We start from the raw sequence: 57,671 nt of genomic DNA on the forward strand, positions 1-57,671 counted from the left end.
CAGGTGCGACACCACTGGTTCACAGCGATCGTGGGAGCCAGTATACTTCTAAAGCGTATCGATACTTTGCACGACAAGCTGGATTAACCTTATCCATGTCTCGGGTTGGTAAATGTATTGATAACGCTCCAATCGAAAGTTTCTTTGGGCATTTCAAGACAGAAGCTTATCACCTGAAGAAATATAAGACCTATGATGAGCTCGTCACAGACATCGAACACTATATTGAGTTTTACAATACACGACGCTATCAGACCAAATTAAATAACCTGACTCCTATAGAATTCAGGAATCAGGTTGCTTAATATCTTTTATTATTTGACTGTCTACTTGACAGGGAGCCGTTCATACCACTGAGGCTTTTCCATTGAAAAAATATGCACAGTTTGGTCTATCTTTCAATCTGGGAAGAGTTTTTCAAACATTAGCTTATACTTGAACATGGGCTACAGCTTTCTGATATAGTCATTTCGTTTATCTTTTATCACTTCGTTCACTCGCTTTGTCGTACTCTAGTACAGCCTGCAGCTTGTTGCCTAGTATGAAAAGAAAATTAAAAGACTATATCAAGTAGAAACTTGTATCTCAATCCATTTAGGTGTATAATGTTACATGTTTTGTTTTATAGTGTAAGATGAAAGGAGAAAACATGAAAAATAAAGCAATGATGCGATTTTCGCTCTTGGTGATTTCCATCTTTCTAATGTCTCATTTGGCGATTGCACCAGCCATTCCAAAGCTCTATGATTATTATCATACTAAGAACGCCAGCCTCGGACTTGCTTCTGTGGAGAGTTTGGTAACAGTCCCAGCCATGATGATTACAATTACTGTCTTGCTCAGTAATCTAGTTGTTTCCTGGATTGGAACCAAGCGGACAGTCTTACTCGGCTTAGGCTTGATTGGTGTGTTCGGTGTTTTACCAACCTTTTTAACGTCTTTCCCTCTTATCTTTATCTGCCGCTTGATGTTGGGAGTAGGGATTGGACTTTATAATTCGCTTTCGATTAGTCTGATTAGTGACTTTTACGAGGGAGAGATGCGAGCTCAGATGATTGGTTTGCGAACTGCTTTCTTAAATATCGGGAAAGCCTTGACGACTCTTATTGCTGGTTATGCTTTGCTGATAGGTGTCAATTATACCTTTTTAGTCTATTTGCTTGCCTTTCCAGCCTTTATTCTCTTTTATCTGAATATTCCTGAATCTAGCCAGGCTCAGGTACCGGTAAAAGATGCTATGACATGGAATTATCAAGTAGGATTGGTTACGGCTCTAACTTTCCTAGTTGGCATCAGTTATATTGGGGCGACCATTAAAATTCCGAGTTTACTCGTGACTCAATATGGTTTTTCGACCACCTTGTCTAGTCAGCTGCTCACTATTTTAGCCTTTAGTGGGATTATTACGGGCTGTTGTTTTGGACCGATTTTAAAGAAATTGGGAGATACGACTCTTTTTGCAGTTCTCATTGCAATGGGGATTGGTAATTTCCTCTTTACCCTACCGTTTCATCTTCCTCTCTTTATCATTGCAAGCATATTGGTTGGAATGAGTTTTGTTGGTATCATGTCCTTTAATTTTTACTATATTTCCAAGCAATTTTCGAAAGAACAAGTCCATTTTGTAACTAGTCTTGCTATTACAGGAGGCAATATTGGAGTTGTTTTAACGCCTATATTCCTCACTAAATTGTTGGAAAAATTCCAGATTGAAACCTTTATCACTCCTTTTTACATTAGTAGCTGTTTAATGGTGCTTGCCTGCCTGCTTGCTTACCTATTGTTGAGAGGAAGAAACGAGTCGCTATAGAAATTTCAAAATAATCTTGACTTAGAGTTCACTTCAAGTGCTATACTAGAAGCACCTTAATAAAGAAAGTGAGGAAAAGGGATGAAAACAGCAATTTTTGAAAAGGCTGGTTCGATGATTATCGGTGAGATAGACAAGCCTCAGATTCGAGAAAAAGATGATGTGATTATCAAGATTGTGCGAGCTTGTGTCTGTGGATCAGATCTATGGTCTTATTCACATGGAGATGATCGCGAACCACATTCGATTAATTCAGGACATGAGGCTTTGGGAATTGTCGAAGAAGTAGGTAGTGAGATTACTACAGTTAAGCCAGGTGATTTTGTCATTGTTCCCTTTACGCATGGCTGCGGCCATTGTGATGCCTGCCGTGCAGGGTTTGATGGCACCTGTGATAATCATCCAGCCCCGACGAACTGGGGCGGAGGGTTCCAGTCAGAGTACCTCCGTTTTCACTATGGAAATTGGGCCTTGGTGAAAGTACCAGGACAACCCTCTGACTATTCAGAAAGCATGCTCAAGTCCCTCTTGACCTTGGCTGATGTCATGCCAACGGGCTATCATGCAGCAAAAGTAGCGCATGTTCAGCCTGGGGACAAGGTAGTTGTGATTGGAGATGGAGCAGTTGGGCAATGTGCGGTTATTGCTGCTAAAATGATGGGTGCTTCACAGATTGTCTTGATGAGCCGTCATGGCGACCGTCAAGCTTTGGCATTAGAATCAGGTGCAACGGCTGTCGTAGCAGAACGTGGCGAAGAGGGAATCGTAAAAATACGTGAACTATTAGGTGGCGGGGCAGATGTTGCACTTGAATGTGTAGGAACTGAGGCTGCAATCGAACAAGCACTCGGTGTGCTTCACAATGGCGGACGTGTCGGATTTGTTGGTGTACCGCATTATGACAGTCGTCCACTTGGTTCAACTTTTGCCCAAAATATCTCAGTTGCAGGTGGTCCAGCTTCAGTCACTACTTATAACAAGCAAGTCTTACTAAAAGCTGTGCTTGACGGGGATATCAATCCAGGACGTGTCTTTACGCAGACCTATTCTTTGGAAGATATCAATCAAGCCTACCAAGACATGGCAGATCGTAAGGTCATTAAATCTATGGTAATTGTAGACCAATGAGTTCGGTCTTTGGCATAATATAGAATAGGAGCTGATTAAAAAGATTATCTCCACTTCTTAGAGTTCGCTTCAACATCTCAGCGCAGAGGTGGGATGTTGAAGCGAACTCTTTTTTCTATCTGCCGAGTTCTTTCTTGCTCCCTAACACTTTATCGTATGAATGTTTGAAGGCTTTTGTGTTTTGATATACTTGAACACTTCGTCAATTTTTACTTTTTTCTTTACGTCCTCGTATCTTGGTGTAATTGAACTCGGGCTAAGAGCTGTATACAAAAGAAAAAACAGTCTAAAAAAGACTGTAATCACAAAAAATAAATGTATTTCTTAGCGGTAGCTATCTGGCAATTCCCTACACTTTCGTTTGGGACTAGCCTAGCTATCCTCGTCGGGGTCTCACTACGAAGCGTTCCGCTTCTGTTCGGCCGCTTGACGGTAGCTATCTGGCTCCTCCCTGCATTTCATTTGTGATGAGCCTAGCTATCCTCGTCGGGGTCTCACTACGAAGCGTTCCGTTTCTGTTCGGCCGCCTATTTTTCATTCGCTTTTTAACCGCCCTTGTATCTTGATGTAAGGATCGGGTGAATAAGGATTGGCATCAAATTCATGGGGTTGTTTAAGGATAGATTGTGCCAATTGCCAGCCGATAAAAGGCCCGCAGGTGAGGCCGGAGGAGCCTAGACCACTGGCTACTAAAATAGCGGGATGTTCAGACAGGCGTCCGTAGAAAGGCAGAAAATCAGAGGTATAGGCTCTGGTACCAACGCGCGTATGGCTGATTTCGTATTGTTGTAAGTCAGGAATAACAGCAGACGCCACCTCTTTCATCTGCTGGATTTTTTCCCTATCCAATGACAAATTATACCCCTGATCATTTTCATGGGTCGCTCCGATGACTAACTTTCCTTGTTCAAATGCCAGGATGTCGATTTCCCCATGGAGCATACAGCCAGGCCAGTTGTCGGTTGTAAAGTGTGTATCAATGGACAGTAATTGTCCCTTTTGTGGCCTTATATCGACCTTGTAGCCTAAGGGAGTGAGGAGGTCTGGCAACCAAGCACCTGCTGCCAAGATAAGCTCGTCATAGTCATATATAATCTCGTCTATCTGTACCTGATTATCAGGTAAGAGCTGGGCCTTTCCTTGGATGAAGTGTCCTCCTTGCTGTTGAAATAGCCCCAGCAGTTGATCCAGCAGTTGTCCACCGTCAACCCGTCCGCCGCCATGCGTGAGAACAGCACCTTGGTCTGTTACAAGAGGGGGAATTTGTGTGCTTAATTCTTGTCCTTTTAATATGTCAATCTGAGCAATCATTGGAGAGTGCTTCTGTCTTTCTTGAGCAAGAGTTGCTAATTGGTTTAGTAGGGAATCTTTCTTTTTAAATACCAAGGTTCCAGTTTGTTTGTAAGGGAGGTGTGTAATACCTGCTTTCTGTAAATCTTGCATCAGGTCTAGATAAAAAGCTGCTCCTTTATCAACCAAGTGATACCAGGTCTGGTTGCGACGCTGGGAGAGCCAAGGACAGATGATACCAGCAGCAGCTCTTGTCGCATTTCCTGTCCCGTCATCGATGAGCGTGATTTGCATGTTTGGGGTCTGAGAGAGGTAAAAAGCAGCAGTAGAGCCGACAATTCCTCCGCCAATAATTATAATCTTCTTTTGCTTCATATCTCTAGTATAGCATAAAGACAAGAGGGTTTCTTTATTTTTTTGAAAATGTTAGAATAGAAAAAAGGAGAAGCTATGTCAGATGTAATGTACCCAGAAGTCATGATAATTGGGAGTGGAGCTGTGAGAGTTGCGACTGTTGGTGATAGTTTGACCTATGGTTATGGCTTAGAAAATCGAGAACGGGATGCTTATCCTAGCATTTTGGCTACAAAGTTAGGTCATCATTATCAAGTATTTAATTTTGGTCTGAGTGGTCGTTCTTTGCAATCTACCTCAGATTATCCCTATTTACAGGAAAGAAATGCTCAGTTGTCGCTCGAGAGTGAGGCAGATATTGTCATCATCATGATTGGAACGAATGATAGTCGCGCTCCGTACTGGAATAAAGAACGGTTTATCAAGGAATATGGTGAACTAGTTGATCGTTATCTGCAAATGTCTAGTCAACCAGATGTCTATCTCTTAGTACCTCCTTATGTGCCGACCAGTCGTTTTGGGCTCAACAATGACATTGTTCGTACAGAACTTCAGGAAATCATCCCTAGAATTGCTGAGGATAGGGGATTAGAATGGATTAACCTTTATTCGCTAACAGAGGGACGTTTAGAGTGTTATAGTGACGGTCTACATTTGACTCCGTTTGGAAATCAGCTTGTAGCAGAGATGGTTTACGCAAAAATCATGGGAGAAAGTCTTCGGTAAATCTTGAGAAAATATGCTATACTAGTAGTAAAGGAATGGGGAGGATTATGGCAAAAAGAGAATTGATTCATCGAGTGATTGTAGTTAGTTTGTTGGCATTAGGAATGATTGCATTGCGCATTTGGGTCTTTGAACCAGTCACCATAACGAAGCAAATGGCAAATCACTACCTCAAAGAAAATGATATTATCATTGCAGTGAAAGGCAGAGAACTCGAATATGGTGATTTTGTCTTGTATCAAGTAGACGGGACAGAACATGTCGGTCGCCTCATTGCTAAGGAGGGAGATAGTGTGACCTATATGGATGATGTCTTGTATCGCAATAATGAAATTGTTGAGGAGACCTACCTCAGTAAGTCAGCAAGTCATCAAGACTATTATACAGAAGATATCATTGTCCCTCGTCTTGAGAAAAAAAATTACTGGATTCTAAATGACATACGGACCAACCGTGAAGATAGTCGTACACTTGGTTTAATTTCTTCTAAACAGGTTATCGGTCGTTTGACTTTCCGTGTCAGTCCCATAGGGGAATTTGGCTTTATTGATATCGGACTAACCCAGAAGTAGGGTTAGTTTTTTTGTACCAATTAGACTAGACCAATTTTAAGTTTGACAAACTAAAATCTTTTATATATACTATTTTTATTGGTTTTATTTAAAAAATAGATGACTATACCAATTTATAAAATCCTTTATTTAGAAATGGACGGAAAACAATATGTGTGGAATCGTTGGTGTTGTTGGAAATACAAACGCAACTGATATTTTAATTCAGGGACTTGAAAAATTAGAATACCGTGGGTATGATTCAGCGGGAATTTTTGTCACCGGTGGCGAAACAGGACATTTAGTCAAATCTGTTGGTCGTATTGCCGATTTATCGGCTAAGGTCGGAGATTCTGTGGAGGGGAACATAGGAATCGGGCATACCCGCTGGGCAACCCACGGGAAACCGACTGAAGATAATGCTCATCCTCATACGTCACAAACAGGACGTTTCGTCCTTGTTCATAACGGAGTGATTGAGAACTATCTTGAAATGAAAAATACCTATTTGGCAGGTCACGATTTTAAGGGGCAGACAGATACAGAGATTGCAGTTCATTTAATTGGTAAATTTGTCGAAGAAGATGGCTTGTCTGTACTTGAGGCTTTCAAGAAAGCTCTTCAGATTATCCAAGGCTCCTATGCCTTTGCTTTGATTGATGCTACAAAACCAGATATGATTTATGTAGCCAAGAATAAATCACCGCTTCTTATCGGTCTGGGAGCTGGTTACAATATGGTCTGCTCAGATGCCATGGCGATGATTCGTGAAACTAATGAATATATGGAAATTCACGATAAGGAATTGGTCATCGTGACAAAGGAAAGAGTGGAAATCATGGACTATGACGGTAGTCCAATCGAACGTGGCAGCTATATAGCAGAATTGGACTTGTCAGACATTGGTAAAGGGACTTATCCTTTTTATATGTTAAAAGAAATTGATGAGCAGCCAACCGTGATGCGTAAGTTGATCAATGCGTACTCTGATGTAGGTGGTCAGATGATGGTTGACCCTGCTATTGTCAAAGCTGTTCAGGAAGCAGATCGTCTTTACATTCTTGCAGCAGGGACCTCTTACAATGCAGGTTATGCATCTAAGAACATGCTTGAAGCATTGACAGATACGCCAGTTGAATTAGGTGTAGCTTCTGAGTGGGGTTACCATATGCCACTCTTGAGCAAGAAACCACTTTTCATCTTGTTGACCCAGTCTGGAGAAACAGCAGATAGCCGTCAAGTATTGGTGAAAGCGAATGAAATGGGGATTCCAAGTTTGACCATTACCAATGTGCCAGGTTCTACCCTCTCACGTGAAGCGACTTATACCATGCTACTTCATGCAGGTCCTGAAATTGCGGTTGCCTCTACCAAGGCCTATACAGCACAAATTGCGGCTCTTGCTTTCCTAGCAAAGGCAGTCGGAGAAGCAAATGGTAAGCAAGAAGCGCACGAGTTTGATTTGGTACATGAATTATCAATGGTTGCACAATCGATTGAAGCGACCCTGTCTGAGAAAGATATGATTGCAGAAAAAGTGGAGAAATTGCTTGCAACAACTCGTAATGCCTTTTATATTGGTCGTGGAAATGACTATTATGTAACGATTGAAGCTGCGCTTAAATTAAAAGAAATTTCTTATATCCAATGTGAGGGGTTTGCAGCTGGTGAGTTAAAGCATGGAACGATTTCTCTGATTGAAGATGGCACACCAGTGATTGCTTTGATTTCAGCGAGCGAGAAAGTTGCTGCGCATACACGCGGAAATATCGCAGAAGTAGTTTCTCGAGGTGCTTATAGCTTAACTATTGTTGAAGAAGGTCTGGAGCGTGAAGATGATGATATTGTGGTCAACAAGGTTCATCCTTTCCTCTCTAGCATTTCAATGGTCATTCCAACTCAGCTGATTGCCTACTATGCATCTCTTCAACGTGGGCTGGATGTTGATAAACCACGCAATTTGGCTAAGGCTGTTACAGTCGAGTAAGACTAGCTGTTGCTATTGACAGTCATTTCGTTTATCTTCTATGACTTCGTTCACTCGTCTTGCTGTACTCTAGTACAACCTGCAGCTTGTTACCCAATACTATAGTCATTTCGTTTATCTTTTATGACTTCGTTCACTCGTTTTTCTGTACTCCAGTACTAGCTGCGACTCGTTGCCTAGTACTAAAAATAAACGAAACGGCTATAAAAGCAAATGAAAAGACTATATCACCGTTCCTCGTAGTAAAACTACGAGGATTTTTTACGTAATGATGTAAGGCCGGAAAATAAAGTAGGCGAGAGACGATACAAACTAATTTCATTTTACCAGTTTTACCTTGGTCCCCTTTTGAAAAAATCTGGGCTATTTGGAACGATCATCTTTGAAAACGAAAGAGTGGATACGATGCTTCAATAGAAGTTCTTGTGACCCATTCTTATCTCGATTGGTTAGTTTTTAAGTTTTGCTGATACGAGAAAATAGAAAAGGATATACGGCTACTCTAAAATCTTACAGGAGCAAAATAAATAGTTGATGGAACAGCTAGATTGCAGTAAACGGTAGCTAGTGTAGAAATGTCCCCTTTCCCATTCTATGGAGGGATTTACGTTTAGCAGTGGAGTTTTGTCTACTTGAATGTAGAATAACATACCATTTCACCTTAGAAAAATGCAGGAAAAGGTCTTTTAATTTTCAGAAATTTCTGTTATACTAGAGTTTAATTACAAATTTGGAGGAGTTTATGGGATATATGTTTGAGATTTTACCGAGCTTATTTAATGGAGCTATGGTATCTTTGCAAGTCTTTGTGATGGTCTTGCTCTTATCTCTTCCATTAGGAGCACTTGTTGCCTTTTTGATGAAAATTCCATTTAAGCCCTTGCTTTGGTTTTTGAAATTTTACGTACTCATCATGCGGGGAACTCCCTTGTTGCTTCAGCTAATTTTTGTATATTATGTTTTGCCAAGTATCGGTGTTACTGTTGATCGGATGCCTGCGGTAATAATCACTTTCACCTTGAACTACGCGGCTTATTTTTCAGAAATCTTTCGTGGAGGAATCGAAGCAATTCCTGCTGGTCAGTATGAGGCAGCAAAAGTCTTGAAATTCACGCCGATACAGACCGTTCGCTATATCGTCTTGCCTCAGGTAGTCAAAATTGTTTTACCAAGTGTTTTCAATGAAGTGACCACCTTGGTCAAGGACACTTCTTTGATCTATGCTCTTGGGGTAAATGATTTGTTGCTTGCTAGTCGGACAGCTGCCAATCGTGATGTCAGCCTAACACCTATGTTCATTGCAGGTGCCTTATATTTGGTGATGATTGGTCTTGTGACCCTCTTTGCCAATAAGATTGAGAAAAAATTTGATTATTATAAATAGGAGGTCTTATGTTAGAAGTACGCAATCTTTCCAAATGTTTTGAGAATAAGCAGATCTTTTCCAACTATGACCTCGTGATTCCAGAAGGAAAAATTCTTGCCATTGTTGGCCAATCTGGCGGCGGGAAAACGACCTTGCTACGGATGTTGGCAGGACTTGAGACGATTGACTCTGGTCAGTTGATTTACAATGGAGAAGAACTGCCATTAGAGGAGTTAGGGAAACGACATTTATTGGGCTTTGTTTTCCAAGATTTTCAGCTGTTTCCACATTTATCAGTATTGGAAAATCTTATCTTGTCGCCCATTAAAACGCAGAATATTTCTCGTGTAGCGGCTGAAAGCAAAGCCCGTCAACTGCTTGAAACTCTTGGTCTTGTTAATCATGCAGATGCTTATCCCTATTCCTTATCAGGTGGGCAAAAGCAGCGTGTTGCTTTGGCGCGTGCGATGATGATTGATCCTGAGATGATTGGTTATGATGAACCAACTTCAGCTCTTGACCCTGAGTTACGAAAAGAGGTAGAGAATCTCATTCTTGAAAATCGTAGAACTGGTATTACACAAATCGTTGTCACCCATGACATGCAGTTTGCTGAAAATATCGCTGATGAGATTATCAAGATAACACCTAAAAACTAAAGTGAACATCAGTAAAAAAGGGGACTAGAATATGAAAATGAAAGCAATGATAAGCGGTGCAGTAGCTATAGTGGCAAGCCTTGCCCTTGCAGCATGTGGCTCTAGCAGCTCTCCAGTCAAAAAAGATAACTGGTCTAGTTATGAAGAGAGTAAAAAAATCACGATTGGCTTTGATAAAACATTTGTGCCAATGGGGTTTGAAGAAAAAAATGGTCAATATGCAGGTTTTGATATTGATTTAGCAACAACAGTCTTTGATAAATACGGTCTAGTCATTGAGTGGCAACCGATTGACTGGGATTTGAAAGAAACCGAATTAAACAATGGCAATATTGATTTGATTTGGAATGGTTATTCAGCGACAGACGCGCGCCGTGAAAAAGTCTTATTTACAGATGATTATATGGCCAATCTCCAGGTCTTGGTGACTAAAAAATCTTCTAATATTGTAGATAGTAATGGTATGAAAGATAAGGTGCTAGGCGCCCAAGCTGGTTCATCTGGCTATACCAATTTTGAAGCACAGCCGGCTATTTTAAAAGATATTGTCAAAAATAATGAAGCGACCCAATATGCAACCTTTAACGAAGCTTTGATTGATTTAAAAAATGATCGAATTGATGGTCTCTTGATTGATCGTGTCTATGCAAATTATTATTTGCAACAAGAGGGATTGATGAGCGATTATAACATCATCGATGCAGGATTTGAACAGGAGGCTTTTGCAGTTGGTGCCCGCAAGGCAGACACGACCTTGGTGGAGAAAATCAATACAGCTTTCAAAGAATTATATGCGGACGGTAGCTTCCAAAAGATTTCCAATAAATGGTTTGGAGAAGATGTCGCTACAGATGCAGTGAAGAATAAATAATGGATAAAAGGCGGGGATATTTCTCGTCTTTTTTCTATTCTCTCATTTTGTCAAAATTTTTGTGCCAAGATTTGAGTTTTTTTCTGCAAAAAGAGCTTGTATAATAAAATTAGAAAAATTTATACTCAATAAAACCCAAATGATTCTTCGTCAACTGTTGTGTTTTATTGAGTATTAGGAGGATAAATATGGAAAATTCTTCATTGAGAGTTCGGATTCAAAAGCTAGGCACGACTTTATCAAATATGGTCATGCCCAATATTGGATCGTTTATTGCATGGGGGGTCTTGACCTCGCTCTTTATTGAAAAGGGCTGGCTTCCGAACGATGAGTTTGCTACGATTGTAGTGCCAATGATTACTTATTTATTGCCACTGTTAATAGGCTATACAGGTGGTTATAATGTCTACGGTCAACGCGGTGGTGTAGTCGGGGCTATCTTGACCATGGGGGTTATTGCTGGTTCAGAAGTGCCAATGTTCATCGGTGCCATGCTTGTCGGCCCATTTGGAGCTTGGGTAATCAAAAAATTTGACCAGGCTTTTCAAGAAAAGATCCGTCCTGGTTTTGAAATGTTGGTCAATAACTTCTCAGCGGGATTGATTGGATTTGCTTTGATGCTTGTCAGCTTTAAAGTAGTCGGTCCATTCGTATCCAACATGACAAGTGCTATCGGAGGTGGAGTACAAGCGATTGTGGATATGAGGCTCTTGCCATTAGCCAATATTATCATCGAGCCAGCAAAAGTCTTGTTCTTGAACAATGCTCTTAACCATGGTATCTTTACACCGCTTGGGACAGAGCAGGTATTAAAAGTCGGAAAATCTGTCCTCTTTCTTTTGGAAGCAAACCCAGGGCCTGGCTTGGGGATCCTATTTGCCTATGCTTTATTTGGCAAAGGTTCTGCCAAATCTTCTTCATGGGGAGCAATGATTATTCACTTCTTCGGAGGAATTCATGAAATCTACTTCCCGTATGTAATGATGAAGCCCGCCCTCTTTCTAGCAGCTATCGCAGGTGGTGTATCTGGAACCTTTACTTTCCAATTATTGAATGCAGGTCTTGTAGGAGCATCTTCACCAGGATCAATCATTGCTATTACTGGTCTTGTACCAAAAGAAGGAAATTATTTCGCAAATCTTTTAGCGGTGTGGGGCGGTGTGTTTGCGGGAGCTCTGGCCTCTTTCCTTGTTGCTTCCCTTGTCTTGAAAGCTGACAAATCAGAAAGTGCTTCTCTTGAATCAGCACAAGCAGCCACTAAAGCTGCAAAAGCTGTTGCAAAGGGGCAAGCACAGGTTGCACTTTCAGAGGATATGACAGTAGATACTGTGCACCAAATCATTTTTGCCTGTGATGCAGGTATGGGAAGCTCTGCTATGGGCGCATCCCTCCTCCGCGATAAGGTAAAGAAAGCAGGATTGAATATCCCTGTGACAAACAAGGCCATTGCAAATCTTCAAGACACAGACCACACGCTTATCATCACGCAAGAAGAATTGGCCGTTCGTGCTGCACAACGTACACCTCGTGCCATTCACATAGCAGTGGATAATTTCTTGACTTCACCAAAATATGATGACATTATTGCCCAGTTGACCCAGCAAACAGCTACAGTAGCTCCAACTCAAGTAGAAGCTAGAGGTGGAGAGGGAACACCAGATTTGAATGGTGTTGATAGAGTGATTTTTGCCTATGGTGAGGCTCAAGGATCAGCGACAATGGGGCAAGCAACGCTGAGTGCCATCTTTAAAAACAAGGGAATTAAGATTCCAGTTATCAGTGTACCATATACAGACTTGTCAAGATACAATGCAGAAACCAGTTTGATTGTGACTACTCTTACCCAGCAAGCGACGGTGCAGGGGGTAGTTCCAAAAGCAACAATTATGGCTGTTGATAGTCTTGTAACAACGCCTGAATATGACAAATTGGTGGCGACAATTCACAAATAAGCAGGTCTTATTCGAACAGACAATTTAGAGCGACTGTAGTATAATAAAAGTATGTTACTAACCAAACGAGAAGAACAATTGATGAAAGCTTTCCTTCAGGTGGGAAAGCTTTCCTTAAAGGAAATGGTGGATATCTTACAGGTCTCTTCACGGACAGTCTACCGAACCTTGTCGGATTTGACAGAGAGTTTGTCCACAGAAAAGATTCATTTGATTAAGGACGGAAAGAAATACTACTTATCGGGAAATCTTTCTGCCTTGAGTGATTATCAGGCAGATACCACCTATACTCCGAGTCAACGTCAGACCTTGATGACCTATCAACTGTTGACCAGTCAGGAAGTGGTGACCAATGAGCAATTTCAAGAGCGCTTTTTGGTATCAAACGTTACTGTTATTCAAGATATTGCAGAAATTGAACGCTGTCTCAGAGTATTTGGCTTGGAATTGGTCCGTCAACGTGGGTATCGAGTGGAGAGTAAAACCAGTCAGAAGCGGCGCTTCTTAGCTATTTTACTGGCCAATACCATTTCAATTCAAGATTTTTGGACGGACAACTATGCTGATTTTCCAGCTTTGCAGGTGTACAGGACCAGACAGGCTCGTCAGGTATTTGAACGTTATCAAAGTTTACTAGGTGATATAGACCCGAAACTCAAGGAGTTTCTGATGATTTTACTGGGGCTAGCAGATAATCAGGGAGAGTTAGACCAGCAGGTTAATGTATCGAAAGCAGCCCTTGATTTTGCTCAAAAAGTTTTTACAGATCTGGCTAAGGAAACCAAGCGATTTTATAATATACAAGAGATCATCTATTTTGCGACAATCCTAGATGAGGTTATTATCAAGCGGCAGGAAGTACCCTTGTTTAGCGAGAGTTTTGACGGTGGCTTTTATTACAGTATTTCCCAATTGGTGGACAGTATCTCGCGTTTCACTAAGATTGAGTTCGTCAAGGATAAGGAGCTCTTTCCCTTATTGTTTCATCATCTTCGCTTGAGTTTAGCGGTACCCGTTCTTTTTCCAGACAGTGCAACGACCAAGATAGCCTATCTGGCGACCCAGAGAAATTCTTTCTTACACAGTCTTGTAAGCCTGGTTATGCAGGATCTTTTCCCAAGCTATATTCACAATGAATATGAATATGAATTGGTGACGCTCCACTTTGCTTCTAGTCTTAGAAGAAGTCCGGATATTTATCCTATTCGCATGCTTTTGGTGACAGATGAGCGCCCCTTGACAACCAGCGTCCTTGTATCCAAGATTAAAAGTGTGGCACCGTTTGTGGGATGGATGGACGTGCAAAGCACGACCCAGCTTGCAAGGTTAAACTTAGAGCAGTATGATTATTGCCTGACGACCAAGCCAATTCCGCAGATGGATATTGATGTTATTTCAACCTTTCCCAGTACCAAGGAAATTTTAGACTTACAAGAAAGATTGCAGTCTATTCAAGAGGAGCGGACGGTGGCGGTTCGTGAGGATATCGTAGTTAACAAGCACTATGATTTGCAGGCCTATTTGAAAGGTAGCAGTCAGTTACTGGAACATTTTTCACTCTATGATTTAGAGAATCCTGCGACATTTGAAGAGACAGTCATCCAGATTGTTAAGCATCTTCCTTACATCAAGGATTCTGGCTATCTAGCTAAAAAGTTGCTTTCACGCTTTGAGCTGAGTCCTCTTGCTATTCCCAATACGAATCTGGCATTGATTCATACCCAGTCTAGTCAAGTGGTTCAGAGCCAATTTCAAGTCGTTTCCCTACAGCAGCCAGTTACAGCCTTGTCGATGAACAATCACCCAGAAAATGTCCAGCGGGTCTTGGTCATGTTGACTAAGCTAGGTGAGCAGGAAGAAATTAGAGAACTGATGACAGCTATCAGCCAGTCCATTATCGAAAATAATCTTTATACAGAAATTTATCGTACAGGAAATCAGGAAATCATTTATCAACTTCTGAATTCAATCTTCAATGAAAAAATTAAACAATGGGAGAATTAATATGGAACTTCAACAAGAATTGATTCAATTAGGGCAAGTATTTGCAACAAAAGAAGAAGCGATCCGCTTTTGCGGACGCCAACTAGTGGAGGCAGGTCATGTCAATGAAGCCTATATTGAGGCGATGATTGAGCGGAACCAAGAACTCTCCGTCTACATGGGCAACTTTATTGCGATTCCACATGGGACAGACGCAGCAAAAAAAGAAGTTCTTTCATCAGGAATGACCATTGTCCAAGTCCCTGCTGGGGTAAATTTTGGGACGGAAGCCGATCCGAAAATTGCGACAGTCCTCTTTGGAATTGCAGGACTTGGTGATGAACATCTGGACATCATTCAAAAAATCTCTATCTTTTGTGCAGATGTAGATAATGTAGTCAAACTAGCAGATGCAGCTTCAAAAGATGAAGTAATGGCTCTTTTAAACAGTGTTGAGTAAAGAAGAAGGTGTGAACATGAAAAAAGCAGTCCACTTTGGTGCAGGAAATATCGGTCGCGGTTTTATCGGTGAAATTTTATTTGAAAATGGCTTTGAAATTGCCTTTGTTGATGTCAATGAGCAGATTATTGACGCTCTCAACGAACGCGGTAGCTATGAAATCGAGATTGCAGAAGAAGGGCAACGCCACATTGTTGTATCTGGTGTACGGGGGATTAATAATCGCATTCATCCTGAGGAAGTCGTAGTAGCTATTGCAGAGGCAAATCTAGTAACTACAGCGATTGGTCCAACTATTCTTCCCTTTATCGCAGGTCTTATAGCACAGGGCATTGAAGCACGCCGGGAGGCAGGAAATCTTCAGCCACTTGATATCCTTGCTTGTGAAAATATGATTGGTGGTTCTAGTTTTCTTTACGAAGAAGTGAAGAAACACTTGTCTGAAGCAGGTTTGACCTTTGCGGAGGAGCATATCGGTTTTCCAAATGCTGCGGTAGACCGGATTGTTCCTGCTCAAAATCATGAAGATCCACTTTTTGTCGTGGTGGAACCTTTCAATGAGTGGGTCGTTGAAACGCATGCCATGAAAAATCCTGACTTGAAACTGGGCAAAGTCCACTATGAAGCAGATTTGAAACCTTTTATTGAACGGAAACTATTCTCGGTAAACTCAGGACATGCAACATCAGCTTATATCGGGGCGCATTTCGGAGCTCAAACTATTTTAGAAGCACTTGAAAATCCAACTGTCAAGGCGAAAGTTGAAGCAGTACTTGCTGAAATCCGTAGCCTTTTGGTTGCCAAATGGGGCTTTGAAGCAAGAGCGCTTGAAGACTATCACAAGATTATCATCAGTCGCTTTGAAAATCCATTTATTATAGACGCTGTGACTCGGGTAGCTCGCACACCAATCCGCAAACTTGGCTATGATGAGCGCTTTATTCGTCCAATTCGAGAATTGAGGGAGCGTGGCTTGTCCTACGATGCCCTGCTTCAAACAGTTCGCTACATCTTTGAATATAAGGATGAAACAGATACTCAATCGCTAGAATTACAAGAGATGCTTGCCCAGGAATCTCTTACAAGTGTGATTGAGAAGGTGACAGGACTAACAGATTTAACCCTTGTTGCCGAAATTGCGACGGCAGTAGAAAGATAGAAAGTGGGATAAGGTCGAGCTTCCGCAGTCTTGATTGTTGTGATATGTTTATTCTAGCTCTGTCATTTCTGCATCGTTTTACCGACCACTTGATTTTGATTGTATATGACACAAAAACTGAACTAGTTTGCTAGTTCAGTTTTTGTGTTATTTGATGAAAGACGACCTGCCAGACTTCGTGGCGACGCCAGAGAGAGCTGTGGACCTTATCACCAATTTCAAAGGTGACCAGTTTTGATTTTTGGCTGATAGAAACCATTTGAAAATTGGTCAGATAGGTAGATTGGATGGGATGAGATTGTAACATCTGCTCCTTGTTGAGATAGTGTCCATTCTCATCAATCAAGAGATAGTCGTCCTTAATGAGATCTTGGTACCCTTTTTCATGTGCCTGAATTTCAGCTTCAAAGCGGTAGAGCTTATCAAAGAGATGTTCATACATCTCATCATGGGGAGTTTCAGACGGCTCAACATGGATATCAACATCAAAGACTCCATGTTTTAAAATCAAGAGTTGTTCGACTTGCTCCGTCACCTCATGACTTTCATAGACAGATAAATCAGGATTCATTTCAAGGACGATATCGAGGTAGATATTGGCTCCGTAGGTCCTACCACGTTGGGATTTGACTGCGCTAATCTTAGGTAGTTTGAGGATATCCGTTTTGTATTTATGGAGTAATTCTTCATCAAAACCGTCTGATAGAGTGAAGAAACTTTCCATGAAAATTTCGTAGGCTGTTCTTAAGATGAAGAAAGTGATGATAATGGCTGCAATTTTATCAATAATTGGAAATTGAAAGGCTGCTGCAAATACAGCAATAGAGGTTCCGATAGAGGTTAGGGCATCGGAGAGATTGTCCTTGGCTGTTGCTTCTAAGGCCTTTGAATGAACCTTTTTCGCTAAACGTTTATTATAGAGATATACGGCAAACATGACGAGGGCAGAGATGATTCCGATGATCGCACCCATGATATCAATCTCAACATTTTCCCTGCTGAGGAGTTTTTGGATAGTGCTATGGAGAACCTGAAAACCAACGACAAACATGATGAAAGAGGTAATGAGACTTGCCAGGTCTTCCATTTTCCAGTGACCAAATTTATGATCAGTATCCGCAGGTTTTCGTGCCATTCTTAGCCCAATCAGCACTGCGATATTGCCGATAATATCAGAAATATTATTAAAAGCATCCGCAGTCAGGGCATCCGAGTGGAAGAGGGATCCGGCAGCTAGCTTTGCACCAGATAAAATCACATAGGCGATAATCGACAAGACAGCACCGCGTTCAGCTAGTTTTAAATTGTATGCTTGTTGGTTCATAATCCCTCCTTTGTACTTGCTTCATTGTAGCAGAATGAAAGGGATTTTTCAAGGGGAGAGAAAAGGGGTCAGCCGAAGTTTCTATTCGTTACTCATCTACAGCCTCTCTTAGTAGACGGTTATGCCCTGTTGAAGCGATCAAGGGTCATCATCAAATGAAATGCAGGGAATAGCCAGCTAGCTACCGTCAGTGTTCTGGTTCGGGCTACAATCCACTGGAGTATCTCCCTCTCTCTTTAGTTTTTTGGTTCGGGCTACAATACTCGACTGGAGTATTCCCTCTCTCTTTAGTTTTCTGGTTCGGGCTACAATACTCGACTGGAGTATTCCCTCTCTCTTTAGTTTTCTGGTTCGGGCTACAATACTCGACTGGAGTATTCCCTCTCTCTTTAGTTTTTTGGTTCGGGCTACAATACTCCAGTGGAGTATTGTACTCCCCTAAGTTGATAGCGCTACATCAAAGTATTCGTCCGATAGGTGGTTATGAAACCGAGATTTTGTTTCAGCCTTGAAGTTATTTCATCATCAAAAAGACCAAATGTTCAAAATCAATCGTAGTAGTGAATATACCTGTTTGAAGTTCGATACTGTTTTCATGGACAGCTTTTACTTGGCTGAAAGGATAGTGATTTCCTCCAAAAAATCGATTGATATTAGTATAAGCCTTGCATTTTCCGAGGGAAATTTGATTATGGCTTGTATAATCTTCCTCCTTTTTTACGAGAATATCGACACAGCGGTGGAGGTTAAAGTAGCCGTAGCGTTGATGTTTTTCAAAGCAAACCATATTTTGGTAAAGACCAACGATTTTGATATTCCGTAGAACCTGATACCACATGGTGTTGAGAGAAACATCACAGACTTTACCAAGATAGTATTGGATAGAAAGGTTGGTAGTTAACTGAGGTTTTGTTTCTGATGCCAGGTAATCTGAATCTTGCTGGATAGGTAAATCGATTTCTTCTTGAACCAGTTGGTCCAAACTGATGTCTGCAAAATCAGCAATCTTTACCAGCATGTGCAGGTCAGGAATAGAGCTACCATTTTCCCATTTAGAGATAGATTGGCGGCTGACAGCAAATCTTTCAGCAAGTTGTTCCTGTGATAGTTGATGAAGAGTTCGAATGAGACGGATTTTTTCATTTAGTAACATAGTGTCACCTCCTTAATTCTATTCTATCAAATGGGGGGATTTCCGCCAAGAAAGCTTCGTTTACATCTTGCTACTCTTGGTTGCACGTGAAAAAAACGCCTTAGACCATTGAGAAAGAAGTAGTTTTTTTCTCTATTTTGGCATAAAAGGCGTTTATAGTGTTCTTATTTTATCGATGTCCAACAATACCCAAAATAACATCAACGGCTTTTTCCATAGTTTCAAAGCTAACAAATTCAAAGCGTCCGTGCATGTTTTCACCACCTGCAAAGATATTTGGAGTTGGAATCCCCATGAACGAAATCTTAGACCCGTCTGTTCCGCCACGGACTGGCTCGATAATCGGCTTGATATCCAGATTTTCCATGACCTCTTTTGCGATGGTAATTGATGTCATGTCTTTTTCGATAATTTTCTTCATATTATAATATTGATCATGAAGATTGACGATAATCCTTGGTGTATCAAACTCTTGGTTCATCTTTTCTGCAATATCTAACATCAACTGCTTGCGGGCTTGGAAATCAGCTTCTTCAAAATCACGAATAATATAAGATGTATGTGCTTGATCTACGCTTCCTGCCATATCCATTAGGTGGAAGAACCCTTGGTAACCGTCTGTCTTTTCAGGACGATCTGCTTCTGGAAGAGCAGTGTGGAAATCAATGGCTAATTGGAAAGCATTGATCATTTGATCTTTAGCAGAACCTGGATGAACATTCCGTCCGATAAAGTCAATCTTGGCAGCAGCAGCACTAAATGTTTCGTATTGAAGTTCGCCAAGCGGACCACCGTCCATGGTGTAGGCAAAATCGACATCAAAATCTTTTACATCAAACTTATCTGCCCCCACCCCAATTTCTTCATCAGGGCCAAATCCGACTCGAATTTCGCAGTGCTTGATTTCAGGATGTGTTACCAGATACTCAATGGCTGTCATGATTTCAGCGATTCCTGACTTATCGTCTGCTCCAAGCAAGGTGGTTCCGTCTGTCGTAATCAAGGTTTGACCATGGTAATTGTTTAATTGAGGGAAGTCTTTTGGATGAAGTTCGAAGCCAGATGTACCAAGAGTAATCGGTTTGCCATCGTAGTTTTCAATGATTTGTGGATTTACACCCTCGGCATTAAAGTCTGCTGTATCCATGTGGGCAATAAAGCCAATCTTGCGGGTCAAACTGGGATCATTGGCAGGTAATGTCCCGATTGCAAATCCGTTTGGTAGATAATGGATATTTTGAAGTCCGATACGTTCCATTTCAGGAAGCAGGATATTTTGGGCAAAGTCTACCTGATTCTGTGTGCTAGGTGTAGTGGTTGAATTCTCGTCTGAGCGTGTGTTTTTTTTCACGTAGACAAGGAAGCGGTCTAAAAGAGTAGGGTATTTCATGTTTTTCTCCTTTTATATTTTATGGAATGTTCATATTTCAGGAATGTTCGCCAATAATGTGTTTGTAAATAGCTTTAGCGACCCCATCTTGATCATTTGTATCAGTGATATCATCTGCTAGAGATTTGACGAGATCATTGGCATTGCCCATTGCAATGGAAAGACCTGCAAATGTAAGCATTTCGATGTCGTTATTGGCATCTCCGATAGCCATAATTTCCTCTGGTAAAATCTGCAAATGATCCGCTAGTTTTTTCAAGGCAGACGCCTTGTTGGTGCCTGCTGGTAAGATTTCGAGCAGGACAGCTTGAGAGCGAACAACATCAAAGTTTTCGCTAAGCGTTGATGCATGTTTGGTTTCAAAAGCATCCGTTGCTTCCTGTGTACCGACAAACATGGCTTGGAAAAGGTGACGGGTCTGGTTGGTGGCATTCTCCATGCTTAAAATAGTCGGTTCAACGTAGACCAGCTTGGCATCGGCGTGTGAGTATTGGTTGGGTTCGTCTTCAAGGACATAGTAGTGTTCCTCGTCGAATAAGGTTAATTGCATGGAGCTTTCTGGTAGGAAAGTTGCGAGGTATTCGATTTGTTCAGGTGATAGTTCAGCCCAGTCGATAAGTTTCCAGTCACTTGTTTGATGGGTTGAACAGCCATTATTGACAATGACGTATTCATTTTCTGCATCCAGTCCCAACTGGTTAAAATAGGGTTTAACACCCGTCAACATTCGCCCAGTACAAAGGACTAGCTTGACACCACTTTGAACAGCCTTGTGAATTGCTTTAATTTGTGGTTCAGTCAGCTGTTTCTGACTATTTAGCAGAGTACCGTCCATATCAAGGGCAAGTAATTTTATCATAGATTCCTCCTTTAGTATTCTATAGATTAGTATAGCATAAAAAAACAGTCCAGTGGACTGTTTTTTCACTCATGATGAACCAGTCACATGTAGTCAATCTAGTGAACTGTTTTTCACGCATCACGAACCAGCCACCTGTGTTCAATCTAGTGTACTGTTTTTTACGCATCATGAAGCAGCGACCTGCATTCAGTCCAATGGACTGTTTTTTCACTCATGATGAACCAGTCACATGTGGTAAATCTAGTGAACTATTTTTCATGCATCATGAAGCAGCGACCTGCGTTCAGTCCAGTGTACTGTTTTTTCACGTATGATGAACCAGTCACCTGTGGTCAATCTAGTGAACTATTTTTCACTCATGATGAAGCAGCGACCTGCGTTCAGTCCAATGGACAGTTTTTTCACGTATGATGAACCAGTCACCTGTGGTCAATCTAGTGAACTATTTTTTCACGCATGATGAACCAGTCACCTATGGTCAATCTAGTGAACTGTTTTTTCAGGCATCATGAAGCAGCGACCTGCGTTCAGTCCAGTGGACAGTTTTTTCACGTATGATGAAGCAGTTACCTGTGTTCAATCTAGTGAACTGTTTTTTACGCATCACGAACCAGTAACCTGCGTTCAATCTAGTGAACTGTTTTTTACGCATGATGAAGCAGTCACCTGTGTTCAATCTAGTGAACTGTTTTTTCACGAGCTTGTTAAAGTTCTAGCAAGTTGGTTCTAGGTGTTCACGAGCGAGAAAAGGAGAATGTGGAGGGGATTGTCTATTAGACTGTAACTAGGTGGTATATAGACGATACAGGATAGCCACGGTTTGAGCATGGTTTTTGTCTTAGTTTTCTCTATACGTTCTCTTCTATAGTAAAGAAGACAAACTTTTGGGGTTACTGTTTAAAAATCAGAAAAGAAGCTCAGTGGATTTTTGGTAAAGGCTATAGATGAGGTTATCTGTACAATTTTTAGTTACTATCAGATAGGAAAACACGCAAGAAGAGCATAAATATATGAGTCTTTGATATACTACGTATATCAAAGGTTTGACTACTAGTCAAACCTTATAACTAACAGTCTTTGTATAGAAAGCAAGAATAACCTATGATAGCTATGTATTTTTACAACAGTACATATATTAATATATGCATATTATAGCTTTAAAAATAAGGATATATATGCTTGTTAAGATGCTTCTGATATAGGTTATATAGTCATTTCGTTTATCTTTTATTACTTCGTTCACTCGCTTTGCCGTACTCCAGTACAGCCTGCAGCTCCTTGCCTAGTACTAAAAAATAAACTAAAAGGCTATACTCGACAAAAATCAACTCTTCCACGGATCTTTACATTGTGAAACTTCAAGTTCCACTTTCGGTTTAGGGGAGGGGAGCTTTGCTATCTTATCTCTACGTTTTTGCAATTATTCTACATTGTGAAAACTGGCCAGATGTTGATTTTTATAGAGCACTATAAGAGTGTCTCAACGAGAGAATTGTTGGTGAAACAAATTTAGAAAAGAGGGAGAAAAGATGAAAGATAAACGGACGGTATTCTTGTGTTTCAGTGACATTGAATAAGGGTTGGGATGGAGGGAATATGATGACAGATATTGATATTACAAGGGAGGAATAATGAGATGAAATGGAAAGATAGATGGTGGTTGCCATTCTTAATAGTAGGCTTGATTGTTACTGCAGGTATTTGGGCATCCTATCATCTAGTAAGATCACCAGATCTCAGTCAAACGAAAGAACAGATGATACCTCTTTCTAATTCAGCTTTAGAACTAGAAGGAAGCAGGATTCCAGAATTTAGGGTAATCGACAAAAATGGACTTCATAAGACAGAGGCAGACTTTTCTGATAAGCCAATGCTCATTGTAGAATGGGCTAGTTGGTGTCCAGATTGTCAAAAGCAGTTACCAGTGGTTCAAGAAGTTTATAAAAAATATGGTGATAAAGTGAACTTTGTCATGATCAACTTAAGCGATCCTAAAATGGAGACGAAAGAACAGGCTGACCACTATATCAAACAGGAGGGGTTTCATTTTCCTTATTACTATGATAATGGTCAACAGGCAGCTGATTCTTTAAAGGTCCAATCTATTCCAACGATGTATTTTGTGGATAAAGATCAACAAGTGAAAAAGGTAGTGATTCGTTTTCAAGATGAAGCATCGCTAGAAGCTCAGCTCAAAACAATCTTGTAATTTTAATAGGTGAAGAAAAAAGAAGGGAGAGGCAACAAAGAAGCTAGATTGCTAGCTTAGTATGTCACGTTAAACATGAAAAATATAGTAAAAAAGGTATTAATCTTACTACTAGGACTATCATTATTAATACCTATAGGAATTTTCCAATTGTTATCGGTTAGTGCGGAAAGTACATCTTCCTCTCTAAAAGTAGAAACGATTGGGAATGCAACGATTACATCTGATGGCTGTCAGCGTAAAATAGAGAAAACTGAAAAAGTCAAATGGACCTTGCCACGTCAGCCGATTGATTTGGTTATTCTACAGGATACGAGTGGTTCTTTCAAAGATACAATTGGAAAAGTACAGCAGGCTTTGAAAGAGTTAACAACACCAGTAGCACTGGATGCATATGATCCTAAGAATCCGCGTTTGATTTTTACAAATGATAAGGATACAACTGACCGAGTTATGATCAATACTTTCCAAGGACTTGATGGGGAGCACTTGTTTGATACTAGGGGACGAAGAGGTGGCTATATTGATAGTAATTTTTCTACCTTGGTTGAGAACATTCCAGAAACAGACCGTAAGTATAGGTATCAGATACATGCATCAGGACTTTTAAATGATACAAAAGCCATCAATGATAAAATCAATGCTTTTGTGACCAATGGTGGAACACCGACTGTACCTGCTATTGAAGATACGATTGCAGAATACCATAAAATAAAAGGTGACATGAAGAACAATCGGAAAACGGTTTTCCTGCTTGTCACAGACGGTGTGGCTAATGGGGTACGTAAGAACGGAAAAGTCTATATTGAACGAAGCAACTATAGGAGCTATGCTTTGAGCAATTATTTTAAAAGCCAAGGCGTTCCCGAAGCAAGTAGGTATATCCCAGAAGCGGGGCAAAACTACTTGGATCGTGCAAAAGAGTTGGTAGAGGCAGGCGATAAGTTAAAAGCTCTTGTAGCAGGTCAAGCAGATAATACCAAAGATGATGGTGCAGTTGTCGTAGGTTTCTGGGAAGATGTACCCTCCTTTACTAAAGGTGGGTCATACGGAACTGCTTATCTAAAAGGACTGAATGGAACGGGTGTTTCGATTGGTGATAATAGACCCGTACAGACAATTTTCCATGAAGCTTTGCAAAAAGTAGCGACTAATAATAGTTACTATGTCAATGAACAAAAAGATGCTAAAGCCTTTGCGGATAAAATACTAAAAGCTGTCGGTCAAGCTTTGGTAAAAGAAAATGTTGAGGGAGAATTTCAGGTTACAGAGGGCTATACGGTTGATGCTGTTCGTATTAATGGAAAAACTGTAGTAGAAACTGTGAAAGATCCTAAAAAGCAAATTCAAGGATCTGTCAAACAAAATGGTAGCAAGGTCACAATTTCTGTTCCAGATAGTGTCTTCAATCCAGGTGATAATAAGTTTGATTATGATTTGAGTCGGTCTACAAAAGCTGAAATTGTAGATGAAGAAAATGAGGTGGATCCTCCTGCAGATTACAAACCAAAGAAAGAAACCGTTGAAGTTCCACAGTTAACTGGTAAGTTTAAAGTCGGTGAGTACGAAACAGCAGAGCTAGGAAGTAGAACTCCACAAACAGTTGAAGTGCAAGAATTAGCGTATTGTTATCCAACTGTTACCAAAACAATTAAGGATCGCAATCAAGAAAATGATTTGGGGAGTGTTGAAGATCCGTTGAAATTAAGTAAAAAACCTTCCTACAGCGCTTTACTGGATGCAGCTAGCGAAACTTTTACCTATACTGTGAACTATAGCTATAACAATGTGCCATATGAATTCAAAAACAATGTTATGCTTGTGGATCCATTGGACTATCGTTTAGAGGTTGTAGATGTAGTTGCTTCTGATTCGAGCGGACAGACCTACAACACAAGAACCGTTGAAAAATCTGATGCAGACGGTCACAAACAGACAATAGTTGTGGCAGATGTACCAGCTAAAAAGGCTTCCTATGAACATTTATTGCTTAAGAAAGCAACGATGACAATCACGGTTCGTCTGAAAGCAGAGTATCAAGATAAGAAAAATAGGGACTACCTGAAATTGCTACAAGATAGCCAAGGATTTGGTCTTGCAAACCAGGCTTCGATTCTTTGGAATGGCAGCACCCATCCAGATGAAACGGAACACTTGAAAGCAACACCAGATGGTCGGGATACTGTCCGCCGTTCGAATGCAGTATATGTGAAACCTCCAGTAGAATCGGAGATAACAAAAGCTGTTAACAATAAAGAACATGAGGATTTACGTACTCCTGCTGAAGAATTTACTTATACGGTAAAGAGTCCATGGCCAGGAATTGCTGATTCCTTTGAACTAACAGATACAGTCGTAGATGAACTGGAGATAGTACCAAATAGTGCACGTGTTACTATTTCCGATAAATCATATGAACGTCAAGGACTGATTGCTACGGTTGATAGTCAAAAAATCTCGGTGAAACTAGACAAGAAGTCTATCGATACGATTACCCGTTTAGTGACTAGAAAATCATCAGAATTGCCAGAAGTTATTTTAACATTTAAGGCAAAAATTAGAGATAATGCAGATGTTTCTAAGTATAATAAAAATGGAGTTATTAAGGTACCAAATACGGCTGATCTTATCTTAAATGGACGTGATCCACTTACTTCAAATAAGGTTACCGTTACCCCACCTAAACCAACAGAACCCTCTGTATCAAAACGGATTAACGATACTTTGACAGAGTTTACAACCTTTGATCATGTGCCATATACTTATACCATTACAAGCTCAATTCCCAATGACATTGGTCGGTATAAGAAATTTGTGATAAAGGATACATTGGATTCTAAGCTTGAATTTGATGGTGTGCCTACAATCAAAGGGACTGCTGCTGATTTATTTGATGTAAGAGTGAATGGTCAAACCGTAACAGCTACTGTTAAAGCAGATAAGTTTGCTGATCTTGCTAAGTTTTCAGTGGTTGAATTAGAGATTCCATCAAAAATTAAATCAGGTGTGAGTGCTACAGGGATTGAGAACAAGGCACATCTTGATGTGACGAATAAAGAAAATGTTGATAAAGAATTTGAAAGTAACCCTGTTAACGTCACGTCACCACCTGTAACAAAACGCATCAATGAGAAACAAACTCATTTAGATATCGCAAATGAACAGGAGTACACCTATAATGTAAAGGTTGCATTGCCGACAGATATTACTTCTTATAAGAAATTTATCATTTCTGATGTTGTAAATGATGAGTTGAAAGTTATCAATACAGACAGTAATAAACCAGTCATTAAAGGTGAAGCTGCTAAGTTCTTTGATGTAAAAGTAGAAGGACAGACCATTACTGCAACCATGAAAGATTTCAAGAATGCAGTAACTCTAGCAGAAAAAGAAGTTGAATTAGTCATTCCTTCGCACATTAAAGCTGGTGTCGTGACTGCTAATATACCAAATACAGCTAGAATTCAATTTACCAACAAGTCAGACACATCAGGTGAGAAAGAAACACCTCCTGTCACGGTCACTCCGCCAACGGATCCGACCATTGATAAGAAGATTAACGATACATTGACAGAAGCAACGGTAGGAATTCAAGAAGAATACAGCTACAGTATTACAAGTAAACTGCCGAATGATATTGCCCAATATAAATCGTATGTCATCACAGATACACTTGATTCCCGTTTAGAGTTCACCTCTATAGCACCATCTATTGAGGGTGAAGCAGCAAAATTCTTTGATATAAAAGTGGAAGGGCAAACAGTTACTGCCACAATGAAGAATATTGCTAAGGCAGGTAACTTGGGCAATCAATCTGTAAAATTGGTTATTCCAGCAAAAATCAAATCCGGCACAAAGGCTGAAGCACTTCCAAATACAGCGAAACTTTCGTATGTCAATAAACAAGATCAAGCAGGTGAGAAAGAAAGTAAGCCCGTTACGGTTACGCCACCTCCAATTGATAAGAAAGTAAACGATAAGCAGCATGTGGATTTAGGAAGCCTTTCTGAACAATTTACCTACATAATTGATACGAAGATTCCAAGTCTTGCCAACCAATTCGAAATCACAGATACTCTGGTTAACGAAGTAAGCTTTGCGGGAGATGTAGTGGTCAAAGTTGGTGGGAAAGAAATCCAAGGGGTAGCGGTTCAAAAAGAAGGACAAACGCTAACTGTATCGTTCAATAAAGAGCAGGTTGAAGCATATGCAAATCAAAGTGTTCAAGTGATGTTTGGAGCGAAAATTGGAAATGGTTTACCAGTAGACGAGCTAGTGAAGCGTTATCCAAATGAGACAAAGGATAAGGCACTCATTCCTAATACAGCAAGTTACGTGATAAATCATGATCCTAAAACCAAAAAAGATACAGATCCTGTTACGATAACTCCTCCGTCACCAAATTCTCCAGATATTGCGAAAAAGGTCAACGGGCTAGCTTCTGCGACACTTGCAAAACGTGATGAAGAGTTTACATATTCAATAGAAACTTCCATGCCGTTGAATGCTACTGCGTTTACAATCACAGACCGATTAGAAGACGTTCTTGAGTTTGCAGTTGAAAATGAGCCAGTCCGTGTAACACTTGAGGGTAAAGAAACAGCTGCGAAGATTGTGGCAAAGGAACAAAATCTCCAAGTTGATTTCCCAGAAGATATTGTAAAAGCGAATGGTGGCAAACCAATTGTTGTCACTTTTAAAGCAAAGATTAAGCAAGGAGCTAATCTGGCTGCTTATGCTGTAGAAGGTCAAACGACTATTCCAAATACAGCTAAGTATACGATTGATCATCGTCCAAATACAAGTAAAGATTCTAACGAAGTTCCTGTAACTCCTCCAACACCGGAAGAGCCAACGATTGAAAAGGATGTCAATGGTAAAGCAGCTGCAACACTAGCAAGTCGTGATGAAGTTTTCACCTATCATGTGAAAACTACAGTTCCACTCGATGCGACCGCCTTTTCAGTCAAAGATACACTTGTCGATGTTCTCGAATTTGTAGGTGGCGCTCCCCAAGCGACCCTCAAAGGTCAGGCGCTTGATACCGATCAAATTCGTATCAAAGGCCAGACCGTCACTGTTCAACTTACAGAGAACCAAGTTAAGGCTAACGGAGGTCAAGAACTCATCCTAACATTCCAAGCGAAGATTAAGGACGGTGCCAATCTTTCAGATTACATAACGAAAGAGGAGATAAGTGTACCGAATAAAGCTTCTTATGTTGCAGGCTTCCCACACCAACCTGAACTGGTGAAAGACTCCAATGAAGTCCCTGTTATTCCGCCAGCTCCAGAGTTGCCAACGATTGAAAAGGATGTCAATGGTAAAGCTACTGCAACACTGGCAAGTCGTGATGAGGTCTTCACCTATCATGTGAAAACTACAGTTCCACTCGATGCGACCGCCTTTTCAGTCAAAGATACGCTTGTTGATGTTCTCGAATTTGTAGGTGGCGCTCCTCAAGCGACCCTCAAAGGTCAGGCGCTTGATACCAATCAAATTCGTATCAAAGGCCAGACTGTCACTGTTCAACTTACAGAGGACCAAGTTAAGGCCAGCGGAGGTCAAGAACTCATCCTAACATTCCAAGCGAAGATTAAGGACGGTGCCAATCTTTCAGATTACACAACCAAAGAAAAGACAAGTGTACCGAATACAGCTTCTTATGTGGCACACTTCCCACACCAACCTGAACTGGTGAAAGACTCCAATGAGGTTCCTGTCATTCCGCCAACACCAGAAGAGCCAACGATTGAAAAGGATGTCAATGGTGGAGCTGCTGCAACACTGGCAAGTCGTGATGAGGTCTTCACCTATCATGTGAAAACCAGAGTTCCACTCGATGCGACCGCCTTTTCAGTCAAAGATACGCTTGTCGATGTTCTCGAATTTGCAGGAGATAGCCCTCAAGCGACCCTCAAAGGTCAGGCGCTTGATATCAACCAAATTCAGATTGAAGGCCAGACCGTCACCGCCCAACTTACAGAGGAGCAAGTTAAGGCCAGCGGAGGCCAAGAACTCATCCTAACGTTCCAAGCGAAGATTAAGGACGGTGCCAATCTTTCAGACTATACAACCAAAGAAAAGACAAGTGTACCAAATAAGGCTTCTTATGTGGCACACTTCCCACACCAACCTGAACTGGTGAAAGACTCCAATGAGGTTCCTGTCATTCCGCCAACACCAGAGTTGCCAACGATTGAAAAGGATGTCAATGGAGAAGCTGCTGCAACACTAACAAGTCGTGATGAGGTCTTCACCTATCATGTGAAAACCAGAGTTCCACTCGATGCGACCGCCTTTTCAGTCAAAGATACGCTTGTCGATGTTCTCGAATTTGTAGGAGATAGTTTCCAAGCAACCCTCAAAGGTCAAGCACTTGATGCAGGTCACATTCGTATCGAGGGCCAGACCGTCACTGCCCAACTTACAGAGGAGCAAGTTAAGGCCAGCGGAGGTCAAGAACTCATCCTAACATTCCAAGCGAAGATTAAGGACGGTGCAAATCTTTCAGATTACGCAACAAAAGAAAAGACAAGTGTACCAAATACAGCTTCTTATGTAGTTCACTTCCCACACCAACCTGAACTGGTGAAAGACTCCAATGAAGTTCCTGTAACTCCTCCAACACCAGAAGAGCCAACGATTGAAAAGGATGTCAATGGAGAAGCTGCTGTAACACTAACAAGTCGTGATGAAGTTTTCACCTATCATGTAAAAACCAGAGTTCCACTCGATGCGACCGCCTTTTCAGTCAAAGATACGCTTGTCGATGTTCTCGAATTTGCAGGAGATAGCCCTCAAGCGACCCTCAAAGGTCAGGCGCTTGATACCAAGCAAATTCAGATTGAAAGACAGACCGTCACTGTCCAGCTTACAAAGGAGCAAGTTAAGGCCAGCGGAGGTCAAGAACTCATCCTAACATTCCAAGCGAAGATTAAAGACGGTGCCAATCTTTCAGATTACGCAACCAAAGAAAAGACAAGTGTACCAAATACAGCTTCTTATGTGGCTCATTTCCCACACCAACCTGAACTGGTGAAAGAGTCCAATGAAGTTCCTGTTATTCCTCCAACACCAGAAGAGCCAACGATTGAAAAGGATGTCAATGGAGAAGCTGCCGCAACACTGGCAAGTCGTGATGAAATCTTCACCTATCATGTGAAAACCAGAGTTCCACTCGATGCGACCGCCTTTTCAGTCAAAGATATGCTTGTTGATGTTCTCGAATTTGCAGGAGATAGCCCTCAAGTGACCCTCAAAGGTCAAGCACTTGATGCAGGTCACATTCGTATCGAGGGCCAGACCGTCACTGCCCAGCTTACAGAGGAGCAAGTTAAGGCTAACGGAGGTCAAGAACTCATCCTAACATTCCAAGCGAAGATTAAAGACGGTGCCAATCTTTCAGATTACACAACCAAAGAAAAGACAAGTGTACCGAATACAGCTTCTTATATCGCAGGCTTCCCACACCAACCTGAACTGGTGAAAGAGTCCAATGAAGTTCCTGTAACTCCTCCAACACCAGAAGAGCCAACGATTGAAAAGGATGTCAATGGTAAAGCTGCTGCAACACTGGCAAGTCGTGATGAGGTCTTCACCTATCATGTGAAAACCAGAGTTCCACTCGATGCGACCGCCTTTTCAGTCAAAGATACGCTTGTCGATGTTCTCGAATTTGTGGGAGGTAGCCCTCAAGCGACCCTCAAAGGTCAGGCGCTTGATACCAATCACATTCGTATCGAGGGCCAGACCGTCACTGCCCAGCTTACAGAGGAGCAAGTTAAGGCTAACGGAGGTCAAGAACTCATCCTAACATTCCAAGCGAAGATTAAAGACGGTGCCAATCTTTCAGATTACACAACGAAAGAGAAGATCAGTGTACCGAATACGGCTTCTTATGTTGCAGGCTTCCCACACCAACCTGAACTGGTGAAAGAGTCCAATGAAGTTCCTGTCATTCCGCCAACTCCAACAGAACCAGAGATTGATAAAAAAATCAATGATAACTTGGAACATCTAGATGTAGAGCGGGAACAGACCTATATGTATAATGTGACGGTTGCTATTCCAAGTGATATTAAGTTCTATAAAGAATTTGTAGTATCCGATGAATTAGATGCCGCTTTGGAACTAGTTGAGACACCAGTTGCCTACGTTGATGGATACGATGCTGCGGATGTTTTGGACGTTCATACAGAAGGACGTAAAATTACTGTTTCTGTTAAGGATTTCAAACGTTTAGAAGGATTTAGTAAAATCCAAGTCTATATCTTATCTAAGATTAAAGCTGATGCAGATTTAGCGTCTTATGTGGACATGAAAGTTTTGAATGTTGCTTCTTTAGATTTTGTTAATAGTAATGGAATTCATGGGCAAAAAGAAACGAAACCTGTAACGGTAACTCCACCACCTCTACCAGATACTCCTCAACCACCAATACCAGGAGAGCCTTACAAGACAGTAAGTCGTGTTGATGGAGCAGAGCAAGCAAGTCGTCTGGACTTAGAGCAAGTAACAGATTTGTTCCGATTTGATATTGTCACTACAATTCCAGAAGATAAAGTAAACGAAAAAACAGAACTGACTAGCTTCATGATAACGGATACCTTGGATGCTCTCTTGAAGGTGGATGCTATTGCCTTTAAAATTGAACAACCTAAGTTTGCTCAAATGAAGCAGTCCGTTCAAGATCAACTAGATGAAGTGAATAAAAAATTAGAAGAGTTGAACGCTCGGACTAGCAATGTTGGAACAGTTGATGTTGCGCGTCAAGTTAAGGAGAAAGTCCAAGAGTTGACAAATCAGCTAGAGATTGCAAAAGTTAATTTGGAAAAATGGCTAGAAGAAAAAGCAGCTCAAAATGTAGCAAGCAATCCAAAAGACCCAGAGCCAGTTATGGATGCTTCAGAAATGCTAGAAGAAAAACCAGAAGATACTGTTTTGGACAAAACAGCAGGTGATAAGGTAAGCTCAGAATCAGGGGAAAGACCAGATACGGAAGAGCTAAACCCTGAACCGAAACAGGTTGAAGATGAGGAAGAAGCTAAGCTAAAAGCTGAGATTGTCGCATTAGAAGAAGCATTGAAAGTAGCTCAGACTGAACTTGAAAAAGTAGAGGCTGAACGAGATAATAGCTCAGTAACTTCTGCAGCAGATAAAGTGAATCTCCAGAGAGAAGCTGAGATGTTGACAGCAAAACTTGAAAAAATAGATAAGGCTATTGCAGTATTGACGAATACCAATGAAAAAGGTGAGTTGGATCTAGAGCGACTATCCAAAATTGCCAAGGTGACAGTTGATGGGCAGTATGTAGAAGTGGATATTGAGAATGCAGATATTCTAGAAGTTTTACGTGGTAGCAATGTAAGATTGATTATCTATTCCTCTATTAAAGATTCATCTACCTTAAGTGATGAGATTTATGCGAATGGTATTGAGAATACAGCTGATGTTACTTTCAACCATGATCCAAAGACTAAAAAACGAACCAACATGGTTAAAGTGGTACCGAAAAAACCATTCATACCAGTACCTCAACCACCACTACCGAAAGGTTCGATACCACCATCTCCAACACCTAGTGAGCCCGAGCCATTATCACCAAGCACACAACAGATTTTACCTAAGACAAATTCTACGAATACGCATCAGTTGGAAATTGTTTCTATTGTGGTATTTAATCTATTCATTATCGTTCTAATGCTTAGGAAGAAGAAATACAATTAATCTAGTATAGGAGGGAATCTCCCTCCTACACTTTAAAGTAATCTAGAAAGGGATTTTTATGAAAAAGAGAAAAATAGCTCAAATGTGTGGTGCAGTCCTAATTATTAATAGTCTTGGACTTGCAACCAGCCATTTATCCTCGTTACAACCAACAGTAGCATTTGCTCAGGCTGAAGAACCAGAACCTGATGAAGCGATTATGAGTGTTGCTGAAAAGAATGCGATTCTTAAGTTTAAAGATGCCTTAGATCAATTTGAGGACGATTTAAAAGAAGGGGAACAAGAATTAATTGAAATATCAATTGAAGATTCACAAGCTGCGTATGAGTCGGCACAACGTACGGTTGTCAGTGATGAAGGCAAGGCTATGTTACTTCCCTTGATTCAACGATACCAAGCATTAAAGGCACGTGCTGAACAGAAGAACGAAAGTGAAGACCAACCTAAGGACAATCCGAATGAGAACCCTCCGGTAGATCCAAATGACAATTCGAACGAGAATCCTCCAGTGGATCCTAAGGATAATCCAAATGAGAATCCCCCAGTAGATCCAAATGACAATTCGAACGAGAATCCCCCAGTAGATCCTAAGGATAATCCGAATGAAAATCCCCCGGTAGATCCTAAGGACAATCCAAATGAGAATCCTCCGGTAGATCCTAAGGACAATCCAAATGAGAATCCTCCAGTGGATCCTAAGGACAATCCAAATGAGAATCCTCCGGTAGATCCTAAGGACAATCCAAATGAGAATCCTCCAGCGGATCCTAAGGACGAACCAAAAGCAGATCCGAAAGTAGAAATTAAGGAAGAAGTGGTGCTGGCTTCAATTCCTTATAATAAAGTGAGAGAAGAAAATCCTAATTTGCCAAAAGATGTGGAACGAGTTAAAACATCTGGTAAAGAAGGTGTTGAAACCATCACTTATCAAGTTACTTATACAGACGGAAAAGTGACAGGACGCAGAGAAATAAAACGCGAAGTAACCACTTCAGCGGTTGATGAAATCATTGAAGTAGGGACTAAGGAAGCAAGGGTAATTTCTGTAATCGAGATTAAAACAGAGACAAACACAGAAGCAATCGCTTATACGACTGTATATGAAGAAAATCTTGAATTGCCAAAAGGTGAAAAACGAGTTAAAACATTAGGACAAAATGGAGTTGAAAGGATTATCTATCAAGTTACTTATACAGACGGAAAAGTGACAAACCGTACAGAAGTAAGACGTGAAATGATAACTCCAGTGGTGAATGAAGTGATTGAAATCGGAACAAAAGAACTCCTGTCACCCTCTCCAACACTTCAAAATACACTTCCAATGAACAAGGATTCTAACAATGAAACTTCGACCCAAGTTTACCCTCAGGTTCAACATCAAATGGAAAACAAACAGTTACCTGAAACAGGAGAACGTGCTAAAAATACAGGACTTATTTCAGGATTGATTGTCATGGGACTAGCATTTGTATCGTTTCTGGGTCGCGGTAAAAAGTATAAGAAATAATTTCTTTTGGGAGGTATTCTCAATGAAAGAAATATCATCAATAAATTACTACAAAAGTAGAACATTTATTTGTAAAAAGTGTCATCAAACAGTCACTACAACGGAGGGTGTTTTAGATAGACGAACTCAATTTTGTAGTGACCTATGTTCAAGACGCTATTGGCGTCATCCTCATCAGTATAAAAAAGTACAGTAATTCCGAGGAGACAGGGGAAAAAAGCCCGTTTCTACTTTCCAGAGTTTGTATCCACATTTCAGCGCAGCGGGTGTTTGCAGATGTATTTGTGGTTTACACTCTAAACCTGGTCTAATCAACTGTGCGGGTGGGAGTGACACGGTCTATTCCTAGACCGTGTCATCCCGAACCTAGAAAGTAAGAAGTGGGGAAAAATTTCAATCTGTCGAGTTCTTTCCTGCTCCCAAAGAACGTCAGTAGATTGCTAATGTTCTTGAAGAGCTGGAAGAGTAATTTCTCAGATACGCAAAAAGCAACGGCATCAAATCCGTTGCTTTTTGTGATGCAAGAGGCATGATATATCTGCTCCCCATACTCAAGATACGAGGGCGTTTAAAGCACACAGTGAAAATAGGACACTTGACGCAGTGCTAAGGCACTAGGAAAGTTTCTCTTTTTCACACAGTGCTTAGCCCGAGTTCACTTACTCAAGATACGAGGGCGTTTAAAAAGCGAATGAAGAATAGGAAATATGACGAGTGAAAAGCTCCAGTGGAGGTTTTCAGCCTATTTCCTTAAATATGAAAGAAATGTTCTGTCTTCGCCTGCTTTTCCTTTTAAGCCCGCGTTGTCTTGCAAACAATGACTCTGCTTTCTAGTTATTAAGCTCGGGTAGCCACACCTTGGGAGCTAGAAGTATTTATACCTAAAGGTAGCCATATCCGTAAGCGAACATAGTTCGCAACGGCTTCGTCTCTTTTTTGCACAGAGTTTAGGGCGTGTTCACTTACACCAAGATACGAGGGCGTTTAAAGCACATAGTGAAAATAGGAACACTTGACGCAGTGCTAAAGCACTAGGAAAGTTTCTCTTTTTCACACAGTGCTTAGCCCAAGTTCACTTACATCAAGATACAAAGCCCGTTAAAAACTCAAAGCAACAATAGAAAATCCGACGAGTGAAAAGCTCCAGTAGAGGTTTTCAGCCTATTTCCTTAAATATGAAAGAAATGTTCGGTCTTCGCCTACTTTCCTTGTTTATTTTTTTAGCCTGCGTTGTCTTACAATCAATAACCTCGCTTTCTATTTTTTAGACTCGGGTAGTATAGTCTTTTAGTTTATTTTAGTACTAGGCAAGGAGCTGCAGGCTGTACTAGAGTACGGCAAAGCGAGTTAACGAAGTAATAAAAGATAAACGAAATGACTATAGTAGTCAGGGGAGTGACTATTGCTATCTCTACAGTAATACAATACATTTTGTTGTCCCCCTACTGAATAGGTTACAATCAGCTACTTTTTTCAAACACAAAAGGAAAATTTACACCTTTTGTATTTTAATAAATCAAGGTATAATAGCAATAGAAAATGTAAGCGTTTTAGGAGGAGCGTATGAGAAGTGATTTAGTATTAGCTGTTTTATTGGACAATGACTATACTCCTGAGCAGACTCTTGCTGAAACTTTCAAGGTTTCTAAGCGCACGATACAAAATGATATTAAGCAATTAAATGGACTTGAGGCTGGATTTGTCATTAAAAAGCAGAAGTTAGGTTACAGTATTTCAATTACAAACAGTGACCTATTTCAGCAGTATTTTGACAGCCTAGAGTTTGATATTATGGACAGTCAAGAGATGCGTTTGGATAAAATCTGCTTCTTGTTGCTCCTTTCTTCAAGCTATATTACAATTCAATTCCTCGCAAATGAATTGTGTAGTAGCAGTAGTCAGATTAAGAAAGACTTGAAAAAGTTAGAACAACCCTTAAAGCAAAAAGGGTTGATTCTGGAGAAAAAAGCACACTATGGTATTCGGGTCAGAGCATCTCTAGCAGAAAAAATTGCTTGGCTATTACAACAGGACAGTTATCGAAGATTTATGACAGAATATCTCACAGAACCCCAACAAGCTCAACTGGGTCTACTGTTATCAGATTGGTTCCAATCCTGCGCTTACATTCCAGATATTCCAGAAATGCAACTTGCAGAGCAGGAATTCCTCTTACTCTTGTGTATGGAAATAGCATCAGGTTCCCTCGATTCAGAAGAGTTAGAATTGGTATTGGATCAGGATTTGGAGACTGTTAAGCAACTCTTTTCTAAGGAGAAGCGTGATTTTTTGGAAAATAGTTTGTCTATTCGGACTGGTCAACGGCGTGACACTAGCCCCTTATCCTTGAAAAAGCGAATTGGTGAATATTTTCAAGGTTTTGATGCACTTCATCAGACAGAATGTTCCAGTGATGAGGAGTTTTTAAATGTAGTTTGTCTACATATTGCGGCCTTAATTGAACGCTCACGCAAAGGGATTGTCAGTGTTAACCCCAATGCTAGTCATATCAGTAAGTACTATCCTGTCATGTATAATGAGGCTCTAAAGTTTTCCCGGTGGCTAGAAGAACTGTATCAGATTACTATTATCTCTGGGGAAATAGCCTATCTAGCAACCCATATGCTCGTTCCTTATCAGAAAGGGAGACAAAGGCGCTTGGAGCAGCGCTATAGGATAGGTGTTATTTGTTCCTCGGGTGGTGGTATTGCCCAGTTAGTTCATTTGAAACTAAGACGCATTTTTCCTAATGCTGTGATTCGCACCTTTTCTTTGCTAGAAAAGAAAAGGATTCAGAAATTCCAGCCTGATGTGATCTTTTCTATAGTGGCCTTGGACTTTTCCTTGCCATGTCCGGTCATTCACCTAGATGAAATTCAAGGAAACTTAGATGATTTGTCAATGGCAAGTTACCTAGATTCTTTTCACGGGTCTAGGTCGAGTTCTATGGGAGAGCTTTTTCTTGAATGGCTTTCGCCAAGTTTTTTTACCATAAGAGGAAAAGAGGACTATAGGGAGATTTTAGGTGAGTTAGCAAGTCAGCTAGAAGTACACAATCACCAGAGAGGCTATAAGCAATCGCTCTTAGAGAGAGAAGATTATCTGTCAACTATTTATGCTCATGGAGTGGCCATACCGCATCCCATGGAGATGAGAGGGAGAAACAATATTATCTCTGTCTGTTTACTGCCACATGGTGTCCAGACCGAGGGGCTTCAGCCCAAGGTTATTTTTATGGTATCGTTGAAAGAAAGAGAGGTTGAAAAACATCAAATTATTTCTCAGGTTCTGAGCAAGTTAATGGATAATCCATTAGGGGTTGAGGCGCTACTCAAAACGGAAAGCTATCCAGAATTTCGTTATACATTGAAACAATTATTGGAGGGAAAGTAGTATGAGTATTGAACTGTTGGCAGCTCTATCGAATGCAGATAGCATTGCCAGTAACGAAACAGAAGTGAGGAAAGTCTTATGTCAGGAGTTAGATGGATTGCCTTTTACTAAATGCTATGATGGTTTAGGAAGCCTGATTTTTAGCAAAGAAAGCAAAGAAACGAATAAGAGTATCATGATTTGTGGTCACTTAGATGAGGTTGGCTTTATGGTGCGGACAATTAGTGAAACAGGTCTGATGTATCTCATGGTAGTAGGAGGTGTCAAACCTCTAGCACAACATTTTCAAAAAGTGAGGATTACAACTTTTGACGGTCAAAAGATTATCGGCTTTGTTTCAGCTAGCTATCGCAATAGTATGACGGAAGAGTTGATTTGTGATATTGGTGCTTCGTCTTATGAAGAAGTGGTTAGCCTAGGCATTGAAGTCGGTAATATGGTCTGTTTTGATAGCACCTTTGAAGAGTTAGCACCAACATCCATGTATATGGGCAAGGCCTTGGATAACCGCATAGCCTGCTATATTATGGCTCAATTAATGAAAGATATTGCCTACAAAGAAGTGCCAATCACCATTCATTTTGCATTTACCAGTAGTGAAGAAGTGGGAATTAGAGGGGCAAAGACGAGCACGAAACTGGTCAATCCAGATAGTGTTTTCGTGATTGATGTGGCGACGTATAGCGATTCGACAACCCGAAATCATCTGAATCAGCGACAAGTTGGGAAAGGTCCTATTTTGACCCATTTTGATCGGACCTTAGCCCCAAATCTACAGATGATTGCTTTTATTAAAAAGATTGCTAGCCAGTATCAGATTCCCTTGCAGTTAGATATGTTTTCATCAGGAGGGACAGATGGTGGTCAGGCTCATCTAGTCAATGAAGGAAAGCCTACAGTGGTGACTATTGTCCCTGTTCGGCATGGACATTGTCCTTATTCTCTGGTTAGTATGAGAGATATCAATCAGATGATTGATCTGTATCGGGCTATGATTATGAATTGTTCGGCAGCTGTTTGTGACCAATTTCAATCGTTTACTTAGATAGGAGAAAGAGTATGGAAGAAGTAGAAATTGTCAAAATGATTGCTATCTCGGGGGATAGCAAGGCGAAAGCATTTGAAGCCTTGAAATGTCTTAAAGAAAAAGATATTGCAAGAGCCAAAGCCTTGATTAAAGAATCGAGGCAATTAGATTTAGAAGCGCATAATCTTCAAACAAATCTAATTAGCAAGGAGTTAATGGGAGAGGAAGATACAAAGGTGACCTTGTTAATGGTACACGCTCAAGATCATTATATGATTAGCCAGCTTGCCAGAGATTTGATTGAAGCGATGATTGCTATTTACGAATAGAAAAGGGGTAAAATGATGAAAATTTTGTTATGTTGTGCAGGTGGTTTTTCGACCAATATGTTGATGCAAAATATGCGAAAAGTTGTGCAAAAGAGTGAGGTGTTAAACGATAAGGATTTTGACTTTACAGCCATTCCAGTTGATGCCTTGGAACAAGAAATTGATGGTTGGGATATTGTCTTAGTCGGACCACAAATCGCTCATAAACTTGAGTATATCAAATCTGTACTAGAGCCAAGAGGACTTCCTTATGCTGTCGTTGATAAAGATATTTATGGTCAAATGGATGGGGCTACAGTATTAAAATTGGCACTTGTGACCCAGCGGAAACATGCATTGAAGCTATAAAATAGGGAAAGGAACCATCGCTATGTTTGAAAAATTTGAAGCGTTTATGAATCACTTTTTTCTCCCCTTGGCACGCAAGGTAGATAACCAGCAACATTTGAGCGCGATTAAGGCAGGCATGGTCGCCATGACTCCCTTTACTATTTTGGGAAGTTTCTTTGCTATATTACCTGCTTTACCCAATATGCTAGGAGAAAAAAATGTTGTTAGTCAATTTATACTAGGAAATGTAGAATTGTTTGCTTTACCTGTTACGCTTTCAATCGGTTTGATTGGGCTTTACTCTAGTATGGCTATTTCCTTTAATCTAGCTAACCACTACAAGCTCTATATTCCTGGAGCGGTTACTCAGGCGGTCTTTGCTTTCCTCTTTCTAACGATTCAATTTACAGAAGACGGCAATGTTAGTCTGTCAAATTTAGGGGCAAAAGGGTTGTTTACGTCGATGATTGCTTCTATCGTGACGGTTGAACTCTACCAGTTCTGCAAGAAGAGAAATTTGACTATTCGCATGCCAGAGGGTGTTCCTGATTTTGTGTCTAAATCCTTTGAGTTAATTCCCGTCACCTTGATTGTTGCGGGTAGCTTTATTTTGACACGTTTTGCATTACTATCAACAGTTGGTGAACTTCCTCCGACCATTTTAACCCGTTTCCTCCAGCCTTTAGTGGGTTCAATGGACAATCCGTGGTCTGTCTTAGCCTTGAATTTCTGTATTTGTACCATTTTCTTCTTTGGTATTCACCCCTCTGTATTCAGTCCGATTACACGACCGATTATGGTTGTTTTTATCGCTGAAAATATTGCGGCCTATCAAGCAGGTCAACCTTTGCCTCATTTCTACACAGCAGGAGCCTCCAGCGCTTTCTTTGGGTTTACAGGTTGCGGTATCTCTATCGGTTGTGTTATTGCTTGTATGCTGTCCAAAAGCAAGCGTTATCGTCAAATCGGTCGTGTCTCGCTCTTTCCGGCCTTATTTGGAATCAATGAGCCAATCTTGTTTGGTGCACCGATTATTTTAAATCCTGTCATGTTTATACCGCATGTATTTGGAGGAGCTATTATTGGTACCTTGCCGATGTTTATGATGCATTGGGGGTTCTTGGACAAGCCGATTTTTGATCCTCCCTATGTGGGTGTCTTTTTGGAGGGATTTTTGACAAATGGGGACTGGCGCTCCATTATAGCAAATGTCCTCCAGCTTATACTAACAGTTGCGCTTTATTGGCCTTTCTTTAAGGTAATGGAAAAACAAGAGCTAGAGGCGGAGCAAAGAGTGGAAGCAGAAAAGGAAATCTTTACAGCATCCGAGGTGGATATTTTAGACGAACTGGGCTTGGATTTTTAAAGGAGAGATAATAGTGATTGATAAAGTGTTCCAGCTATTGGAAAAAAAGCAGCTCGATGCCTTGGTTGTGACATCTGTTCCCAATAAAGTATATTTTCAATCATTAAAAGGGAGCGGTGTCTATCTTGTCATCACTAAGTCAGAAGTAGCCCAATTTTTTGATGGTCGTTACCTAGAAGAAATCAAAGAAAAGACGAATGCCTCTTACCGGCGATATGAGGTCCCAAAAGGTCGTTATTTAGAAGAAATTAGGACCTATCTCTGTAAGCAGGCAGCCACGAGAGTAGGGATTGAACCTGTTGGTTTAACCATTCAAGACTATCATCTTCTAACTGCTACCTTTGACATCTGTTTGTTGCAAGATGAATTAGAGTGCATTCGTTCGATAAAAACAAAGGCAGAATGTCAGAAGATTCAAGCAGTCTGTCAGTTGACTGATGAAGTGTTTACAACGATTCTTCCCCAAATCAAGATTGGTATGACAGAGTTGGAATTGAGTGGCATTATTCATTATGAGGGTTTCAAACGAGGTGCTAGTGCCATGGCCTTTGAGCCAATTATTGCATCTGGTTTTCGAGGAGCTTATCCGCATGGTCGACCGACCACTAAACGGATTGAACATGGTGAATTACTGACGATTGATTTTGGCTTGACTTTGGATCATTATCAATCTGATATGACACGAACGCTAGCTGTTGGGAGCATTGATAGTAAAAGGCGGGAGATATATCAGACCGTATTGTCAGCCCAGAAAAAAGCAGTAGCTGCGGTTAGAAGCGGATTGACTGGAAGTGCTGTAGATCAAATAGCGCGTAAGGTGATTGAAGAAGCTGGTTATGGAGAGTATTTTGCTCATGGTCTAGGCCATGGAATTGGAATGGGCAATGATGTCCCGATTTTAAATCCTAGTAGTCAGACAATTCTTAAAGAGGGAATGGTGATGACCTGTGAGCCTGGCATCTATATACCAGATATTGGTGGCGTTCGGATTGAAGATGTGGTCATGATTCAAGGGGAAATTGGGAAGCAGGTGACACTTTCTGAAAAAGAACTAATAGAAGTGGGGTGATAGGGTGTATAACTTTGATAAACGAATCGATCGCCGTCTGGGAAATTCTAGAAAATGGAATCCCCAACAAATTGCTATGAAGTTTGGACTGGGAGAAGGAGTCATTCCGCTTGATTTGGCCGATATTGATATTGCTGTTGCTGAGCCAATTCAAAAGGCCTTAGTAGAACGAGCAATGATTGCGGACTACAGCTACACTTTTGTACCAGATGAATTTTATGAAGCGGTCATTCATTGGAATGCTAGGCGATTTAACTGCAGGTTGGAAAAAGAGTGGATCAAGCTGACTTTTGGGACCGTTTCTACGCTCTATTATCTTGTTCAGGCTTTTAGTAAGAAAGGGGAAGCAATCATGGTCAATACGCCAGCCTATGCTCCTTTTGCAGAGGCTGTAGTCCATAACGATCGAAAATTGCTGACGAGCTCCCTAGTGAACAAAGAAAATCGCTATTATTTTGACTTCGAAGATATGGAGCATCAATTTCAGACAGAAGCCGTAAAGATGTATATCCTATGCAGTCCTCAAAATCCCTCAGGACGTGTTTGGACGAAAGAGGAACTCTATCAAGTGGCAGAACTTTGCATCAGGTATAATGTTTTACTAGTGTGTGATGAAATTCATCGAGATATCCTTTTTGATTCCACCTCCTTTACTACCATTGCCAATGCGCACCCTGATATCATGGAGCATTGCATTCTCTGCCTATCTCCAAATAAGGCCTTTAATCTTGGAGGCTTAAAAACCTCCTATGTTGTCATTCAAAATCCAGTGATTCGACAGCGCTTTTATCAACAGCTAGAAACAAATTCAATTACCTCTCCGCATGTGTTTGCAGTCCCAGCTGTGATTGCTGCCTATACCCAGTGCGATGACTGGTTGAAGCAACTGACAGACTATATTCAGGGAAATATGACCTTGCTTTATGAATGTTTTAAAGAAATTCCAGAAGCAGTGGTTATGCCAGCAGAATCCTCTTTTTTAGCCTGGATTGATGTGAGCCAACTGTTTAAAAATGAGCTTGAGTTGACAGCTTTTTTCAAGGAAGCAAATCTAACCATGGTTCCAGGTAGTTATTTTGTAAAAGATGGTGAGGGCTTCGTCCGTCTTTGTGTTGCTCTGCCGAGAGATTTATGGCTGGAAGTATTGGACAGATTGAAAAAGACCTATATAAAATATAAAGCAAGAGGCCTGCTGTAGTCTCTTGCTTTGTGTTTGCTTGCTGTAAGCTTTCTGTATCTTATACTCAAAAGGATGCTGCGCCAACTTTGGCCTTAGATATCCCCTTTGGTCAACTGTTTTTCTGTAAAATCTAAACTACTATACTAGCTATTACAGTCTAAATAATGTAAAATAGAGAGCAATTAGGAAATCAAGGAGTTTAAGCATGTCATCGTATTGGAGTGGCTATCCAGATTTGGAAGAAAAACTTGATAGCGTAAGGACAGTGATTGAGCAGAAGATGCACATCCGTAACCAGAGTATTGAACGAGCTGTTGTATCCCTAAATAATGCAGGTGGAAAGTATTTGCGACCGGCTTTTTTCTTTTTATTTGCAGCTTTTGGTGATGCTCCAAAGATAGGCAAGGATCAGTTGGTGACAGCTGCCGCTTCGCTTGAAGTCTTGCATTTGGCAACCCTGGTTCATGATGATGTCATTGATGATTCTCCTCTACGACGCGGACAAGTGACGATTCAAAGTCACTTTGGAAAGGATGTTGCGGTTTATACAGGGGACTTGCTCTTTACAGTCTTTTTTGACTTGCTCCTAGAGTCCATGTCAGGCTCACCTTATCTGCGTGTCAATGCTAAGACAATGAAGAAAATCTTGTTGGGTGAGCTCGAGCAGATGTCTACTTACCACAATCAAGAGCAGACAATTCATGGTTATTTGCGGACTGCTGCAGGAAAAACAGCTGCCTTATTTAAGTTAGCTGCTCGAGAGGGGGCTTATTTTGGCGGAGCGGATGTAGATACGATTCGACTGGCAGGACATGTTGGTTTTTATATAGGAATAGCCTTTCAGATGATCGATGATTTACTAGATTACACAGAAGATAAAGAAGCTCTCAATAAGCCTGTTTTGGAAGATATTAGTCAGGGAATCTACAATTTACCGCTAATCTGTGCTCTTCAAAAAAATCCAGCTGTCTTTCGTCCCTATCTTGATAAGCAACAGGCTATGACAGTAGAAGATGTCGAAGCAGTGGTTTACTTGATGAAGAAAGAAGGTGGGCTAGAAGAAGCGCGTATGTTAGCCGCACGCTTTACTCAAAAGGCCGTCGCAGTAATTGCCCAATTACCACTTCACCCAGCAAAAGATCGATTGCTCCAGATGACCGAACGCTTATTAGAAAGAAGTAGTTAAGGCTCTGAACTGTTGAGAAAAGGAATTACTTTTCTTATCTGGCACTTAAACTAATTGATAAGTATTTTTGACGAGTATCCGTATAGGATAAAGAAAAAGGTTGGGAATCCAACCTTTTTGATTGTTATAGTCTTTAGTACTAGGCAAGGAGCTTGCAGGCTAGAGTACGGCAAAGCGAGTGAACGAAGTCATGAAAGATAAACGAAATGACTATACTCTTTCCTATATTTCACCATCATCAACAGCCTTAAGGTGTCGAAAACGTGGGCTAGTTTCGGTTAGAAAAGCGAGGCTACCTGCCATTTCGAGTTTACCATTTTCCAGGAATATGACGCGGTCTGCATACTCAATTCCTTTTAAATGGTGGGTAATCCAGATAACCGTTTTTTCTCCTAGTTCTTCCATAAAGGTGGCTAAGACTTGCTTTTCGGTAATTGGATCTAATCCAACGGTTGGCTCATCCAAAATCACGACAGGTGTTTCTTTTAGTAGAATACGGGCAAGGGCAATCCGATGTCTTTCTCCCCCTGAGAAACGAAAGCCAGCTTCATCCACCATCGTATCCAGTCCCTGCGGTAATGCTTCCACCATCTCCTTTAAACCAACGCGCTCAAGAACCTGCCATACTTGATCTGGACTGGCCTCTTCATTTCCTATACGGATATTATTGAGCAGGCTAGTCCGAAATAAGTAGGGTGCTTGTTGGATCACACTGATATAAGAAGATGAGATTTCCCCAAGTGCTGTTGTTGGTACGCCCCCAAAGAGAAGTCTGCCTGCGCTAGGCTGTAAATCTCCCCGTAATAAGCTTGTTAGGGTACTTTTGCCCGAACCACTTCGACCGAGAATGGCAAGTTTTTCTCCCTGAGGAATGGTCAAATCGAGCAGGTCTAGTACCAGCTTTCTGTCATTTGGATAGGAGAAACTGAGTTTTTCAATTTTAAAATCATAGGGGGCTTGCGGATGCTTGTCTGTGATTGCATTAGCTCGTAAATGAGGCAGGGCATTGAGCCGTTCGAGCGAGTCTGCATAGCTATCGGCCTCTTGACTGGCTGTTGAAAGTCCTGTAAAGGCATCTATAAGGGGAAGCCATGAGAGGACAAAAGCTGCGACCCAGTTGGCTTCTCCGCCATGATTGCCAGTAAACTGCCCGCTAGCCCAGAAAAAGGTAGCAAGAATCAAGAGTCCATATGCCAGTTCAAAGATAAGCGTCCGTTTATTTTGAAAAGCTTTCATTTTGGCTTGAACAGCTATGAGCTGGTCTTGGGAACGTTCGTGAAGGGCGACATATTCTTGCCCTCTTTGGCTGAAAATCCAATCGGAAACTCCTAAGACATTATCTGTCAATTCTGTATAGAGGCCATTTTTCAAGGTCTTTTCTTTTTGCTGTCTTGCACCATTGACCAGAACAGATAGGAGGGGAAAGACAAGGATTAGAAGTGCTAAGTAGAGCAGCATGAACGATGCAAACCACCAAGAAAAGAAACCAAGAGCAATGACGATAAAGATGTAGAGTATCCAAGCGATGACAGTTGGGAAAACAGTCCGTAAATAGAGGTTTTGCAGATGGTTAATGTCTTCAGCCAAAAGCCCGATAACATCACCCAAGCGAAAATCACGCTTGATAAAAATCGCATCTTGCTCCAACGTCTGATAGAGTTTGAGACGGAGTTTGGAGGTCATTTTGAGGACCCAGTTATGGCTGGTTAGTCGCTCTAAATAGCGAAAGACAGGTCGAGCAATTCCAAAGGTTCGTGTGAGAACGATAGGAATGTAGACTAAGAGAATATTGGTCGGACGAGAGGCAGATTTGCTGATGAGAAAGCCTGAAATAAACATCAAGGCACCTGCACTAAAGAAAGTCAAAAAGCCAAGCAGTACAGCAATCCCTAGAGCTAGCTTATATTGTTTAAAAAATGGTTTGACCCAGCGGTCCTCTTTTATGATACGAAATAAAGGGATATTAGTCATGGCTTCCTCCCATTGCGGTTTTTAGATGATAGAGTTTGCCTTTTTGGGCTAGCAGATCATCGTAGGTTCCCATCTCAACGATTTTTCCCTGGTCTAGTACTAGGATATAGTCCATCTGGTGGAGCCAGTGGAGCCGATGGGTGGCCAGAAGAACCAAGCGATTATCCATCAGCGGTAGCATTTTTTCCTTGAGCTCTAACTCTGTTTCAATATCAAGGTGAGCAGTCGGTTCATCAAGTAAGAGAATACGACGCTCTCTATCAAGAAAGGCACGAGCAAGAACGATCCGCTGCGCCTGCCCACCACTGAGAGGACGCGCACCATTTCCAATGCGGGTGTCGAGTCCCTCTGGTAAACTAGCCACTAAGTCGTCTAAACCGACCACCGAAATGGCTTCTCTCACCTGTGTATCGCTTGCAGAGGGGGTGTAGAAAGTAATATTGTCACGTAGGCTCATTTCAAAGACATAAGGATGTTGAGGAATGTAGAGCAGTTGCTTTCGCCAATCCTCTTGATCGAGGTTGGTTAGCTGAACATCGTCTATCCGAATATCCCCTTTTTCAGGCCCTAAAAATCCGCTCAAGAGATTGATGAAGCTGGATTTTCCAGAGCCACTCATACCAATAATACCGATTTTTTGATAGCCAGAAAGAGTAAGCGACGTTCCTGCAAAGAGTTTTTTTTCTCCATAGGCTATGGAAATGTCCTCTAGTTCCAAACAGCTATCATTATTCCAAGTGGTTATACTTACCTGCTCTTGACGGATACTAGGAGTTTTTAAGATTTTCTGAATACTTTGCAGGGCGTTTTTTCCGTCCAAGGTTGCATGATAGTCGCTTGAAAAATCGCGTACAGGTAGGAAGTATTCTGGTGCTAAGATAAGAATAGTCAAGGCAGGAAATAGTAGCATCTGCCCATTAATCAAGCGAAGTCCGAGGAGCACAGCGACCACTGCAATGGACAAGGTTGTAAAAAAATCGAGCGCAAAGGTGGATAAAATCCCAATCCGTAGGGCATTCATAGTTGCCTTGCGGAAATTTTCGCTAGTCTGGTAAATAGTTTTGGAATAGGATTTACTACGGCCGAAAAATTTCAAGGTATCAAGACCTCGGAGTGTATCCAAAAAGTGATTGGAGAGCAGTTGATATTGTGCATATTGACGATCTGCTCGGGCTTGTGCAGCGTATCCTAAGATAATCATAAAAATAATGATAATTGGAAAGACGATGAGAAGAACCAAGCCTGATTCCCAGTCTAAGTAAAAGATATAAATCAGAATCAGCCATGGAATGATGCTCATATTCATCATTTTATTTAAGATGAGATGTAGATAATTTTCCACCAAGGAAATCCCGTCTAAGGCCATGGTGATGACATTTCCAGATCCTTCTTTTTGAACGATATGGGGCCCTAATTCAAATATTTTGCGGAGCAGTTGTCCTCGAAGCTGGCTGGCCTGCTGACTGGAGAATCTGTCCAAGTGCTCATTTTTGAGATAATGAATGATGTGGCGTCCGAGATAGCAGATGAAAAAGCACATGGCAGGTAGAAGCTGCTCCTCTAAAGGTTTGCCTCCCCAGACACCTGTGATAGCCTGACTGAGTCCCGCAGCTTGTCCGATAATAAAGATTGCCTGAAGGATGTCTAATCCTGCAAGCAATCCTAGTAGTTTATGAACACCAGACAAGCGCATCACAGCTTTATCCAGCATGGTGTTCCTCCGTTCCAATGACTGGCAACTTAATCCGTTTTCTAAAGATATAGTAGGTCCAAGCAGTGTAGGCCAAGACAAATGGGACCAGTGTTAGAGCCACTAGAGACATGATGCCAAGTGTATAAGGTGATGATGAAGCTGTTTCGATTAGTAGGTCATATTGTGAGTCAATAGAACTAATCATCACACGCGGGAAAAGTCCTTGGAATAAGAGGACAACGACCGCTACTAAGGAAAGTCCACTAGCAAGAAAGGCTGTCATTTCAGCTTCTTTTATGACAGATAGATGGGCGACTATGGTAAGGACTACAATTGTGATAACCAAAGTCAAGGTTGACATAAGGTGCAGTTCGAAGAAGTCTGTCTTGAAAAAGAGCAGAATGGCAAAGGCTACCAAACCGAGATAGAGGATAAGGTAGAGTTTTTGAGCGTATTGACGAGCACGTATGCGAACATGGCCGTCTGTTTTTAGACTGATGTAATTCAACCCATGTAGGTAGGTCAAGAGAACCATAGCTACGCCACCAATCAGTGAAAATAGGTTAAAGTAGTCGCCGAATTGGGCAGTCATATTGCCATTTTCATCTAGAGGCATTCCTTGAACTAAACTGATAAACATAATACCGAAAAAGAAAGGGACAAGGAAAGAGCCGATAGACAAGGCCCAATTCCAGCCTTGTTTTTCTGCTACTGGGACTTTGTGGCGGAATTCAAAGGAAACACCCCGGATAATCAATCCGACCAAAATCATCAATAAGATAAGGTAGTAACCACTAAATAAAGAAGCGTACCAGTAGGGGAAAGAGGCAAACATAGCACCACCTGCAGTTAACAACCATACCTCATTTCCGTCCCAAACAGGACCGATGGTTTCAACAATCTGATCTTTTTCTTGCTCGTTTTTTGCGAGCGACTGAACGGCCATACCTACTCCAAAGTCAAATCCTTCGAGGAAGAAGAAGCCGGAAAAGAGCAGGCCGATGAGAAAGAACCATAATAATTGTAAGTTGCTCATTTAAAATGCCTCCTTGTTAAATGTGTCAACAGAAGAATAGCCACCCATGTGAAGCCCGTCCTGTTGGTACTCAGGTCCGTGCTGTAATTCGCGGATAACTAATTTAATCATCGTGATAGCTAGAGCAGTAAATAAGATGAAGTAAATAATATTTGAGATAGTCAAGGAAGCAACAGAAACGTTTGGAGATACGCTTTGTTCAATGGTAAAAAGACCATAGACTGTCCAAGGATAGCGTCCCTGTTCGGCTACAATCCAACCGAAAGTATTTGCTAAAAATGGGGCAAAGGTTGTCAGAGCGACGAGCCAAAGCATCCATTTCTTTTCATAGAGGACAGGACGTTTCTTGCGGGTCCAAAATAGTCCTAGGGCGGAGACAAGGAGCATTAAAGTTCCAAAACCAGCCATGATACGGAAACCGTAAAAGAGCAAGTTAACCATTGGGAAGTAGTTGCGATCACCATATTGGGCAATCAATTCTTCATTGGCTGTATCCATTCCTTTAACAGCACCTGACATCTTATGATAAGACAAGATACTAAGCATGTAAGGGATTTTGACGCCGAAGACCTGTTTGTGCTTAGCTTCATCAGCCCAAGCAACTACTGCCCAAGCAGCGGGATCTCCAGAATCTTCATAGTCCCCTTCCATAGCTGCAAATTTCATGGGTTGATCTTCAATGAGAGCCTGCATCTGTGCATCACCTGCTCCAAGAACAGAGATAGAACCGATTAAGGAGATGATGAGACCGATGCGGATTGATTTTTTATAGAGTGCTTGGCTTGTTTCTGTCAATTTCTCTTTTTTCAAGAGACGAAAAGCAGACAGACCTGCAACTAAGATACCTCCCATGGTAATGGCACCAGTAATCACATGGCTGTATTCATAGATAAATTGTGGATTGGTAATCAAGGCACCAAAGTCGGTCATCTGCGCACGACCATTGACCACTTCATAGCCGACGGGGTGCTGCATGAAGCTGTTGGCTATCAAAATCCACATGGCAGACATGAAAGAACCAAGTACGACCAACCAAATAAAGGTGGCATGGAGTTTTTTGCTAATTTTTTTATTTTCCCAGGTGAACATCCAAAGTCCCAAGAAAGTTGATTCCATAAAGAAAGCAAAGAGAGCCTCAACTGCTAGAGGAGCTCCAAAAATATCTCCTACGAAGCGAGAGTAGTCAGACCAGTTCATTCCAAATTGGAATTCTTGTATAATTCCTGTTACGACGCCGACTGCGAAACTAAGTAGCATGATGTTGCCCCAGAATTTCGTTAATTTTTTATATTCTTCTTTGTTGGTAACGACATAGCAGGTTTCCATAATGGCTACGACTAAAGCTGTACCAATACTGAATGGAACAAAGAAGAAGTGAAAGATAGTGGTCATCGCAAACTGTAGACGAGCCAAAGTTTCTATCGTCATAATATCCTCCGATTGAGGAGCTGAACGGTCTGTTCAGTTCCTTTCCTAAAATTTCTTTTTTCTATATCATAACATGTTTCATCAATTAATGGTAGAGATTAAGGCAATAATGTTTAGGGTAGTGCTTCCTACTCGTTCAACAATCAACATTTGACGTCGTTGCCTGACCTTGCTGAGCTTCCGTTTTCTCTTCTGCTTAGAGGAGGCTAGCTTTATTTCCCCTAGCTTCATCTTTCACAAATCTTAGCTGTGAAAGCCAGTCAGATGTTGAGGTTTAGAGAGTATCCGTTTTTATTTCGTAACGTGAAGACAACTGTTATAGTCTTTTCGTTTACTTTTAGTACTAGGCAAGGAGCTGCAGGCTGTACTGGAGTACGGCAAAGCGAGGTAACGAAGTCATAAAAGATAAGCGAAATGACTATAAGCCATCGTTTCTCGATCTTTTATAGGGCTTAAGGTAAGATGATTCCAAGAGCATAGGTGAGAACATGCATGGTGGAGCCCAGTGCCAAAATCTTGATGGCACATGGGAATGTTTCTGATTTTACCTGTTTCTGGTATAAGAGTTTGGTCTGCTTTACGATAAAGGGAAGCAGAAGTAGGCTGAGGAGGCATGTAGGTGGGGCAATTCCTAACCAAGTTTGACAGACAATAGCAAGTAGGGCTACTCCGTTTGCAGTAGCAAACAGATAGAGCCCGCCCTTGATTCCGATATAGTGAACCAGAGTGTATCGGTGGTTTCGTTCATCTTCTTCCTTATCGCAGAGATTATTGGCTAGCATGAGATTGGCAATCCAGAGGGTATTGGGAAGAGCAATGAGAAAAATCTGGACAAGCGTTTGGAAGTTCCAGATAAAATGAGGAGCAGTATTGAGGTAGACGCAGATAAGAGTGATCATAAACCCCATGGTAAAACCTGAACAAATCTCTCCTAAAGGTAGGTTGGATAAGGGTTTTGGACCGGATGAGTAGAAGATTCCAATAGCATAGCAAAATCCTCCCATGACCAATAATGGCCAGCCAAGGAACCATGATAAGAGCAGTCCGATGAAGAGGGAGAGTGTAAAAAGCACCAGCATAAGCCGTTCAACGACAGGCAGGGACAAGTTTTCCCGTCCGATGATATTGGTCTTTTCTTGATAGTCTAAGTCTACAGCATGCCGATAGTCGTTATAATTATCCCAGACATCGACAAACATATTGAACAAGAGCATGGCGATAAAGTAGAGGCCAACATAAAGAGGACGCACCTCTCCATAGGCGTAGTAACTAAAACACATCCCAATCAAAAAGGGCAATATACTAGCTGTTTTTGCCTTTACTTCTACTAGTTCCAAAAAAATAGGTAATGACATGATTTCCTCCTTTTTCAACCCTGCCATTATATAGGAAAAGATTTAAATTTGGAAATAATTAGAACTGAAAAAAGCCTAACATAAGGAAATGGTCGAAAAATGAGGTTTCTTCTTGAGAGGAATGGGCTAAACATCATTTTTAGGAATGTGAGAGATAGAAAGAACAGAAGTTTCTGGCATTTTTTGCTATACTAGAGGTAGTCTATTGTATAAATCTAGTTTTTTAGTTTATTTTTAGTGTTGATTCCAATAGATTGGGAACTGGGTTTAAAAAGAGTATAAGTCGTATCAATAGTTGCAGGCTGTTTATATAGTTCTGTGGACTATAGTATCATGTGGGGGAAGTAAAGCTTGCCAAAGCAAGTGACCATTGTAAGGGACGGTCAGGCTTTCCCCTCATCCGGTGGATTAGGGGAAGTTGGAAATAAGGAAGCGAAGTTTCCTTGCTCGTTGAAAGAATAATAAAAGAGACGCAGATGTTTCGATTTTAGCCGATTGCAGCTGTGACTCCCTTTAGGTATAAATGAAAGGAGAAAATATGCAGACACTAACATGTCCGCACTGCGGAGTAGCTTTTCAGGTCAATGAAACCGAATATAGCCAATTATTGGCTCAGGTTCGAGGAGCAGAATTTGAAAAAGAGGTGCATGAACGCTTGGCGCGTGAGACTGAATTAGTTGCAGAAAAGGTCAAAAATGATTTGCAGAAACAGGTAGCAAAGCGGGATAAGGAAATTGCTGAATTAGCTACGAAGCTAGAGCAGTCAGAGAAGCAGACAGAATTGGAAGTTCGTTCTGCCTTGTCTCAAAAAGAGCAGGAAGTTCTTGCTCTTGAGGCTCAGATTGAGAAAGTGCGCTTAGAGAAAGAACATGAATTACAACTGGCTCTTTCGTCCCTGGAAAAGGAGTGTGAGGCGGTCAAGACAGAATTGCTCTTGCAAGAACAAAAGCAGGAGTTAGCTCTTGCAACGACCAAACAGGAGTTTGAATTGCAATTAAAAGTGGCCAATGAACAGGTCGAATTTTATAAAAACTTCAAAGCTCAACAGTCGACGAAAGCTATCGGGGAGAGTTTGGAATTATATGCAGAGGCAGAGTTTAACAAGGTTCGCCATCTAGCCTTTCCCAATGCCTATTTTGAAAAGGACAATCTAATCTCTAGTCGCGGATCAAAAGGAGATTATATTTACCGTGAGGTAGACGAAAATGGTGTGGAAATCCTCTCTATCATGTTTGAGATGAAAAATGAAGCAGATGGCACGGTAAAAAAGCATAAGAATGAAGACTTTTTTAAGGAATTGGACAAAGACCGCAGGGAGAAAGAATGTGAATATGCAGTGCTAGTCACTATGCTAGAAGCTGATAATGATTACTACAATACAGGGATTGTGGATGTCAGTTATAAACATGAAAAAATGTACGTGGTCCGTCCCCAATTTTTCATTCAGCTGATTGGAATTTTACGCAATGCAGCTATGAATGCTCTCAAATATAAGCAGGAATTGGCTCTAGTAAGAGAGCAGAATGTTGATATTACTCATTTTGAAGAGGATTTGGAAAGTTTCAAAAACGCCTTTGCCAAGAACTATCACTCTGCTAGTACGAATTTCCAAAAGGCTATTGATGAGATTGATAAAGTTATCAAGCGCATGGAAGCGGTCAAGGCAGCTCTTACGACTAGCGAAAATCAATTACGACTGGCTAATAATAAACTGGAAGATGTCACTGTCAAAAAGCTAACTCGGAAAAATCCAACCATGAAAGCTAAATTTGAAGCCTTGAAGGAGCAATGATGATTCGAACGTATCAAGAAGAAGATGCCGTAGCTTGTCAGCAGTTATTGTCAGAATTAGGCTATCCTAGTCAGCTTGCGGACCTACAAGGGCGCTTTCGTCAACTGTTGGCGAAACAAGAGTATGACTTGCTAGTCTTTGAGCAGGGTGGACAGGTGATTGGCTTGATTGGCTATGCTCAAATGTATTTCTTTGAAAGCAACGGAAGCTATTTGCGCATACTAGCTTTGGTTGTAAACAGGCATCACCGCCAAAAAGGGGTTGCCACTGCTTTATTGGATAAGGTGAAAGCTATTGGCAAAGAAGCTGGCTGTCAGGCTTTGGCCTTAAACAGTGGTCTAGGGAATGACCGACAGATTGCCCACCGTTTCTATGAGCACTATGGATTTGAGAAAAAAGCGATCGGCTTTGCCTATCAACTTGAGGAGAAAGAGTATGGAGAATAGAGTCATCAGCGTCCTAGATAACATAAAGGAGGAAATAATCTCCTTATTAGATTCTAACCTCTGTGGGATTTATTTGCATGGCTCTTTGGCCTATGATTGCTTTTCCTGGGAGCAAAGTGATATTGATTTTTTAGTGGTGGTTAAGAAATCCTTGAAGTTAGCGGAAAAAGCAAGATTGATTCACGCCTTAATGGAAATTGAGCACCTTGGTCCGAAAAAGGGGCTTGAGATGAGTGTTGTCTGTGAGAAAGATCTTAGACCTCCCTGCTTTCCTATGCCCTATCATTTGCACTATTCTAAGCAACATCAAAAAGCAGCCAAAGAAAATGTATCCTTGTATTGTGACAATATGCAAGGAGTCGATCTGGATTTGACTGCTCATATCATGGTTGTTTGTCAAAGGGGAATAGCCCTATATGGAAAAGAGCTTACGGAAGTCTTTCAAGTACCTACACGAAAAGACTATTTAAATAGTGTGTGGTACGATATTGAAAATAGCTTAACGATGGTGACAAAAGATCCCGTATCTACCATTTTAAACCTCTGTCGGACATTGGCCTATGTGAGAGAAGAAACATTTTTATCCAAGAAAGAGGGCGGAGAATGGGCACTTGGACATTGTTCGCAGCACTATACAGCAATGCTAAACCACATTCTCAAAGCCTATCAAGCCGGCTCTATTGTAGTCCCTACAGCCTTGATGATTCAGTTTGTACAGGAAAGTCTAGATGAACTGGCTGGACATGTTGGCTAAATTCTAAAAGGCTTCTCATTTCCTATTGCTCGAATTTTAGAACTTTGTGATGGAGTTGGGTTTTTGCCCAACCTTTTCATGTGTACAAAATCTTACTAGAGCGTTAAAGACTATATGAAAGCTGAACAAGTATTTCTCTTGTTCAGCTTTCATATAGTTTTTTAGTACTAGGCAACGAGCTGTAGGCTGTACTGGGGTACGGCAAAGCGAGTGGACGAAATATTAAAAGATAAACGAAATGACTATACTATCTGCTACTCTTTGAAAATCAAAAGGATATCTTGTCAACCTATTCCCTTAAAATATGGAGGAACAATGTTCTATCTTCGATTACGTTTCCCTGTCTATTTTTGGTTTTCTTGGGGCAGGAGTTATTTCCTCACTAACTTGTACAACCACAATAGATTGAAGAGCTTCGGCTTTTTTTGGGCATCAATGACAGGTTTGATGGTTTCGTACATCTTATCTTTTATTTCTTCTTCATTTACTTGACTTATATCTAGTAATTTATAGTCAGGGGGTGTAGTTCCATATCTTAGGTTAAGTTTATTATCAAAGTAATATCTATTTTCATCGTTACTTAGGTATGAATATCCATTAGTTGTTTTCTCAATAGAGGGATAGTGGGGTGTATAAGAACTGTTAAAATTTCGAATCAGATTGAAACCACCAGTAAAAAAGTACATCTTAGGAATATCCTTGTGATGTAAGCTCCTAAGATTGGTGATGGTTACCTTAATGACGTTGTCCCTCCTTTCTTTCTCTGATGTGGCTAATTGTTCTTCATAATAGATGGAGTAAGTATTTAGGTTCTCGAATACGAGGTAGAAAGTGAGCATGCTCCCAAATAGTGGGAGGAGAATAATTTTCTAACAATCTTTCGTTTCTTTTTGGTAGTTGTCTGCATGGTTTTATTTCCTCACTAACTTGTACAACCATAGTAAATTGAAGGAACCAGGCTTATCCTGTGCTTCAATAATAGGTCTAATGGTTTCGTACATCTCATCTTTTATTTGTTCTTCATTTAATTGAGTTGAATCTAGCACTTTATGTTCAGTACTGCTAATTCCATATCTTAGATTTAGATTAGCATCAAAATTATAACTGTTATATTCTTTATCGTAGTATGAATATCCTCCAACATTCCCTGAAACAAAGGGAAAATAGCTTCCAGAAGAGTCATTTTGATTCTCTACAAAATTGACCCCATCAAAATCATACCGCATATTTGGAATATCCTTGTAAGATAAAGTTCTTAGGTTGATGATGGTTGCCTTAATGACATTATCCCTTCTTTCTTTTTCTGATGTGGCTAACTGTTCTTCATAATAGATGGAATAGGACTCTAAATCTTCTGTAACGACAATGAAAATGAAAAAGATTCCGAGTAGTAGGAGGAGTAATTTTTTAACAATCTTTCGTTTCTTTTTGCTAGGTGTCTGCATGGTCTTATTTCCTCAAAAGCTTGTACAACCACTGCAAATTATAGATTACCGGTTTTTTCTGGGCGTCAATAACAGGTTTTAGCGTGTCATACATCTCATCCTTTAATTGTTCTTCATTTAATTGAGTTAAATCTAGCCTTTTACGTTCAGTATTGCTCCATCTAACTGCATAAGTTAGATGGAGGTTTTCATCAAGATGATATCTGTTACCTTCTTTATCTTGATATGAATATCCGCTAGCATTATTTGAAACAGAGGGAAAATAGCTTCCAGAAGAATCATTTTGATTCTCTACAAAATTGGTTCCATCAAAATCGTAACGCATGTTAGGAATATCCTCATAATTCAAACTTCTCAGGTTAGTGATGGTTGCTTTGATGACATTATCTCTCCTTTCTTTCTCTGATGTGGCTAACTGTTCTTCATAATAGATGGAATAGATTTCTAAATCCCCTGTAACGATAATGAAAATGAAAGAGATTCCGAGCAGGAGGAGGAATAATTTTCTAACAATCTTTCGTTTCTTTTTGCTAGGTGTCTGCATGGTCTTATTTCCTCAAAAGCTTGTACAACCACTGCAAATTATAGATTACCGGTGTTTTTCGTGCGTCAATAATAGGCTTCAATGTATTATACATCTCATCTTTTAATTGTTCTTCATCAAATTGTTTCAAATCCAATGACTTATAGTCGGGACCGTAGGCATCAATTAGATGGAGATTACTATCAAATTTATATGCATACTTTTTTTTATCACGATAGAGGTATCCTTTTTTTATAGTACTGGAGATGCTTGGATGACGCTCCGAGTAGGTATCAAGCTGATTTTCTACAAAATTAGCACCATCAAAATCAAAGCGCATATTGGGGACATCTTTGTAGTTCAAACTTTTCAGGTTAGTGATGGTTACCTTGATAATATTATCCCTCTTTTCTTTTTCCGAGCTTGCTAACTGCTCTTCATAATAGATGGAATAGGTATTCAGATTTTCCATTGCAATGTCGAAAATAAGAAGGCTCCCGAGTAGAAAAAAGAATAATTTTCTAACAATTTTTCTTTTCTTTTTGCTAGGTGTAGGCATGTGTTTTATTTTCCTTTCTTTTTAGCAGGCTTGCGCCCAGGTCTTTGGGGCGCTTTTGCTCTTTGTATCGGTCTGGATGCCTTTCGTTGAATCGCTCTCCTTACTGGTCTGCCAGCTTGCCTTATAGGGCGAATAATTTTCCGTTGGATAGGAGCGCTCACTTTTCTGACAGCCTTTTTAACTGGTTGAACTATTCTTTTTTTAATGGTTTTAGCGATTGGCTTGGTCGCTCGTTTGACAGGCTGTACTACTTTTTTCTGGATGAATTTTCCAGTTTTTTTGATGTTTTTTTGAGCTGGCTGGATAAGCTTTTTTCGGA

General features: G+C 40.9%; 42 protein-coding genes (1 of these 42 running past the window's edge). 27 read left to right on the forward strand and 15 right to left on the reverse strand.

The genetic code is table 11. From position 1 onward, the window contains the following. The 3 genes from E4T79_RS00005 to E4T79_RS00015 all read left to right on the forward strand — a co-directional run. Positions 1-305 (forward strand): IS3 family transposase (locus E4T79_RS00005; RefSeq protein ID WP_167752581.1); only part of this gene is annotated, 305 nt, incomplete at its 5' end. 344 nt (positions 306-649) lie between these two features. Beyond that, the gene (locus E4T79_RS00010; protein WP_135026689.1) at positions 650-1,810 is read left to right on the forward strand and encodes an MFS transporter; all 1,161 of its coding nucleotides are present in this window, start codon (positions 650-652) and stop codon (positions 1,808-1,810) included. Between the two features lie 81 nt (positions 1,811-1,891). After that, on the forward strand, positions 1,892-2,938 hold the full coding sequence (locus tag E4T79_RS00015) for an alcohol dehydrogenase catalytic domain-containing protein (protein WP_135026690.1): 1,047 nt from the start codon (positions 1,892-1,894) through the stop codon (positions 2,936-2,938). A gap of 534 nt (positions 2,939-3,472) precedes the next feature. On the opposite strand, the gene E4T79_RS00020 is transcribed toward E4T79_RS00015, so the two are convergent. Next, a complete protein-coding gene (locus E4T79_RS00020; protein WP_135026691.1) occupies positions 3,473-4,603 on the reverse strand; it encodes an FAD-binding oxidoreductase in 1,131 nt (376 codons plus the stop codon). A gap of 75 nt (positions 4,604-4,678) precedes the next feature. On the opposite strand from E4T79_RS00020, the gene E4T79_RS00025 reads away from it, so the two are divergent. From E4T79_RS00025 to E4T79_RS00070, 10 genes are all read left to right on the forward strand, one after another. After that, entirely contained in the window at positions 4,679-5,308 is a 630-nt protein-coding gene (locus tag E4T79_RS00025) for a GDSL-type esterase/lipase family protein (RefSeq protein ID WP_135026692.1), read from the forward strand. A 47-nt stretch (positions 5,309-5,355) separates the two neighbouring features. Continuing rightward, positions 5,356-5,880 carry a signal peptidase I gene (lepB, locus tag E4T79_RS00030; protein ID WP_135026693.1) on the forward strand — a complete coding sequence of 175 codons (525 nt, stop codon included), beginning with the start codon at positions 5,356-5,358 and terminating at the stop codon, positions 5,878-5,880. Between the two features lie 151 nt (positions 5,881-6,031). Then, positions 6,032-7,846 carry a glutamine--fructose-6-phosphate transaminase (isomerizing) gene (gene glmS / locus E4T79_RS00035; protein ID WP_135026694.1) on the forward strand — a complete coding sequence of 605 codons (1,815 nt, stop codon included), beginning with the start codon at positions 6,032-6,034 and terminating at the stop codon, positions 7,844-7,846. A 742-nt stretch (positions 7,847-8,588) separates the two neighbouring features. After that, on the forward strand, positions 8,589-9,230 hold the full coding sequence (locus E4T79_RS00040; protein ID WP_135026695.1) for an amino acid ABC transporter permease: 642 nt from the start codon (positions 8,589-8,591) through the stop codon (positions 9,228-9,230). Positions 9,231-9,238: 8 nt separating this feature from the next. Continuing rightward, positions 9,239-9,871: an amino acid ABC transporter ATP-binding protein gene (locus E4T79_RS00045; RefSeq protein WP_135026696.1), complete on the forward strand. Its 633-nt coding sequence runs from the start codon at positions 9,239-9,241 to the stop codon at positions 9,869-9,871. A gap of 31 nt (positions 9,872-9,902) precedes the next feature. Further along, positions 9,903-10,742, forward strand: a complete 840-nt coding sequence (locus tag E4T79_RS00050) for an amino acid ABC transporter substrate-binding protein (protein ID WP_135026697.1) — start codon at positions 9,903-9,905, stop codon at positions 10,740-10,742. A gap of 188 nt (positions 10,743-10,930) precedes the next feature. Next, complete coding sequence (locus E4T79_RS00055) at positions 10,931-12,694, forward strand: PTS mannitol transporter subunit IICBA (protein ID WP_135026698.1); 1,764 nt, start codon at positions 10,931-10,933, stop codon at positions 12,692-12,694. Between the two features lie 51 nt (positions 12,695-12,745). Further along, positions 12,746-14,698, forward strand: a complete 1,953-nt coding sequence (locus E4T79_RS00060) for an HTH domain-containing protein (protein ID WP_135026699.1) — start codon at positions 12,746-12,748, stop codon at positions 14,696-14,698. 1 nt (position 14,699) lies between these two features. Then, on the forward strand, positions 14,700-15,137 hold the full coding sequence (locus E4T79_RS00065; RefSeq protein WP_135026700.1) for a PTS sugar transporter subunit IIA: 438 nt from the start codon (positions 14,700-14,702) through the stop codon (positions 15,135-15,137). A gap of 16 nt (positions 15,138-15,153) precedes the next feature. Continuing rightward, the gene (locus tag E4T79_RS00070; RefSeq protein WP_135026701.1) at positions 15,154-16,296 is read left to right on the forward strand and encodes a mannitol-1-phosphate 5-dehydrogenase; all 1,143 of its coding nucleotides are present in this window, start codon (positions 15,154-15,156) and stop codon (positions 16,294-16,296) included. Between the two features lie 130 nt (positions 16,297-16,426). Here the strand turns inward: E4T79_RS00070 and E4T79_RS00075 are convergent, their stop codons facing one another. From E4T79_RS00075 to E4T79_RS00090, 4 genes are all read right to left on the reverse strand, one after another. Then, positions 16,427-17,620, reverse strand: a complete 1,194-nt coding sequence (locus E4T79_RS00075) for a cation diffusion facilitator family transporter (protein ID WP_135026702.1) — start codon at positions 17,618-17,620, stop codon at positions 16,427-16,429. A gap of 514 nt (positions 17,621-18,134) precedes the next feature. Continuing rightward, entirely contained in the window at positions 18,135-18,773 is a 639-nt protein-coding gene (locus E4T79_RS00080) for a helix-turn-helix transcriptional regulator (protein WP_135026703.1), read from the reverse strand. Between the two features lie 169 nt (positions 18,774-18,942). After that, complete coding sequence (gene pepT, locus E4T79_RS00085) at positions 18,943-20,163, reverse strand: peptidase T (RefSeq protein WP_135026704.1); 1,221 nt, start codon at positions 20,161-20,163, stop codon at positions 18,943-18,945. 37 nt (positions 20,164-20,200) lie between these two features. Further along, the gene (locus tag E4T79_RS00090; RefSeq protein ID WP_135026705.1) at positions 20,201-21,022 is read right to left on the reverse strand and encodes a Cof-type HAD-IIB family hydrolase; all 822 of its coding nucleotides are present in this window, start codon (positions 21,020-21,022) and stop codon (positions 20,201-20,203) included. Between the two features lie 1,639 nt (positions 21,023-22,661). Between E4T79_RS00090 and E4T79_RS00095 the strand changes: the two genes are divergently transcribed. The 11 genes from E4T79_RS00095 to E4T79_RS00145 all read left to right on the forward strand — a co-directional run bounded on the left by E4T79_RS00095 (position 22,662) and on the right by E4T79_RS00145 (position 44,350). After that, positions 22,662-23,234: a TlpA disulfide reductase family protein gene (locus E4T79_RS00095; protein WP_135026706.1), complete on the forward strand. Its 573-nt coding sequence runs from the start codon at positions 22,662-22,664 to the stop codon at positions 23,232-23,234. Positions 23,235-23,384: 150 nt separating this feature from the next. Next, on the forward strand, positions 23,385-32,963 hold the full coding sequence (locus E4T79_RS00100) for an isopeptide-forming domain-containing fimbrial protein (RefSeq protein ID WP_228063739.1): 9,579 nt from the start codon (positions 23,385-23,387) through the stop codon (positions 32,961-32,963). 58 nt (positions 32,964-33,021) lie between these two features. Beyond that, positions 33,022-34,470 carry a G5 domain-containing protein gene (locus tag E4T79_RS11395; protein ID WP_135026708.1) on the forward strand — a complete coding sequence of 483 codons (1,449 nt, stop codon included), beginning with the start codon at positions 33,022-33,024 and terminating at the stop codon, positions 34,468-34,470. 1,563 nt (positions 34,471-36,033) lie between these two features. Next, on the forward strand, positions 36,034-37,863 hold the full coding sequence (locus tag E4T79_RS00110; RefSeq protein ID WP_135026709.1) for a PTS sugar transporter subunit IIA: 1,830 nt from the start codon (positions 36,034-36,036) through the stop codon (positions 37,861-37,863). Between the two features lies 1 nt (position 37,864). Beyond that, complete coding sequence (gene ypdE / locus E4T79_RS00115; RefSeq protein ID WP_135026710.1) at positions 37,865-38,908, forward strand: aminopeptidase; 1,044 nt, start codon at positions 37,865-37,867, stop codon at positions 38,906-38,908. 14 nt (positions 38,909-38,922) lie between these two features. Next, positions 38,923-39,219, forward strand: a complete 297-nt coding sequence (locus E4T79_RS00120; protein WP_135026711.1) for a PTS lactose/cellobiose transporter subunit IIA — start codon at positions 38,923-38,925, stop codon at positions 39,217-39,219. Between the two features lie 15 nt (positions 39,220-39,234). Beyond that, positions 39,235-39,567 carry a PTS sugar transporter subunit IIB gene (locus E4T79_RS00125; protein ID WP_135026822.1) on the forward strand — a complete coding sequence of 111 codons (333 nt, stop codon included), beginning with the start codon at positions 39,235-39,237 and terminating at the stop codon, positions 39,565-39,567. Between the two features lie 22 nt (positions 39,568-39,589). Then, complete coding sequence (locus E4T79_RS00130; RefSeq protein WP_135026712.1) at positions 39,590-40,915, forward strand: PTS transporter subunit EIIC; 1,326 nt, start codon at positions 39,590-39,592, stop codon at positions 40,913-40,915. A 13-nt stretch (positions 40,916-40,928) separates the two neighbouring features. After that, complete coding sequence (locus E4T79_RS00135; protein ID WP_245168019.1) at positions 40,929-41,984, forward strand: aminopeptidase P family protein; 1,056 nt, start codon at positions 40,929-40,931, stop codon at positions 41,982-41,984. 4 nt (positions 41,985-41,988) lie between these two features. Further along, entirely contained in the window at positions 41,989-43,182 is a 1,194-nt protein-coding gene (locus E4T79_RS00140) for a PatB family C-S lyase (protein WP_135026714.1), read from the forward strand. A gap of 187 nt (positions 43,183-43,369) precedes the next feature. Beyond that, positions 43,370-44,350 carry a polyprenyl synthetase family protein gene (locus tag E4T79_RS00145; RefSeq protein WP_135026715.1) on the forward strand — a complete coding sequence of 327 codons (981 nt, stop codon included), beginning with the start codon at positions 43,370-43,372 and terminating at the stop codon, positions 44,348-44,350. Positions 44,351-44,572: 222 nt separating this feature from the next. On the opposite strand, the gene cydC is transcribed toward E4T79_RS00145, so the two are convergent. From cydC to E4T79_RS00170, 5 genes are all read right to left on the reverse strand, one after another. Then, a complete protein-coding gene (cydC, locus tag E4T79_RS00150; protein ID WP_135026716.1) occupies positions 44,573-46,321 on the reverse strand; it encodes a thiol reductant ABC exporter subunit CydC in 1,749 nt (582 codons plus the stop codon). After that, positions 46,314-48,032, reverse strand: coding sequence for a thiol reductant ABC exporter subunit CydD (cydD, locus tag E4T79_RS00155; protein WP_135026717.1), 1,719 nt, complete (start codon positions 48,030-48,032; stop codon positions 46,314-46,316). Before cydD ends, cydC begins: the two co-directional genes overlap by 8 nt. Further along, positions 48,022-49,050 carry a cytochrome d ubiquinol oxidase subunit II gene (gene cydB, locus E4T79_RS00160; RefSeq protein WP_135026718.1) on the reverse strand — a complete coding sequence of 343 codons (1,029 nt, stop codon included), beginning with the start codon at positions 49,048-49,050 and terminating at the stop codon, positions 48,022-48,024. The genes cydD and cydB overlap by 11 nt, the downstream gene beginning before the upstream one ends. Further along, positions 49,051-50,478: a cytochrome ubiquinol oxidase subunit I gene (locus E4T79_RS00165; protein WP_135026719.1), complete on the reverse strand. Its 1,428-nt coding sequence runs from the start codon at positions 50,476-50,478 to the stop codon at positions 49,051-49,053. A gap of 452 nt (positions 50,479-50,930) precedes the next feature. Next, positions 50,931-51,833 (reverse strand): prenyltransferase, encoded by a 903-nt coding sequence (locus tag E4T79_RS00170; protein WP_135026720.1) that lies wholly within the window; start codon positions 51,831-51,833, stop codon positions 50,931-50,933. 538 nt (positions 51,834-52,371) lie between these two features. Here E4T79_RS00170 and E4T79_RS00175 point away from each other — a divergent pair. The 3 genes from E4T79_RS00175 to E4T79_RS00185 are packed head-to-tail and all read left to right on the forward strand — an operon-like array spanning position 52,372 to position 54,825. Next, a complete protein-coding gene (locus E4T79_RS00175; protein ID WP_135026721.1) occupies positions 52,372-53,625 on the forward strand; it encodes a DUF2130 domain-containing protein in 1,254 nt (417 codons plus the stop codon). Further along, positions 53,622-54,071 carry a GNAT family N-acetyltransferase gene (locus E4T79_RS00180; protein ID WP_135026722.1) on the forward strand — a complete coding sequence of 150 codons (450 nt, stop codon included), beginning with the start codon at positions 53,622-53,624 and terminating at the stop codon, positions 54,069-54,071. Before E4T79_RS00175 ends, E4T79_RS00180 begins: the two co-directional genes overlap by 4 nt. Beyond that, complete coding sequence (locus tag E4T79_RS00185) at positions 54,061-54,825, forward strand: aminoglycoside adenylyltransferase domain-containing protein (RefSeq protein WP_167752582.1); 765 nt, start codon at positions 54,061-54,063, stop codon at positions 54,823-54,825. Before E4T79_RS00180 ends, E4T79_RS00185 begins: the two co-directional genes overlap by 11 nt. A gap of 371 nt (positions 54,826-55,196) precedes the next feature. On the opposite strand, the gene E4T79_RS00190 is transcribed toward E4T79_RS00185, so the two are convergent. The 5 genes from E4T79_RS00190 to E4T79_RS00210 form a co-directional block, all read right to left on the reverse strand. After that, positions 55,197-55,664 (reverse strand): hypothetical protein, encoded by a 468-nt coding sequence (locus tag E4T79_RS00190; RefSeq protein ID WP_135026724.1) that lies wholly within the window; start codon positions 55,662-55,664, stop codon positions 55,197-55,199. Between the two features lie 72 nt (positions 55,665-55,736). Continuing rightward, positions 55,737-56,270 carry a hypothetical protein gene (locus E4T79_RS00195; RefSeq protein WP_135026725.1) on the reverse strand — a complete coding sequence of 178 codons (534 nt, stop codon included), beginning with the start codon at positions 56,268-56,270 and terminating at the stop codon, positions 55,737-55,739. Positions 56,271-56,274: 4 nt separating this feature from the next. Next, complete coding sequence (locus E4T79_RS00200) at positions 56,275-56,814, reverse strand: hypothetical protein (protein WP_135026726.1); 540 nt, start codon at positions 56,812-56,814, stop codon at positions 56,275-56,277. 4 nt (positions 56,815-56,818) lie between these two features. Next, positions 56,819-57,265 (reverse strand): hypothetical protein, encoded by a 447-nt coding sequence (locus E4T79_RS00205; protein ID WP_135026727.1) that lies wholly within the window; start codon positions 57,263-57,265, stop codon positions 56,819-56,821. Between the two features lie 92 nt (positions 57,266-57,357). Further along, positions 57,358-57,671, reverse strand: the 3' end of a protein-coding gene (locus E4T79_RS00210) for a hypothetical protein (protein ID WP_135026728.1). It continues 367 nt past the right edge of the window; the window shows 314 of its 681 coding nt (coding positions 368-681); its start codon lies off the right edge, out of view; its stop codon occupies positions 57,358-57,360.

Source organism: Streptococcus sp. LYSM12, from assembly GCF_004569635.1.
Taxonomy (GTDB): Bacteria; Bacillota; Bacilli; order Lactobacillales; family Streptococcaceae; genus Streptococcus.

Coding starts and splice junctions, on each gene's coding strand:
- E4T79_RS00070 (WP_135026701.1), top strand. CDS start 15,154: ATGAAAAAAGCAGTCCACTTTGGTGCAGGAAATATCGGTCGCGGTTTT.
- E4T79_RS00110 (WP_135026709.1), top strand. CDS start 36,034: ATGAGAAGTGATTTAGTATTAGCTGTTTTATTGGACAATGACTATACT.
- E4T79_RS00170 (WP_135026720.1), bottom strand. CDS start 51,833: ATGTCATTACCTATTTTTTTGGAACTAGTAGAAGTAAAGGCAAAAACA.
- E4T79_RS00190 (WP_135026724.1), bottom strand. CDS start 55,664: ATGCTCACTTTCTACCTCGTATTCGAGAACCTAAATACTTACTCCATC.
- cydC (WP_135026716.1), bottom strand. CDS start 46,321: ATGACTAATATCCCTTTATTTCGTATCATAAAAGAGGACCGCTGGGTC.
- E4T79_RS00010 (WP_135026689.1), top strand. CDS start 650: ATGAAAAATAAAGCAATGATGCGATTTTCGCTCTTGGTGATTTCCATC.
- cydB (WP_135026718.1), bottom strand. CDS start 49,050: ATGAGCAACTTACAATTATTATGGTTCTTTCTCATCGGCCTGCTCTTT.
- E4T79_RS00050 (WP_135026697.1), top strand. CDS start 9,903: ATGAAAATGAAAGCAATGATAAGCGGTGCAGTAGCTATAGTGGCAAGC.
- E4T79_RS00060 (WP_135026699.1), top strand. CDS start 12,746: ATGTTACTAACCAAACGAGAAGAACAATTGATGAAAGCTTTCCTTCAG.
- E4T79_RS00165 (WP_135026719.1), bottom strand. CDS start 50,478: ATGACGATAGAAACTTTGGCTCGTCTACAGTTTGCGATGACCACTATC.
- E4T79_RS00020 (WP_135026691.1), bottom strand. CDS start 4,603: ATGAAGCAAAAGAAGATTATAATTATTGGCGGAGGAATTGTCGGCTCT.
- E4T79_RS00175 (WP_135026721.1), top strand. CDS start 52,372: ATGCAGACACTAACATGTCCGCACTGCGGAGTAGCTTTTCAGGTCAAT.
- E4T79_RS00095 (WP_135026706.1), top strand. CDS start 22,662: ATGAAATGGAAAGATAGATGGTGGTTGCCATTCTTAATAGTAGGCTTG.
- E4T79_RS00025 (WP_135026692.1), top strand. CDS start 4,679: ATGTCAGATGTAATGTACCCAGAAGTCATGATAATTGGGAGTGGAGCT.
- E4T79_RS00205 (WP_135026727.1), bottom strand. CDS start 57,265: ATGGAAAATCTGAATACCTATTCCATCTATTATGAAGAGCAGTTAGCA.
- E4T79_RS00075 (WP_135026702.1), bottom strand. CDS start 17,620: ATGAACCAACAAGCATACAATTTAAAACTAGCTGAACGCGGTGCTGTC.
- E4T79_RS11395 (WP_135026708.1), top strand. CDS start 33,022: ATGAAAAAGAGAAAAATAGCTCAAATGTGTGGTGCAGTCCTAATTATT.
- E4T79_RS00145 (WP_135026715.1), top strand. CDS start 43,370: ATGTCATCGTATTGGAGTGGCTATCCAGATTTGGAAGAAAAACTTGAT.
- E4T79_RS00045 (WP_135026696.1), top strand. CDS start 9,239: ATGTTAGAAGTACGCAATCTTTCCAAATGTTTTGAGAATAAGCAGATC.
- E4T79_RS00065 (WP_135026700.1), top strand. CDS start 14,700: ATGGAACTTCAACAAGAATTGATTCAATTAGGGCAAGTATTTGCAACA.
- glmS (WP_135026694.1), top strand. CDS start 6,032: ATGTGTGGAATCGTTGGTGTTGTTGGAAATACAAACGCAACTGATATT.
- E4T79_RS00185 (WP_167752582.1), top strand. CDS start 54,061: ATGGAGAATAGAGTCATCAGCGTCCTAGATAACATAAAGGAGGAAATA.
- cydD (WP_135026717.1), bottom strand. CDS start 48,032: ATGCTGGATAAAGCTGTGATGCGCTTGTCTGGTGTTCATAAACTACTA.
- E4T79_RS00090 (WP_135026705.1), bottom strand. CDS start 21,022: ATGATAAAATTACTTGCCCTTGATATGGACGGTACTCTGCTAAATAGT.
- E4T79_RS00200 (WP_135026726.1), bottom strand. CDS start 56,814: ATGCAGACACCTAGCAAAAAGAAACGAAAGATTGTTAGAAAATTATTC.
- E4T79_RS00195 (WP_135026725.1), bottom strand. CDS start 56,270: ATGCAGACACCTAGCAAAAAGAAACGAAAGATTGTTAAAAAATTACTC.
- E4T79_RS00125 (WP_135026822.1), top strand. CDS start 39,235: ATGAAAATTTTGTTATGTTGTGCAGGTGGTTTTTCGACCAATATGTTG.
- E4T79_RS00040 (WP_135026695.1), top strand. CDS start 8,589: ATGGGATATATGTTTGAGATTTTACCGAGCTTATTTAATGGAGCTATG.
- E4T79_RS00130 (WP_135026712.1), top strand. CDS start 39,590: ATGTTTGAAAAATTTGAAGCGTTTATGAATCACTTTTTTCTCCCCTTG.
- pepT (WP_135026704.1), bottom strand. CDS start 20,163: ATGAAATACCCTACTCTTTTAGACCGCTTCCTTGTCTACGTGAAAAAA.
- E4T79_RS00120 (WP_135026711.1), top strand. CDS start 38,923: ATGGAAGAAGTAGAAATTGTCAAAATGATTGCTATCTCGGGGGATAGC.
- E4T79_RS00015 (WP_135026690.1), top strand. CDS start 1,892: ATGAAAACAGCAATTTTTGAAAAGGCTGGTTCGATGATTATCGGTGAG.
- E4T79_RS00055 (WP_135026698.1), top strand. CDS start 10,931: ATGGAAAATTCTTCATTGAGAGTTCGGATTCAAAAGCTAGGCACGACT.
- ypdE (WP_135026710.1), top strand. CDS start 37,865: ATGAGTATTGAACTGTTGGCAGCTCTATCGAATGCAGATAGCATTGCC.
- E4T79_RS00080 (WP_135026703.1), bottom strand. CDS start 18,773: ATGTTACTAAATGAAAAAATCCGTCTCATTCGAACTCTTCATCAACTA.
- E4T79_RS00180 (WP_135026722.1), top strand. CDS start 53,622: ATGATGATTCGAACGTATCAAGAAGAAGATGCCGTAGCTTGTCAGCAG.
- lepB (WP_135026693.1), top strand. CDS start 5,356: ATGGCAAAAAGAGAATTGATTCATCGAGTGATTGTAGTTAGTTTGTTG.